Annotated in this window: 52 protein-coding genes and 4 tRNA genes (1 of these 56 cut by a window edge); 30 read left to right on the plus strand and 26 right to left on the minus strand. The window is 62.2% G+C overall.

Translation table 11 applies throughout. The annotated features are described in order from the left end of the window. Positions 1-116: 116 nt before the first annotated feature. The 6 genes from msrQ to AD664_RS01440 form a co-directional block, all read right to left on the minus strand. Positions 117-737 carry a protein-methionine-sulfoxide reductase heme-binding subunit MsrQ gene (gene msrQ, locus AD664_RS01415; protein WP_053143940.1) on the minus strand — a complete coding sequence of 207 codons (621 nt, stop codon included), beginning with the start codon at positions 735-737 and terminating at the stop codon, positions 117-119. Further along, complete coding sequence (gene msrP, locus AD664_RS01420; protein WP_053143942.1) at positions 737-1,750, minus strand: protein-methionine-sulfoxide reductase catalytic subunit MsrP; 1,014 nt, start codon at positions 1,748-1,750, stop codon at positions 737-739. Before msrP ends, msrQ begins: the two co-directional genes overlap by 1 nt. Positions 1,751-1,825: 75 nt before the next feature. After that, positions 1,826-2,671 (minus strand): CDP-diacylglycerol--serine O-phosphatidyltransferase, encoded by an 846-nt coding sequence (gene pssA, locus AD664_RS01425; RefSeq protein WP_053143944.1) that lies wholly within the window; start codon positions 2,669-2,671, stop codon positions 1,826-1,828. A gap of 144 nt (positions 2,672-2,815) precedes the next feature. Further along, positions 2,816-3,832, minus strand: a complete 1,017-nt coding sequence (ilvC, locus tag AD664_RS01430; protein WP_042728776.1) for a ketol-acid reductoisomerase — start codon at positions 3,830-3,832, stop codon at positions 2,816-2,818. Between the two features lie 45 nt (positions 3,833-3,877). Next, positions 3,878-4,369 (minus strand): acetolactate synthase small subunit, encoded by a 492-nt coding sequence (gene ilvN, locus AD664_RS01435; protein WP_003205610.1) that lies wholly within the window; start codon positions 4,367-4,369, stop codon positions 3,878-3,880. Positions 4,370-4,371: 2 nt separating this feature from the next. Next, positions 4,372-6,096 carry an acetolactate synthase 3 large subunit gene (locus AD664_RS01440; RefSeq protein ID WP_053144044.1) on the minus strand — a complete coding sequence of 575 codons (1,725 nt, stop codon included), beginning with the start codon at positions 6,094-6,096 and terminating at the stop codon, positions 4,372-4,374. 400 nt (positions 6,097-6,496) lie between these two features. Here AD664_RS01440 and AD664_RS01445 point away from each other — a divergent pair, with 400 nt between their 5' ends. After that, entirely contained in the window at positions 6,497-6,922 is a 426-nt protein-coding gene (locus tag AD664_RS01445; protein ID WP_053143946.1) for a DUF4124 domain-containing protein, read from the plus strand. A 6-nt stretch (positions 6,923-6,928) separates the two neighbouring features. Here AD664_RS01445 and AD664_RS01450 read toward each other — a convergent pair whose 3' ends face one another. From AD664_RS01450 to mrcB, 3 genes are read right to left on the minus strand one after another with little or no spacing between them, the layout of a single operon-like run. Further along, on the minus strand, positions 6,929-7,258 hold the full coding sequence (locus AD664_RS01450) for a YqcC family protein (protein WP_042728778.1): 330 nt from the start codon (positions 7,256-7,258) through the stop codon (positions 6,929-6,931). Continuing rightward, a complete protein-coding gene (locus AD664_RS01455; RefSeq protein ID WP_053143948.1) occupies positions 7,258-7,977 on the minus strand; it encodes a hypothetical protein in 720 nt (239 codons plus the stop codon). The genes AD664_RS01450 and AD664_RS01455 overlap by 1 nt, the downstream gene beginning before the upstream one ends. A gap of 16 nt (positions 7,978-7,993) precedes the next feature. After that, positions 7,994-10,312, minus strand: a complete 2,319-nt coding sequence (gene mrcB, locus AD664_RS01460) for a penicillin-binding protein 1B (RefSeq protein WP_053143950.1) — start codon at positions 10,310-10,312, stop codon at positions 7,994-7,996. 141 nt (positions 10,313-10,453) lie between these two features. On the opposite strand from mrcB, the gene AD664_RS01465 reads away from it, so the two are divergent. The 3 genes from AD664_RS01465 (at position 10,454) to AD664_RS01475 (ending at position 12,960) form a co-directional block, all read left to right on the plus strand. After that, a complete protein-coding gene (locus AD664_RS01465) occupies positions 10,454-12,010 on the plus strand; it encodes a bifunctional aminoglycoside phosphotransferase/ATP-binding protein (RefSeq protein WP_053143952.1) in 1,557 nt (518 codons plus the stop codon). 91 nt (positions 12,011-12,101) lie between these two features. Next, positions 12,102-12,443 carry a pentapeptide repeat-containing protein gene (locus AD664_RS01470; RefSeq protein WP_042728782.1) on the plus strand — a complete coding sequence of 114 codons (342 nt, stop codon included), beginning with the start codon at positions 12,102-12,104 and terminating at the stop codon, positions 12,441-12,443. Between the two features lie 244 nt (positions 12,444-12,687). Then, positions 12,688-12,960 carry a TfoX/Sxy family protein gene (locus AD664_RS01475; protein ID WP_042728783.1) on the plus strand — a complete coding sequence of 91 codons (273 nt, stop codon included), beginning with the start codon at positions 12,688-12,690 and terminating at the stop codon, positions 12,958-12,960. Between the two features lie 209 nt (positions 12,961-13,169). Here AD664_RS01475 and AD664_RS01480 read toward each other — a convergent pair whose 3' ends face one another. The 3 genes from AD664_RS01480 to AD664_RS01490 are packed head-to-tail and all read right to left on the minus strand — an operon-like array spanning position 13,170 to position 15,790. Continuing rightward, entirely contained in the window at positions 13,170-14,018 is an 849-nt protein-coding gene (locus AD664_RS01480; protein ID WP_172679681.1) for a ChaN family lipoprotein, read from the minus strand. Positions 14,019-14,039: 21 nt separating this feature from the next. Continuing rightward, on the minus strand, positions 14,040-14,807 hold the full coding sequence (locus tag AD664_RS01485) for a heme ABC transporter ATP-binding protein (protein ID WP_053143955.1): 768 nt from the start codon (positions 14,805-14,807) through the stop codon (positions 14,040-14,042). Next, positions 14,807-15,790: an iron ABC transporter permease gene (locus AD664_RS01490; protein ID WP_172679686.1), complete on the minus strand. Its 984-nt coding sequence runs from the start codon at positions 15,788-15,790 to the stop codon at positions 14,807-14,809. The genes AD664_RS01485 and AD664_RS01490 overlap by 1 nt, the downstream gene beginning before the upstream one ends. Positions 15,791-16,065: 275 nt before the next feature. Here AD664_RS01490 and AD664_RS01495 point away from each other — a divergent pair, with 275 nt between their 5' ends. Beyond that, positions 16,066-16,383 (plus strand): Rieske (2Fe-2S) protein, encoded by a 318-nt coding sequence (locus AD664_RS01495; RefSeq protein ID WP_053143959.1) that lies wholly within the window; start codon positions 16,066-16,068, stop codon positions 16,381-16,383. On the opposite strand, the gene sfsA is transcribed toward AD664_RS01495, so the two are convergent. Then, on the minus strand, positions 16,339-17,094 hold the full coding sequence (gene sfsA / locus AD664_RS01500) for a DNA/RNA nuclease SfsA (protein ID WP_042728788.1): 756 nt from the start codon (positions 17,092-17,094) through the stop codon (positions 16,339-16,341). The genes AD664_RS01495 and sfsA overlap by 45 nt on opposite strands. Then, positions 17,094-18,266, minus strand: coding sequence for a pyridoxal phosphate-dependent aminotransferase (locus tag AD664_RS01505; protein ID WP_042728789.1), 1,173 nt, complete (start codon positions 18,264-18,266; stop codon positions 17,094-17,096). Before AD664_RS01505 ends, sfsA begins: the two co-directional genes overlap by 1 nt. 366 nt (positions 18,267-18,632) lie before the next feature. On the opposite strand from AD664_RS01505, the gene dksA reads away from it, so the two are divergent. From dksA to AD664_RS01575, 14 genes are all read left to right on the plus strand, one after another. Next, positions 18,633-19,076 carry an RNA polymerase-binding protein DksA gene (dksA, locus tag AD664_RS01510; protein WP_003205639.1) on the plus strand — a complete coding sequence of 148 codons (444 nt, stop codon included), beginning with the start codon at positions 18,633-18,635 and terminating at the stop codon, positions 19,074-19,076. Positions 19,077-19,296: 220 nt separating this feature from the next. Then, entirely contained in the window at positions 19,297-20,187 is an 891-nt protein-coding gene (gluQRS, locus tag AD664_RS01515) for a tRNA glutamyl-Q(34) synthetase GluQRS (RefSeq protein ID WP_053143961.1), read from the plus strand. 78 nt (positions 20,188-20,265) lie between these two features. Next, the gene (locus tag AD664_RS27445) at positions 20,266-20,442 is read left to right on the plus strand and encodes a hypothetical protein (RefSeq protein ID WP_003176118.1); all 177 of its coding nucleotides are present in this window, start codon (positions 20,266-20,268) and stop codon (positions 20,440-20,442) included. Continuing rightward, on the plus strand, positions 20,426-23,380 hold the full coding sequence (locus tag AD664_RS01525) for a sensor histidine kinase (RefSeq protein WP_172679682.1): 2,955 nt from the start codon (positions 20,426-20,428) through the stop codon (positions 23,378-23,380). The genes AD664_RS27445 and AD664_RS01525 overlap by 17 nt, the downstream gene beginning before the upstream one ends. 22 nt (positions 23,381-23,402) lie before the next feature. Continuing rightward, a complete protein-coding gene (locus AD664_RS01530; protein ID WP_053143964.1) occupies positions 23,403-24,836 on the plus strand; it encodes a sigma-54 dependent transcriptional regulator in 1,434 nt (477 codons plus the stop codon). A gap of 729 nt (positions 24,837-25,565) precedes the next feature. Next, positions 25,566-26,966 (plus strand): polynucleotide adenylyltransferase PcnB, encoded by a 1,401-nt coding sequence (locus AD664_RS01535; protein WP_053143966.1) that lies wholly within the window; start codon positions 25,566-25,568, stop codon positions 26,964-26,966. A 3-nt stretch (positions 26,967-26,969) separates the two neighbouring features. After that, positions 26,970-27,455 carry a 2-amino-4-hydroxy-6-hydroxymethyldihydropteridine diphosphokinase gene (gene folK, locus AD664_RS01540; RefSeq protein ID WP_053143968.1) on the plus strand — a complete coding sequence of 162 codons (486 nt, stop codon included), beginning with the start codon at positions 26,970-26,972 and terminating at the stop codon, positions 27,453-27,455. Positions 27,456-27,781: 326 nt separating this feature from the next. Then, positions 27,782-28,582: a 3-methyl-2-oxobutanoate hydroxymethyltransferase gene (gene panB / locus AD664_RS01545; RefSeq protein ID WP_053143970.1), complete on the plus strand. Its 801-nt coding sequence runs from the start codon at positions 27,782-27,784 to the stop codon at positions 28,580-28,582. Continuing rightward, a complete protein-coding gene (panC, locus tag AD664_RS01550; RefSeq protein WP_053143972.1) occupies positions 28,579-29,439 on the plus strand; it encodes a pantoate--beta-alanine ligase in 861 nt (286 codons plus the stop codon). The genes panB and panC overlap by 4 nt, the downstream gene beginning before the upstream one ends. 328 nt (positions 29,440-29,767) lie before the next feature. Then, a complete protein-coding gene (gene pgi / locus AD664_RS01555) occupies positions 29,768-31,432 on the plus strand; it encodes a glucose-6-phosphate isomerase (RefSeq protein ID WP_042728797.1) in 1,665 nt (554 codons plus the stop codon). Positions 31,433-31,623: 191 nt separating this feature from the next. Beyond that, positions 31,624-33,561, plus strand: coding sequence for an acetate--CoA ligase (gene acs, locus AD664_RS01560; RefSeq protein ID WP_053143974.1), 1,938 nt, complete (start codon positions 31,624-31,626; stop codon positions 33,559-33,561). 189 nt (positions 33,562-33,750) lie between these two features. After that, entirely contained in the window at positions 33,751-34,767 is a 1,017-nt protein-coding gene (locus AD664_RS01565) for a class I SAM-dependent rRNA methyltransferase (RefSeq protein ID WP_053143976.1), read from the plus strand. A gap of 116 nt (positions 34,768-34,883) precedes the next feature. After that, positions 34,884-37,817 (plus strand): DUF748 domain-containing protein, encoded by a 2,934-nt coding sequence (locus AD664_RS01570; protein ID WP_172679683.1) that lies wholly within the window; start codon positions 34,884-34,886, stop codon positions 37,815-37,817. Further along, the gene (locus tag AD664_RS01575) at positions 37,817-38,113 is read left to right on the plus strand and encodes a DUF2845 domain-containing protein (protein ID WP_053143980.1); all 297 of its coding nucleotides are present in this window, start codon (positions 37,817-37,819) and stop codon (positions 38,111-38,113) included. Before AD664_RS01570 ends, AD664_RS01575 begins: the two co-directional genes overlap by 1 nt. A gap of 263 nt (positions 38,114-38,376) precedes the next feature. Here the strand turns inward: AD664_RS01575 and AD664_RS01580 are convergent, their stop codons facing one another. Both AD664_RS01580 and AD664_RS01585 read right to left on the minus strand, forming a co-directional pair. Then, entirely contained in the window at positions 38,377-38,730 is a 354-nt protein-coding gene (locus AD664_RS01580; RefSeq protein ID WP_042730996.1) for a BON domain-containing protein, read from the minus strand. A 264-nt stretch (positions 38,731-38,994) separates the two neighbouring features. Beyond that, positions 38,995-39,402 carry a pilin gene (locus AD664_RS01585; protein WP_042730995.1) on the minus strand — a complete coding sequence of 136 codons (408 nt, stop codon included), beginning with the start codon at positions 39,400-39,402 and terminating at the stop codon, positions 38,995-38,997. 230 nt (positions 39,403-39,632) lie between these two features. Between AD664_RS01585 and pilB the strand changes: the two genes are divergently transcribed. From pilB to yacG, 5 genes are read left to right on the plus strand one after another with little or no spacing between them, the layout of a single operon-like run. Further along, positions 39,633-41,333, plus strand: coding sequence for a type IV-A pilus assembly ATPase PilB (pilB, locus tag AD664_RS01590; protein WP_042730994.1), 1,701 nt, complete (start codon positions 39,633-39,635; stop codon positions 41,331-41,333). 2 nt (positions 41,334-41,335) lie between these two features. Continuing rightward, positions 41,336-42,553: a type II secretion system F family protein gene (locus AD664_RS01595; protein ID WP_053143982.1), complete on the plus strand. Its 1,218-nt coding sequence runs from the start codon at positions 41,336-41,338 to the stop codon at positions 42,551-42,553. Position 42,554: 1 nt separating this feature from the next. Continuing rightward, positions 42,555-43,424, plus strand: coding sequence for an A24 family peptidase (locus AD664_RS01600; RefSeq protein WP_053143984.1), 870 nt, complete (start codon positions 42,555-42,557; stop codon positions 43,422-43,424). A gap of 12 nt (positions 43,425-43,436) precedes the next feature. Next, positions 43,437-44,060, plus strand: coding sequence for a dephospho-CoA kinase (gene coaE / locus AD664_RS01605; protein WP_053143986.1), 624 nt, complete (start codon positions 43,437-43,439; stop codon positions 44,058-44,060). Then, a complete protein-coding gene (yacG, locus tag AD664_RS01610; RefSeq protein WP_042730990.1) occupies positions 44,057-44,263 on the plus strand; it encodes a DNA gyrase inhibitor YacG in 207 nt (68 codons plus the stop codon). The genes coaE and yacG overlap by 4 nt, the downstream gene beginning before the upstream one ends. Here yacG and AD664_RS01615 read toward each other — a convergent pair. Then, positions 44,260-44,475, minus strand: coding sequence for a hypothetical protein (locus AD664_RS01615; RefSeq protein WP_042730989.1), 216 nt, complete (start codon positions 44,473-44,475; stop codon positions 44,260-44,262). The genes yacG and AD664_RS01615 overlap by 4 nt on opposite strands. Positions 44,476-44,538: 63 nt before the next feature. Next, a complete protein-coding gene (locus AD664_RS01620; protein WP_053143989.1) occupies positions 44,539-45,225 on the minus strand; it encodes an energy-coupling factor ABC transporter permease in 687 nt (228 codons plus the stop codon). A gap of 168 nt (positions 45,226-45,393) precedes the next feature. On the opposite strand from AD664_RS01620, the gene AD664_RS01625 reads away from it, so the two are divergent. The 3 genes from AD664_RS01625 (at position 45,394) to AD664_RS01635 (ending at position 47,716) form a co-directional block, all read left to right on the plus strand. Next, positions 45,394-46,020: a DUF1780 domain-containing protein gene (locus AD664_RS01625; protein WP_003185538.1), complete on the plus strand. Its 627-nt coding sequence runs from the start codon at positions 45,394-45,396 to the stop codon at positions 46,018-46,020. 121 nt (positions 46,021-46,141) lie between these two features. Continuing rightward, positions 46,142-46,315 carry a DUF3094 family protein gene (locus tag AD664_RS01630; RefSeq protein WP_053143991.1) on the plus strand — a complete coding sequence of 58 codons (174 nt, stop codon included), beginning with the start codon at positions 46,142-46,144 and terminating at the stop codon, positions 46,313-46,315. 102 nt (positions 46,316-46,417) lie between these two features. Further along, the gene (locus AD664_RS01635; RefSeq protein ID WP_053143993.1) at positions 46,418-47,716 is read left to right on the plus strand and encodes an NAD(P)/FAD-dependent oxidoreductase; all 1,299 of its coding nucleotides are present in this window, start codon (positions 46,418-46,420) and stop codon (positions 47,714-47,716) included. A gap of 145 nt (positions 47,717-47,861) precedes the next feature. Here AD664_RS01635 and AD664_RS01640 read toward each other — a convergent pair whose 3' ends face one another. From AD664_RS01640 to rluD, 8 genes are all read right to left on the minus strand, one after another. Further along, on the minus strand, positions 47,862-49,487 hold the full coding sequence (locus tag AD664_RS01640) for a methyl-accepting chemotaxis protein (protein WP_042730986.1): 1,626 nt from the start codon (positions 49,485-49,487) through the stop codon (positions 47,862-47,864). Positions 49,488-49,686: 199 nt separating this feature from the next. Then, positions 49,687-49,763, minus strand: a tRNA-Pro gene (locus AD664_RS01645). 94 nt (positions 49,764-49,857) lie between these two features. Then, positions 49,858-49,933 (minus strand) — tRNA-Lys (locus tag AD664_RS01650). 5 nt (positions 49,934-49,938) lie between these two features. Beyond that, positions 49,939-50,015 (minus strand) — tRNA-Pro (locus AD664_RS01655). A gap of 7 nt (positions 50,016-50,022) precedes the next feature. Then, a tRNA-Asn gene (locus AD664_RS01660) sits at positions 50,023-50,098 on the minus strand. Positions 50,099-50,514: 416 nt separating this feature from the next. Beyond that, positions 50,515-53,079, minus strand: coding sequence for an ATP-dependent chaperone ClpB (gene clpB / locus AD664_RS01665; protein WP_053143995.1), 2,565 nt, complete (start codon positions 53,077-53,079; stop codon positions 50,515-50,517). A gap of 276 nt (positions 53,080-53,355) precedes the next feature. Continuing rightward, complete coding sequence (pgeF, locus tag AD664_RS01670) at positions 53,356-54,081, minus strand: peptidoglycan editing factor PgeF (protein ID WP_053143997.1); 726 nt, start codon at positions 54,079-54,081, stop codon at positions 53,356-53,358. After that, positions 54,078-55,040, minus strand: coding sequence for a 23S rRNA pseudouridine(1911/1915/1917) synthase RluD (rluD, locus tag AD664_RS01675; protein WP_042730708.1), 963 nt, complete (start codon positions 55,038-55,040; stop codon positions 54,078-54,080). The genes pgeF and rluD overlap by 4 nt, the downstream gene beginning before the upstream one ends. Before the next feature lie 150 nt (positions 55,041-55,190). Between rluD and AD664_RS01680 the strand changes: the two genes are divergently transcribed. The 3 genes from AD664_RS01680 to AD664_RS01690 all read left to right on the plus strand — a co-directional run. Continuing rightward, on the plus strand, positions 55,191-56,207 hold the full coding sequence (locus AD664_RS01680; protein WP_042730707.1) for an outer membrane protein assembly factor BamD: 1,017 nt from the start codon (positions 55,191-55,193) through the stop codon (positions 56,205-56,207). Positions 56,208-56,333: 126 nt separating this feature from the next. Then, on the plus strand, positions 56,334-56,567 hold the full coding sequence (locus AD664_RS01685) for a PP0621 family protein (RefSeq protein ID WP_042730706.1): 234 nt from the start codon (positions 56,334-56,336) through the stop codon (positions 56,565-56,567). After that, positions 56,557-56,692, plus strand: the beginning of a protein-coding gene (locus AD664_RS01690) for a nitrogen regulation protein NR(II) (protein WP_053143999.1). The gene runs 1,454 nt beyond the window's last position; the window shows 136 of its 1,590 coding nt (coding positions 1-136); its start codon is at positions 56,557-56,559; its stop codon lies beyond the right edge, outside the window. Before AD664_RS01685 ends, AD664_RS01690 begins: the two co-directional genes overlap by 11 nt.

The raw sequence follows: 56,692 nt of genomic DNA on the forward strand, positions 1-56,692 counted from the left end.
AAGCCCCGCGCTGCCAAAAAATCGTTTAACTCATTGAAACTCAAGGAGTTTTCCGTTTCGGCTGCGCCGGAAGTGGGGCGAATTATAGACGTCTGGAATCTGCCGTCAACACTTAATTAAGCTTTTGTTGCAGAAGGTACTTTCTTGCCCAGCAAACGCGGGATCCGGCGCGTAATCGGCGGCACCCTGAGCAACAAGAGTACAGCGCCTATAGAAGCATAGATCGACCACTCCTTCAGGTCCGCTCGCACGATCCACAGCATGTGCAGCAGTCCAAGCCCGAGGATCAGGTAAACCAGACGATGCAGTTTTTTCCAGCGCCCCCCAAGCCGGCGCTGGCTGTAGCGGTTGGAGGTAACCGCCAAGGCCAGCAGGCCGAGAAACCCGAGCACGCCGACAATAATGTAGGGTCGTTTGCTCAGCTCAACACCCAACTGCGACCAATCGAAGCCCAGGATGAACGCGGCGTACCCGCTCAAGTGCAGCACGACATAAGTGAAACACCACAACCCCAGCTGGCGCCTGACCGCCATCCACCCCGCCCAGCCGGTCAGCTTCTGCAGCGGAGTCATGCTCAAGGTGATCAACAAGAGGATCAGCGTGCCCAGCCCAAGCCTGTCCACTAGTACTTTGCCCGGGTCAGGCCCCAACGTATTCATCAACGCCTGGTAAAGCCAAACCAACGGCCAGACCGCCGCCGCAAGGAAGACACCCACCCGCCACACTGGAAAACGCATCAGTAGTCCTTCCTCAAGTCCATCCCTGCATACAGGGAGGCCACCTCGTCCTGGTAACCATTGAACATCAAGGTATCTCGAACATTGGGACTGAACAGCCCGCTCGGCAACCGACGCTCATGGGCCTGGGTCCAGCGCGGATGGTCGACCGTCGGGTTGACGTTGGCATAGAAGCCGTACTCATCGGCCGCAATGCTCTGCCAGGTGGTCTTCGGCTGCTCGCTCACCAGGCTGATGCGCACGATCGACTTCACACTCTTGAAGCCGTACTTCCACGGCACCACCAACCGCAGAGGCGCACCATTCTGATTGGGCAGTTCGCGGCCATACATCCCGACTGCCAGGATGGCCAGAGGATTCATCGCCTCGTCCAGTCGCAGCCCTTCCACATAAGGCCAGTCGATCAGGGCAAAACCGGAACGCTGCCCCGGCATGACCTTAGGGTCCTGCAAGGTTTCGAAACGGATGTATTTAGCCTTGGAAGTAGGCTCGACCTGCTTGAGCAACGCAGAGATGGGAAAGCCAATCCACGGGATGACCATTGACCACGCCTCGACACAGCGCAACCGATAGATCCGCTCCTCCAATTGATAGGGCTTCATGAAGTCTTCCAACCCATAGCGCCCCGGCTTGCCGACCTCGCCATCCACTACCACGCTCCAGGGTTCGGTTTTCAAGGAACCGGCATTGGCGGCCGGGTCACCCTTGTCGGTACCGAACTCGTAGAAATTGTTGTAGTGGGTCGCGTCCTTGAACGGGGTGATGGTTTCGTTCTTGACGGTCACCGCCCCCCATTGGACAGAAGGCAGTTTCTCGGCAAACCAAGATGGCGCCTTACCGGGCTCGACCTCGGCATAACGCGCGGCATCGGCAGCACTCGCCCAGCGTGGCAGGCTGCTTACGGCCAGCCCGGCCATGGACGCACCGAGCACTTGGCGACGGGAAAGATAGAAGGATTCGGGCGTGACGTCCGATTCACGGCAGTCGGACGACTTGGGGATCTTGATCAGCATGACAACTCCGCAGTATTGGAGGGCAGTTGCACCAATAGACTGCGGAGTATGGGGGAAATTACATTAAGGCAACGTTTAGCGTCGGCGAAGACGCAACAAATACTGAACCGGACCGGAGGCCGCGTAGGCGAGGAAAATCAGCAGCAGGATGCGTGGCGGATCACTGAAGACCACCGCAAACACCAGCACGACCGCCAGAATCGCAACGAATGGCACGCGCCCCTTCAGGTCCAGCTCCTTGAAGCTGTTGTACTTGATGTTGCTGACCATCAGCATCCCGGCCGCCGCCACCAGCAGCGCTACAAGGAACGACATCTTCGAACCCTGTATACCGTAATCGCTGAACGCCCAGACGACGCCCGCTACCACGCCCGCAGCGGCCGGACTGGCGAGGCCGATGAAATAGCGCTTGTCCGCCTTGCCTACCTGGGTATTGAAGCGCGCCAGGCGCAACGCCGCACCCGCCACATAGATGAAGGCAACCATCCAGCCGACCTTGCCCATGTCTCCCAACGCCCAGCCAAACGCCAGCAAGGCCGGCGCCACGCCGAAGGCGACCATGTCGGACAGGGAGTCATATTCGGCGCCGAATGCGCTTTGGGTGTTGGTCATGCGGGCCACGCGCCCGTCCAGGCCATCGAGCACCATGGCGACAAAGATGGCGATGGCGGCGAAAGCGAAATAGCGGCTCGCCCCCCCGCTGTCGCCGGCACTCAATGCAGCTTGGGCACTCATGGAGTTGATGATGGAATAGAAGCCGGCGAAGAGGTTCGCAGTGGTGAACAGATTCGGCAGCAGATAGATGCCACGATGCCGGACCTTACGGCCTTCAGCGTCATGGCCTTCTTCGATGTGCTCATCGATGGGCAGCAGGCTTTCGGCATCAGGAGCCTGGTTTGGCTCGTCAGGGCGTTCGCTCATGGACAGTACCTTGCAACGGTGTGAAAAAATTCGACAGGCGTCTGGGACGACGGTTCGGCCGCAAACGATGCAGCTTTATACCAGAAGCCATCGCCCAAACGAAAAAACGCGGCCGAGGCCGCGTTTTTCGATCAAGCTCGCGACTTAGTTCTTGGCTTTGTCGACGATCTTGTTGGCGCTGATCCACGGCATCATCGAGCGCAGTTGCTCACCGATGATTTCGATACCGTGCGCAGCGTTGTTACGACGCTTGGCGGTCATCGAAGGATAGCCGGTCGCCCCTTCGCTGATGAACATCTTGGCGTATTCGCCGTCCTGAATACGTTTCAGGGCGTTGCGCATGGCCTGACGGGATTCGGCGTTGATCACTTCCGGACCGGTCACGTACTCGCCGTATTCGGCGTTGTTGGAGATCGAGTAGTTCATGTTGGCGATACCGCCTTCGTACATGAGGTCAACGATCAGCTTCAGTTCGTGCAGGCACTCGAAGTAAGCCATTTCTGGCGCGTAGCCCGCTTCGACCAGGGTTTCGAAACCGGCTTTCACCAGTTCGACGGTACCGCCGCACAGAACGGCTTGCTCGCCGAACAGGTCGGTTTCGGTCTCGTCCTTGAAGGTGGTTTCGATGATGCCGGTACGACCGCCACCCACACCTGCCGCGTAGGACAGAGCGACATTCTTGGCGTTGCCCGAAGCGTCCTGGTAGATCGCGATCAGGTCAGGGATACCGCCGCCCTTCACGAACTCGGAACGCACGGTGTGGCCCGGTGCCTTCGGCGCGATCATGATCACGTCGAGGTCGGCACGCGGCACGACCTGGTTGTAGTGGATCGAGAAGCCGTGGGAGAAGGCCAGGGTTGCGCCTTTCTTGATGTTCGGCTCGATCTCGTCGCGGTACAGCGCGCCCTGGAATTCGTCCGGGGTCAGGATCATTACCAGGTCGGCAGCGGCAACGGCGGAAGCCACGTCAGCCACTTTCAGGCCATGGGCTTCTGCCTTGGCAACGGTGGACGAGCCTTTACGCAGGCCGACGGTCACGTCAACGCCGGAGTCTTTCAGGTTGCAAGCTTGCGCGTGACCCTGGGAACCGTAGCCGATGATGGCGACTTTCTTGCCCTGGATGATCGACAGGTCGCAGTCTTTATCGTAGAAAACTTTCATGAATTTCCTCTCTATCCGGCCGTTCAGGCCATTCGCTAATTTGGTTTAGATGCTCAGTACTTTGTCGCCACGGGCAATCCCGGTGACACCACTGCGTACGGTTTCCAGAATCGAGGCAGTGCCGATCGACTGGATGAAGCTGTCGAGCTTGTCGCTGGTACCGGTCAATTGAACGGTATAGACGCTAGCGCTGACATCGACGATCTGCCCACGATAAATATCGGTAGTGCGTTTGATCTCGGCACGCTGGGCGCCGGTGGCCTTGACCTTGACCAGCATCAGTTCGCGCTCGATGTGAGCACTTTCCGACAGGTCCACCAGCTTGACCACCTCGATCAGCTTGTTCAGGTTCTTGGTGATCTGCTCGATGATCTCATCGTGCCCGACAGTGGTCAGCGTCAGACGCGACAGGGTCGGGTCCTCGGTTGGCGCCACGGTCAGGCTTTCGATGTTGTAGTTGCGCTGTGAGAACAGGCCCACAACACGAGACAGCGCACCCGGTTCGTTTTCCAGAAGCAGGGAAATAATATGTCGCATGATTAGGTACGCTCCGTCTTGCTCAGCCACATATCGCGCATGGAGCCGTCTTTGATCTGCATCGGGTAGACGTGCTCGCTGGTGTCGACCGCAATATCGATCACCACCAGGCGATCCTTCATGGCGAACGCTTCCTCCATCTTCGTCTTCAAGTCTTTCGACTCGGTGATGCGTACGCCGACGTGACCATAGGCTTCTGCCAGCTTGACGAAGTCAGGCAGCGATTCCATGTAGGAATGCGAGTGACGGCTGCCGTAGCTCATGTCCTGCCACTGGCGAACCATACCCAGTACACCGTTGTTCAGGATCACGATCTTCACCGGCAAGCCGTATTGCAGGCAGGTGGACAGCTCCTGAATGTTCATCTGGATGCTGCCCTCGCCGGTGACACAGGCGACGTCGGCATCCGGGAAGCTCAACTGGATGCCCATGGCCGCCGGGAAACCGAAGCCCATGGTGCCCAAGCCGCCGGAGTTGATCCAGCGGTTGGGTTTGTTGAACTTGTAGTACTGCGCAGCGAACATCTGGTGCTGGCCCACGTCGGAGGTCACGAAGGCATCGCCCTTGGTGACTTCACAGAGGGTTTCGATCACGGTCTGCGGCTTGATCATGCTGCCGTCGCCCTTGTCGTAAGGGAACAGGCCGCGGTCGCCGCGCCATTCATCGACCTGCTTCCACCAACTGGCCAGCGCTTCCTTGTTCGGGGTCTCGCCGATTTCCTTGAGGATGGCGACCATTTCGGTCAGCACGCTCTCTACGGGACCGACGATAGGCACGTCTGCCTTGATGGTCTTGGAGATGGAGGCCGGGTCGATGTCGATATGGATGATCTTGGCGTTCGGGCAGAACTTCGACGCACCGTTGATGACACGGTCATCGAAGCGCGCACCCACAGCCAGGATCACGTCGGCATGGTGCATCGCCAGGTTGGCGGTGTAGCTGCCGTGCATGCCGAGCATGCCGATGAACTGGCGATCGGTGCCCGGAAACGCGCCCAGGCCCATCAGCGTATTGGTCACCGGCAGGTTGAGCATTTTTGCCAGCTCGGTCAGCGGCGCGGAGCCACCACCGAGGATCACGCCACCACCCGAATACAAAACGGGACGCTTGGCCGCCAGGAGCATTTCGGCTGCCTTGCGGATCTGCCCGGAGTGACCGCGTACGGCCGGGCTGTAGGAGCGCAGCTTGGCTTTCTTCGGGAAGATGTATTCGAACTTCTCGGCCGGGTTGGTCATGTCTTTCGGCACGTCGACTACGACCGGGCCTGGACGACCGGATTCAGCCAGGTAGAAGGCCTTCTTCATGACCTCAGGGATTTCCGACGCGTGCTTGATCATGAAGCTGTGCTTCACGATCGGCCGGGAGATACCGATCATGTCGGTTTCCTGGAACGCATCGGTGCCGACCATGGTGCTGGGCACCTGGCCGGAGATGATCACCATCGGGATGGAGTCCATGTAGGCGGTGGCGATACCAGTGATGGCGTTCGTGGCGCCTGGACCGGAAGTCACCAATACCACGCCGGCCTTGCCGGTAGCACGGGCATAGCCGTCAGCCATGTGGGTCGCCGCTTGCTCGTGACGAACCAGGATGTGGGTCACTTCCGGCTCTTTGAACAGGGCATCATAGACATGAAGAAGAGCACCACCCGGGTACCCATAGATATATTTGACGCCTTCGTCGCGCAAAAAGCGGACGAGCATCTCACCGCCAGATAAAAGCTCCACGTTGTTCACCTCTAAAACGCCAGAATACCGGCCCACGAAAGGGGACGGGTCTTAATAGGTTTACTTCTCGGCAGAGCATGAGCGACGGTGGTCGCCGACTACGTCAGCACTGACTGAGCAAGTATTGGGATCGTCCCAAGTGTTGCGGGCCTTTCCCACCCAGCGCGAGGTAACGCGTTGCGGGTGTAACAGGTCGGCGCGGATGTGCGCCTCATGATCTGCCGAGTGGGCCTGCTTCTGGCAGTCCCTCTACAGCGGACTTTGGATTCTTCTGTTTCGCCCTCTGCAAGTCAAGACGTCAATGTGCTTTATTCGAAGTAAGCGCATGAGAACGCAAGAAAAAACCTTTAAACGGCAACTGTGTTAGCTTCAATTGCGCAACCCATGACAAGGAAACAGCATGCGAATGTTCTTCTTGACGGCCAGCCTGCTGGTTGGCCTGAGCTCCATCTGCGTGGCCGGCCAGGTCTATAAATGGGTGGACGCCCAGGGCGTTACCCATTTCAGTGCCCAGCCGCCCGAAGGCGAGCAAGCCGCAACCATGATCAAATCCACCCCGCCCGCGCCCGCCAAGGCTGCATCGCCGCCGTCCGGTGGGGTCGTTGGCGACCAGAAGGCCATCGATCAACAGGTCAAGAAACAGGTCGCCGAGCAGGAAGCCCAGCTCAAGGCGTTCTGCGAGCAGGCCCGGACCAACCTGGCGCAACTGCAGAACAACCCGAGGGTACGTGAGGACGTGGAGGGGGAAATGCGCCGCCTCAGCGACGAGCAGCGGCGCCAGCGGATCGATGAGACCCGCAAGCAGATAGAGGAAAACTGCCAGTGAAGACGGTCAGCTGGCGCGGCTGATCAACTGGTCGAACTGCGACAGCAGCCGCTGCAACTCTATGCCCTGCCCCGGGCGCTGGGCATAGACCATCTCCGCCATCGCCAGAATGCCGGAGGCGTTGGGCAGCGGCAGGTCGTTTTCCAGGATGGCTTTCATGCGTGGCAGGAAGATCCATTGCAGCCATTGTTCGAAGTCCAAGGTGTCGACCGCGAATGGCTCGACACTGGCCAATGCTTCGGCCGAGGGCGACTGCTCGCTCCACCAGCCCTGGACCCGCAGCTCCCGCTCGATCAGCAGAAGCTGATCGGCGATTTGGGGAAAACGTGTATCCATCAGAGCGAGACCTTGGCCTTCTGACGGGCCAGGGCCGCGCCAGCTGGATCGCCTTGTTTCTCACGGGCCTGGGCGATCAATTCCCAGAGACTGGCCTGAAGTGCCGGACGACCGCTGGTGAAGGTCAGGCCACGACGGGCAAGCTGCTCGGCCTGCGGCGCGTCGCCTTGGGCCATGCGCACCTGGGCCAGGCGATACAAGACCTGTGGCTCACGCGGTGCAACACGCTGGGCACGCTCAAGGCTCGACGACGCACCGTTGAGGTCACCACCGGCCTGTTGCTGTTGCGCCGTGGTCAACAGGGCCAGCACCGGACCGTCCAGTTGTTCATCGGCGGACAAGCCACCCGAGCTGGCCGGCGGGATACTGCTCGGCGTCGAAGGCATGCTGTAGCTGCCCTGGTCGATCGGCGACGTCTCGATAGGCCCCGGCGTGATCGGCCCTGGCGTGATCGGCGTGCTGCTGATCGGAGCCGAGGTCGTGGCGCCGCCACCTGGAATCATCACGACGACACCGGAGTCGCCCTGGGGAATCGTCTGGGCCTGGCCCTGGGTCGGACGTTTCACCGTCGTCTGCCGGAAACCGCCATTGGCCGAGACGCGCTCGCTGTTGGACACCGCCGTGCCGGAATCAACGACCGGAATCGAACCGCGCTGTACGGTAGAGCAACCACTGAGCAAAGCCACGGCCGTTACCGCTGGAATCAACCACTTGTTCACTTGAAACCCTCTTTGCTTAATTCATCCAGTCCTTGACCCAATCCATCACCGATTCGGCGGGATTCTGGCCACCACAGGCAGCACCGGGTGGAGGCTCGCTGCCGCGAATATACGGCATCTGTACCGCACCCGGGCAATTGGCGTCGGAGCCTTGGCCCGTACGCGAATCCACCCAGGCCTGGACGATATTGTCCGGTTGCGGCATGTCCAGCGGCAACGGGTCGGCCTTGCGCATGAAACTGGTCCAGACCTGCAGCGCGCCGGTGGCACCGGTGAACGGGGTCTTGCCGTTGTCATCGCGGCCGAGCCAGACCACCGCCAGCAGATCCTGGCTGAAACCGGCAAACCAGCTGTCACGCGAATCGTTACTGGTACCGGTCTTGCCGGCCAGGGTCAGGGTCCGGGGCAACACGTTATAGACCGAGCTGCCGGTGCCTTCGCGCATGACCCGCTGCATCGCGCTCTGGATCAGGTAGATGGACGCCGGATCGAACCGTTGCTGGATCTGGAACGGATAGCGCTTGAGCGGTTCGCCATCGGCAGTCAGCACACTGCGAATCCCGCGCATCGGCGTGTTGAAGCCGCCGTTGGCCAGCGTCTGGTACATCGCCGCCACTTCAATCGGCGTAAGGCCGCCCGCCCCCAGCAGCATCGACGGGAAGGCCGGCAATTCGCGGCTCACTCCCAGGCGCGCGACGGTCTTGAGCACGTTCGGCACGCCGACTTCCAGGCCCAGGCGAGCCGTTGACAAGTTGTAGGAATGCGCCAGCCCTTGGTACAGGAAAACCGTGCCGTGGGAACGCCGGTCGTAATTCTGCGGCTTCCAGACCTGGCCATCGGCGCCCTTGACCGAAAACGCCTCGTCCGACAGCCAACTGGTCAGCGTGTACTGGCTGGGTTTTTCCAGGGCGGTGAGGTACACCGCCGGCTTGATCAGCGAGCCAATCGGGCGGACCGCATCCAGTGCCCGGTTGAAACCGGCGAAACTGGCCTGGCGACTGCCGATCATGGCCTGGACTTCACCGGTTTCCGGGTTGGTCACGACCATGGCGGCTTCGACCTCATCGGCGCCCTTACGCGCGCCGAGGCGCTTGAAGGTGTCATCCACCGATGCCTCGGCCTTCATCTGCAGGATCGGGTCGAAGCTGGTGAAGATTCGCAGCCCTTCTTCGGTCAAGTCCTCGTCTCGGTAGTCTTCACGCAACTGGCGCTTGACCAAGTCCATGAAGCCGGGGAACGAGCTGTCCGCCAGGCTGCCACGCTTAGTCACGCCCAGCGGCATCTTCTTCGCGGCCTCCACTTGCTCGGCCGTCGCCACGCCTTGCTGCTGCAACAGGTCGAGCACCAGGTTGCGCCGCTCGAGGGCGCGTTCCGGGTAACGCCGCGGGTTGTAGGAAGACGGCCCCTTGACCATGCCCACCAGCAACGCCACCTGGTGCAGCTTGAGCTCGGACAACGGCTGGCTGAAGAAGAACTGGCTGGCGAGGCCAAAACCGTGCACGGCACGCTGACCGTCCTGGCCGATGAAGACCTCGTTGAGGTAGGCCTCAAGAATCTCCTGCTTGTCGTAATGCAGCTCCAACAGCAGCGCCATCATGGCTTCGGTGAGCTTGCGGGTGAGGCTGCGTTCGTTGGTCAGGTAGAAGTTCTTGACCAACTGCTGGGTCAAGGTACTGCCGCCCTGGCGCATGTGACCTGAGGACGTGTTGACCCAGACAGCCCGGGCGATCGACTTGGGCGAGACACCGAAGTGATGGTAGAAATCACGGTCCTCGACGGCGATCAGCGTATCGAGCAGGAACGGCGGCACCTGGTCGATCTTGATCAGGATCCGGTCTTCCAGGTTCTTGGGGTACAGGCCGCCGATCAGCAGCGGTTCGAGACGCACCACCGACAGGCTGGCGTTATTGGCGCCGGTCAGCGCCGCGACGTAGTCACCGGAAAAACGCACCCGCACCGGCTGCGGTTGCTCCATGCCTTCATAGAACTGGAAGCCACGGGTGTTGAGGTCGACGGTATTGCCATTGACCGAGGCCGCGCCCGGGCCATTGGCGACGCTTTCGCGGCGATAGCCCAGGGCATCGAGTTCAGTCAGGAAGTCGTCGCGGCTCAGCTTCTGTCCGACGAACAGCTCCAGCGGCCTGGCGTAGACCTTGGCCGGGATGGTCCAGCGCTTGCCGGAGAACTTCTCCTGGACCACGGCATCGAGGTAGACCGCGAAACCGGCGAGCACGACGAGGCCGACCAGGCTGAGTTTAAGGGCCCAGCCCAGCCAGGGCCGAAGGCGGCTGGCGGGTGGTTTCTTGGGGGTTCGGGGGGATCGAGTACGAGTCATGGCGGCGGATTATACGCACTTTGCTACGGTTCAACATGAGCCCGATGGCCCGCTTGGCACCCCAGGCCAGCCTGTTTGCGTTCACGACACTTGCCGCCATAATGACGGCCGTGAATTTTCCCAGACTCTGAAGGATCGCCCGTGAGCCAGTCCCTGATCGCTGCCCTGCAAAACCCGGCCCTCTACCCGCATCCCGTCGAAGGGTTCCAGGTCATCGAGACGCATATTTCCTGGGTATTGCTCACCGGGCCCTACGCCTACAAATTCAAGAAACCGGTCGACTTCGGTTTCCTCGACTTCACCAGCCTCGAGGCGCGCAAGCATTTTTGCAGCGAAGAACTGCGGCTGAACCAACGCCTGACCCAGGACCTGTACCTGGAAGTGCTGCCTGTGACCGGCAGCGCCGAGGCCCCTCAACTGGGTGGCGACGGGCCGGTCATCGAATACGCGCTGAAAATGCGCCAGTTCCCGCAGAGCCAACTGCTCAGCACGCTGCAAGCCAATGGCGAGCTGACCACCGCGCACATCGACGAAATGGCCGCGCAGATCGCCCAGTTCCATCTCTCTACACCCAAAGTCCCGGCCGATAACGCCGCCGGCACCCCGGAGAGCGTGATGGCCCCGGTGAGCCAGAACTTCGAACAGATTCGCCCGTTCCTCAGCGACAAGGCCGACCTGCTGCAACTCGAAGCCCTGCAAGCGTGGGCCGATAGCAGTTTCGAGCGCCTCAAGCCACTGTTCATCCAGCGCAAGGCCGAAGGCTTCATCCGCGAATGCCATGGCGACATCCACCTGGGCAACGCCACGGTGATCGACGCCAAGGTGGTGATTTTCGACTGCATCGAATTCAACGAGCCGTTCCGCTTCACCGACGTCTACGGCGACACCGCGTTCCTGGCGATGGACTTGGAGGACCGTGGCCTCAAGTCGCTGGCGCGACGTTTCATCAGCCAGTACCTGGAGCTGACCGGCGACTACCGCGGGCTGGAACTGCTGAACTTCTATAAAGCCTACCGCGCTCTGGTGCGCGCCAAGATCGCACTGTTCAGCATGCCGGCCGAAGCCGATCCAGTGCAGCGCGCCACCACCCTGCGCCAGTACCGCAACTACGCCAATCTGGCCGAAAGCTACAGCACCATTCCTTCTCGCTTCCTGGCCATTACCCACGGTGTTTCGGCAGTCGGCAAAAGCCACGTCGCCATGCGCCTGGTCGAAGCCCTGGGCGCCATTCGCCTGCGTTCGGACGTAGAGCGCAAGCGTCTGTTCGGCGAGCAGCAAGTGCCCAACGATCCACAGGCCGGCATTTATAGCAGCGACGCCAGCAACGCCACTTACGGCCGCCTGCATGAAATCGCCGACGTCATCCTGCGCGCCGGTTTCCCCGTGGTGATCGACGCGACCTACCTCAAGCGTGACCAGCGCGATGCCGCCGCGAAAATTGCCGAAGCCACGGGCGCTCCGTTCCTGATCCTTGACTGCAATGCACCGCAGGCAGTGATCGAAAGCTGGCTGGCGCAACGCCAGGCCGACCAGAACGACCCTTCCGATGCGAACCTGGCCGTCATCGCTGCCCAGCAAGCCAACCGTGAAGCCCTTACCCCAGCGGAAATCCTCTGCAGCAAACGGGTGCAGACCAACGAAAGCGGGACACTCGACGTCGTGGTCGCGCAGATCCGCCAACGCCTGCCAGGCCTGTAGAAAACTATTTCGGCCGTGAAGCGACGCTCGGCTTCACGGCCGTCAAATAGTGGCACTATACTGGCGTCATAAAACCAACAGGTGACGTGACATGAGCCTTCCCAAGCTTCTCAATACCCCGCTGTACGCCTTGCTGCGCAAAGACGATATCGCCGGCTTCAACAGCGAGCGTCCGCAGGGCCCGGTCGACATGCGTGGCGGCGATTTTCGTGGCCTTGACCTGCGTGAACTGAACGCAGACGACGTGGATTTCACCGACGCCTACTTCCGCTCTGCCGATCTGCGCGGGATCGACTTTCGCAAGGCATCGCTGGAGGGCGCGAGCCTGGCCCACGCGCAAATATCCGGCGCTTACTTCCCACCCGAGTTGTCCGCGGACGAGATCCTGATGTCGATGAACTTCGGCACCCGGCTACGCTACCGCACTCGCTGACAACTGCGACGCTGCCCGATGGGGGCGTCAGCGTTGCTGGCGCCTTCGCGAGCAGACCCATTGCCTGGTCGCCCTCCCTTCAGCGCCCCCGCCTGCGCTGGAACACTTGTTGCCGCCTCGATCGTGCGTAATGCCTTAGAAGCTTTCGCAACTAATCCCACCAAAGAATCACGCTTTTCCTACTGACCGCTACACTGCTCAAAAGCTTGCCCACCGCACCGATCGGCCGTCGCAAGGAGGCTCGATGAATGATGAACTGCAACACCTGAAGAATCTGGGCAAGACATCAGCCCAGTGGCTGCACGCCGTGGGTATCCACAGTGCCTCGGATCTGCGCCGGCTCGGTGCGGTAGATGCTTATCGGGCCGTGCGCACCCGCGGTTTCCGGGCCTCCAAGGTATTGCTGTATGCGATCGAGGGCGCACTGTTGGACGTGCACTGGAATGACGTTCCCGCCGAACGCAAGGAAGCCCTCAATAAACAGCTGGACGCCATGACGACACGGCACAAGTCCTGACGGCCTCTTCGCACCTCATTGCAGGGTAATTTCAGCGAATCACGAAACAATGTTTGACATGGTAATGAGAATCGCTATGATTACCACATCCGGTCGCGAGACTGGTCGATATTTGAACAGCCCTTGGTTCGGACTCTCAGATATCTCCTCATCAGGCTAATCACGGTTATTTGACCCGGCTTTTGCCGGGTCTTTTTTTGCCCGCAAAATCACCTTCCGGACTGTTCACGCATCTGCGCACAGTAATCCTGTGGCGCAGTGGCCGAGGTGTACCACACGTAATCGGCCATGGCCGGGGTCACGTCGCTGCCCTCCTCGGCCAGCATCAGAACGATCGGCGCTTCATCGGCGCCCAGGTCCAGCATGTGCAACGGTACGCCGATGTCCTTTCGCCCGTGCCAGGCACCCGCCAACAACAATGCGGGCGTCGGCGCTTGCAGCAGGCGTTCGGCCATGCGCCGGTCACGCTGTTGCTGCACCGCCAGCATCGCCGGCATTTGCGATTCCGGCAGCAGGCCGCAATGGGACTCGCGGATCTGCCCCAATAACACGTCTTTCACGGCAACCGCATTACTGCGATCGCCCTGCAAGGCCGGCGGCTGCCGATAGAATCGCTGGATTTCGGTGGCATCCAGATTGGCGGCCAGCAACGGGTAGCGCTGTGCCAGGGCAAACTCGACGACGGGCCCATACAGGCTCCAATCCCAACCCGGCGACCAAGCCAGGGCGGCGGGCAGGTCGTTGGGCATTGTGGATCGTTGGCGGAGCGCATCCACCCGTGGCTGCTGCGACGGGGTCAGCATTTCCAGCAACAGACTGCCTTGGGCCCGCTCTGCGCCCAAAGCCTGCAGCAACCAGCGCTGCACCGTGTGATGGTCGCGGTTGTCGTGCTGCTCGCCCACCACCACCCGCGGCGCCACCGCCAGGCGCTCGACCAGCACCTGGGCCGTCACGGCCTGGCCGTTGTGCAAATCCACGATTCGCCCGCTGACCGGGGGCGGTGCGACACTCTGGCAGGCCGCCAGGATGCTCAGTGCAAGCAGCAGAATCAGGCGCATGTCCATATCCTCGACAGGCCCTCAACGGGCGATGATCAACGGGTGCCCGCGCTCCGGATGGGGTTGCACCAGCACTTCCAGGCCAAACACGGCCTTGAGCGAATCCGGGCGCAGTACCTCCTGGGGCGTGCCCATGGCAATCGACCGCCCCGACGCAAGCAGCAACAGGCGATCACAGTAGCGCGCCGCCAGGTTCAGGTCATGCAGGATCACCAATACGGCGGCGCCGCGATCGGCAAACTCGCGGACCGCTTGCAGGAGGGTGTGCTGATGCAGCGGATCGAGCATGGACGTTGGTTCGTCCAGCAGCAGGGCCTGCCCCGCCTCACCCGGCCACAACTGCGCCAGTACCCGTGCCAGGTGCACGCGCTGGCGCTCGCCGCCGGACAACGCCAGGTAACTGCGCCCGTGCAAGTGCGTGGCGTCGGCCGCTTGCAGCGCCGCAGCGACGACCTGCCCGTCCCGCACGCGCCCCGTTTGATGCGGCAGGCGACCCAGGCCGACCACCTCCTCGACCCGGAAGGCAAAATCCAGGGTCGAGGATTGGGGCAAGACCGCCAGGCGCCGCGCGCGCTCGGGGCCCTCCCATTGGGCCAGCGGTCGCTCATCCAGCCAGACCTGTCCCTGGGTCGGGCGCAACTCGCCACACAAGCCGGCCAGCAAGCTACTTTTACCGGCACCGTTGGGCCCGAGCACACCGAGCACTTCGCCGGGGTTCAGGCGCAGGTCGATGTCCGTCAACACGGTGTGCTTGCCACGCTGGACCTGCAGGTTCTGCGCTCGCAACATCAGGCGCGCCCTCGCAGCAATAAATAAAGGAAGAACGGCGCGCCGACAAAGGCAGTGACGATCCCTATCGGCAGCTCCGCCGGAGCCAGTGCCAGGCGTGCCACCAGGTCGGCGAACAGCAGCAGGCTCGCCCCCGCCAGCACGGAGGCGGGCAGCAACACCCGATGGTCGGGCCCCGCCAGCAATCGGACCAGGTGCGGCACCACCAATCCGACGAACCCGATCAGGCCGGCCGCCGCCACCGCCGCGCCCACACCCAGGGCCGTGCAGAACACCAGTTCGCGCTTGAGCCGTTCGACGTCGACACCCAAGTGAGCGGCCTCGGACTCTCCCAGCAACAGTGCATTGAGCGCCTGCGCCCGACGCGGCAACCAAAGCGCCACGCCCGTGCTGACCAGGAGCAATGGCCACAGCCTGGCGTAGCTGGCGCCGTTGAGACTGCCCAGGTTCCAGAACGCCAGGGTGCGCAGGGTCGCATCGTCCGCCAGGTAGGTGAACAGGCCCACGGCCGATCCCGACAGCGCGGTCAGGGCAATCCCTGCCAACAGCATGGTCGCCACATGCGCCTGGCCGTTGCGCCGCCCCAGGCGATACACCAGCGCCGTGACCCCGAGCCCACCCAGGAACGCACACAATGACAGCACATAGGGGCCGAACGCTTGCGGGACTCCGCCCAGCGCCGAACCGCCGACAATGGCGAACGCGGCGCCCAATGCCGCACCGCTGGAGACCCCCACCAGCCCCGGGTCGGCCAGTGGGTTGCGAAACAACCCCTGCATCGCCACGCCAGACAACGCCAACACCCCGCCCACCGTCAGGCCCAGCAAGGTGCGTGGCAAACGAATCTGGCCGAGGATCAGCTCAGCCTGCTCCAGGCCATCGGCCGATACCGGCAGCCCCGACAACCGCAACGCCGCCCGCACCGTGTCGAGCAGTGGCAGGCTCACCGACCCCAAGGCCAGGGACAGCCAGGTGGCCAGCAGGCACAACAGGCCCAAGCCGACGAACAGGCTTCGCGGCTTGAGCACTGCGGCGCCCGGGCTGGCGAAGAGCGCAGCCACGCGGTTACTCAGACGCATCAGGCGGCTTCCTCAAAGAAGTTGTACAGGGGACCGAGCATGAACGGGCCAGGGCAAGTATCCTCAACCATCCGCGAGAAGGCGCCATTTGATGATTGCTTTCGTTTGACCGTCAAGCTTGAACCCTTCGCAGGCTCGCGCCCGCCTCGAGGCTCTCCCACCGATGTGTAGAGACACCCATGAAGTTTCTGTGTAACAGCGCCGAACTGCCCGACAACGGCAGCCGCGGCTTCGACCTCGATGGACGCAAGGTGATGGCCGTGCGCCGCGCAGGCCAGGCCTACGTTTACGCCAATCGCTGCCCGCACCGCGGCGTGCCGCTGGAATGGCAACCGGACCAGTTCCTCGACCCCAGCGCCAGCCTGATCCACTGCGCCACCCACGGCGCCTTGTTCCTGATCGAGAACGGCGAATGCGTGGCCGGTCCGTGTGCCGGCCAATTCCTGACGGCGCTAGACAGCCGGGAGGACGAGCAAGGTCTCTGGGTCGAGCTCTAAGGGGGCCGACAGCACCGGCAACGGTCGGTCCACCCACATCTGCTCAGGCGTCAGCGTGACCCCGTAGGCCAGCACCTGCACCCCCGCCGCAATCGCTTCACGCAGCGCGGCGGCGTACGCTGGATCGATTTCGTGCGCCGGACGCACCGCTTCGATCCCGCTCAGGTTCACGCAATACAATTGCACCGCCCGTATACCTTGCCGGGCCAGGCTGGCCAGCTCGCGCAGATGCTTGGCCCCACGCTGGGTCACCGCATCGGGAAACGCCGCCACCGGGGTGTCGTCGAACCCCAACGTCACACTTTTGACTTCGACCCAGGCCGAGCCCTGCTCGTAGTCCAGCCGAAAATCGATACGGCTGTTTTCCTGACCATAGGCCACTTCGCGCTTGAGCCCGATGAACCCGTTCAGTTCACTGATGACCCCGGCGCGCAGGGCTTCCTCGACCAGGGTGTTGGCCCGCGCCGTGTTAATGCAGGCGAGCCGCCCCTGAGGGGTCTCGCCTAGTTCCCAGGTGCCCGGCAACTTGCGCTTGGGGTCGTTGGAGCGGCTGAACCAAACGCGCGCACCAGGCGCCATGCAATTGAGCATCGAGCCGGTGTTCGGACAATGAATAGTGAGCAGTTCGCCCTGAACGGTCTCGATATCAGCGAGAAAACGCTTGTAACGTCGAATCAGGCGACCTTCTTCCAACGCAGGAGAGAAACGCATCAGCCTTGCCAGCTCCGCAGCCCACGTTCGATTCGCGCCACCGCTTCCTGGAGTCGTCCCAGGCTTTGGGTGTAGGCGAAGCGCACGTGATGGCCGGCTTGATAGCGGCCAAAATCCAGACCCGGGGTGAAGGCCACGTGTTCGGTTTCCAGGAAGTGTTGGCAGAACGCGAACGCGTCGCCGCCGAAGGCGCTGATATCGGCGTAGAGGTAGAACGCCCCTTCCGGCTCCACGGCAATGCCAAAGCCCAATGCCCGCAAGGCCGGCAGGAGGAAATCGCGGCGTAACGCAAACTCGGCCCGACGTTGCTCGAAGATCTCGATGGTGGCCGGTTCAAAGCAAGCCAGGGCCGCGTGCTGGGCCATGCTCGGGGCGCTGATGTAAAGGTTCTGCGCGAGCTTTTCCAGCTCGCTGACGGCCGCCGAGGGCGCCACCAGCCAGCCGAGCCGCCAACCCGTCATGCCAAAATACTTGGAAAAACTATTCAGGACAAAGGCGTCGTCATCCACTTCCAGCACGCTGGCGGCATCGGTGCCGTAGGTCAGGCCGTGATAGATCTCGTCCACCACCAGGTGGCCGTTGTGCGCCTTGATGGCCTTGGACAAGCCCGCCAGTTCATCCCGGGAAAGGATCGTCCCGGTCGGGTTGGCCGGCGATGCCACCAACGCGCCGACGCTGTCCTGGTCCCAGTAGCGATCCACCAGGTCCGGGGTCAATTGATAACGCACCTCCGGGCCCACCGGCACCAGCTGCGCCGCGCCCTCCACCAGCCGCAAGAAATGACGGTTGCACGGATAGCCGGGGTCGGCCAGCAGCCAATGCTTGCCCGGATCCACCAGCAGGGCACTGGCGAGCAACAACGCGCCCGAGCCGCCCGGCGTCACCAGGATGCGCCGCGGGTCGATCTGCACGCCATAGCGCTGGCCATAGAAACCGGCGATGGCCTCGCGCAACTCGGGGATCCCACGGGCCGCGGTGTAGCGGGTCTTGCCCGCGGCCAACGCCGCCTGGCCGGCCTGGATGATCGGCTCGGCGGTGGTGAAGTCCGGCTCGCCGATCTCCAGGTGAATGACGTCGTGCCCCGCCGCCTGCAGCTCGTTGGCACGGGCCAGCAGCGCCATCACATGGAAAGGTTCGATGGCGCGGCTGCGCGCACTGTAGGGCTGAGGCATTAGCCTTCCTTCAAGGTAAAAAAGAACCGATTCTACCCAACTCTCCCCTCAAGTCAGAAGCAACTGCGGAACGCACGCGAACCCGCAACGGTCTGAGGCCGTGGATTGCAGGAAATGACTCCGGCGATTGGCCCAGGCTTGACTAGGCTGTACATAGCCTAGAATCAAGCATTGAGCAGGATTACACCCGCACCGAACCGAACCCGACCCTGGGCTACGAAGCCCGCCCGCCGCAGGCTCGACAACCGGGAGTAGCGCGGCCCGGTTCGATCTGGTAAGTTCGCCCGCTTGCAGCCGCAGGGCCGGCAGGTGTCGGTGATGGAGCAATCCTGCGTAGTGGATTACAAGAGTAGAGGCGGTCCATTCATGCCCACCCAAGCAAAGCAGAATCAAAACCAGTCGCTCAGCGGGTTTGAGCCGTACGTCCCGCAAGCGGGCGAAGAGTACATGGGCGCCCCCATGCGCGCGCACTTCACCAAGATCCTGAACAAGTGGAAACAGGACTTGATGCAAGAAGTCGATCGCACCGTGGATCACATGAAAGACGAAGCGGCCAACTTCCCCGACCCGGCCGACCGTGCCAGCCAGGAAGAAGAATTCAGCCTCGAACTGCGCGCCCGTGACCGTGAGCGCAAGCTCATCAAGAAAATCGACAAGACCCTGCAACTGATCGAGGACGAAGAATACGGTTGGTGCGAGTCCTGCGGCATCGAGATCGGCATTCGCCGCCTGGAAGCCCGACCGACCGCCGACCTGTGCATCGACTGCAAGACCCTGGCTGAAATCAAGGAAAAACAGGTCGGCAAGTAATTGCCCGGGCTGTTAACAAAAAACGGAGCGTTCATACGCTCCGTTTTTTGTTTCTGAAACCGACACGCCATTTGTAGTTGACCCCCTAGTGGGAGCGAGCTTGCTCGCGATAGCGCTGGGCCAGTCAGAACGGCTGGAGCTGACACACCGCTATCGCGAGCAAGCTCGCTCCCACAAGGGATAGTATGCCTGCCGCCAAGACCTCAGTAACATTCTTCCCATGACTGCCACCTCCCCCTACATCGGCCGCTTCGCCCCTACCCCCAGCGGCCACCTGCATTTTGGCTCGCTGGTCGCCGCACTGGCCTCGTACCTGGACGCCCGGGCCGTGGGCGGGCGCTGGTTGCTGCGCATGGAAGACCTCGACCCGCCCCGTGAAGAACCCGGCGCCCAGGCGGCGATCCTGCGGGCACTGGAACGCTACGGGTTTGAATGGGACGGCGAGATGGTGCGCCAGAGCGAGCGCCACGAGGCCTACCAGCACGTGATCAATCGCCTGTTCAGCCAAGGGCTGGCGTACGCCTGCACCTGCTCGCGCAAACAACTGGAAGCGTACCAGGGCATTTATCCAGGGCTCTGCCGCAATGCCGGGCACGACACCGAGGACGCTGCCATCCGCGTGCGTGTCCCGGAGCTCGAATACCACTTCACCGACCGGGTCCAGGGCCCGTTCCGCCAACACCTGGGCCGCGAGGCGGGCGACTTCGTGATCCGCCGCCGCGACGGGCTCTACGCCTATCAACTGGCCGTGGTGCTGGACGACGCCTGGCAAGGCGTGACCGATATCGTGCGCGGCGCCGACCTGCTGGACTCGACACCGCGCCAGTTGTACCTGCAAGAACTGCTCGGGCTGCCCCAACCGCGTTACCTGCACGTGCCATTGATCACCCAGCCTGACGGGCACAAACTGGGCAAGTCCTACCGCTCACCGCCGCTGGCGGCCGACCAGGCCACGCCGCTGCTGTTGCGGGCACTGCGCGCATTGGGCCAGCAACCGGGGCCCGAACTGGCCGACGCCAGCCCGCGGGAGTTGCTGGCCTGGGGCATGCGCCACTGGGATGCCGCGAGGATCCCGCGCACGCTGAACCTGCCGGAAGCGCAAATCCGTTGACGGCCCTTGCAGCCTGGCGCCCATCCGTTACCATCGCCGCACGTTTTCGGGCACGCGCATCAACATAGAGAGGCCGGGATGTACATCTATCGCTTGGTCCTGCTCCTGGTAGTGGGGATTTACCTGTTCTCCCCGGCCATCATGGATTGGTGGATCGACGCCACGGGTGCCTGGTATCGGCCCTATCTGCTCTGGCTGATCCTGATTGTCGTGACCTTCATCCTGCAGAGCCAAAAAGATGCCGATGAGCTTTAGCCTGACCCAGATGATCCTGATCAGCGCCGCCTACCTGGCCGTGCTGTTCAGCGTGGCCTGGGTCAGCGAACGGGGCATGATCCCTCGGGCGATCATCCGCCACCCGCTGACCTACACGTTGTCGCTGGGCGTCTATGCCAGCGCCTGGGCGTTCTACGGCACAGTCGGGCTGGCCTACCAGTACGGCTATGGCTTCCTGTCCAGCTACCTCGGCGTGTCGGGGGCGTTCCTGCTGGCGCCGGTGCTGCTCTACCCGATCCTGAAAATCACCCGCACCTACCAATTGTCGTCGCTGGCCGACCTGTTCGCCTTCCGCTTTCGCAGCACCTGGGCGGGCGCGCTGACCACGATCTTCATGCTGGTCGGGGTATTGCCGCTGCTGGCCCTGCAAGTCCAGGCCGTCGCCGACTCCATCAGCATCCTCACCGGCGAACCGGTACAGCACCGCGTGGCCCTGAGCTTCTGCGGGCTGATCATCCTGTTCACGATCTTCTTCGGCTCCCGTCACATCGCCACGCGCGAAAAGCACGAAGGCCTGGTATTCGCAATCGCGTTCGAATCGGTGATCAAGCTGATCGCCATCGGTGGCGTCGGCCTCTATGCGCTGTACGGTGTGTTCGACGGCCCGCAGCAACTGGAAATCTGGCTGCTGCAGAACCAGACCGCCCTCGCCGCCCTGCACACGCCCTTGCAGGAAGGCCCGTGGCGTACGCTGCTGCTGGTGTTCTTCGCGTCGGCGATCGTCATGCCGCACATGTACCACATGACCTTCACCGAAAACCTCAATCCGCGCTCCCTGGTCAGCGCGAGCTGGGGTCTGCCGCTGTTCCTGTTGCTGATGAGCCTGGCGGTGCCTTTGATCCTGTGGGCCGGGCTGAAACTGGGGGCCAGCACCAACCCCGAGTACTTCACCCTCGGCATCGGCATCGCTGCCAACAGCAAGGCCCTGGCCCTGCTGGCCTACGTCGGCGGCCTGTCGGCGGCCAGCGGCCTGATCATCGTCACCACGCTGGCACTGTCGGGGATGGCCCTCAATCACCTGGTGCTGCCGCTTTACCAGCCACCGGCCGAAGGCAATATCTACCGCTGGCTGAAATGGACGCGTCGGGCGCTGATCGTGGCGATCATCATGGCCGGCTACGGGTTCTACCTGATGCTGGGTGACGGCCAGGACCTGGCCAACCTGGGCATCGTCGCGTTCGTGGCCACCTTGCAGTTCCTGCCCGGAGTGCTGTCGGTGCTGTACTGGCCGACCGCCAACCGTCGCGGTTTCATTGCCGGGCTGCTGGCGGGCATCCTGGTGTGGCTGGTGACCATGCTGTTGCCGCTGATGGGCAACCTGCAAGGTTTCTACATCCCGCTGCTGAACATGATCTACGTGCTCGACGACACCAGTTGGCACATGGCGGCCATCGCCTCCCTGGCGGCGAACGTGCTGATGTTCACGCTGATTTCGCTGTTCACCAACGCCAGCAGCGAGGAGGCCAGCGCCGCCGAAGCCTGCGCCGTGGACAACGTGCGCCGCCCGCAACGGCGCGAGCTGCACGCCGCCTCGCCCCAGGAATTCGCCACGCAACTGGCCAAGCCCCTGGGCGCCAAGGCCGCGCAAAAAGAAGTCGAACAGGCCCTGCGCGACCTCTACCTGCCCTTTGACGAACGGCGCCCGTACGCCTTGCGTCGCCTGCGCGACCGGATCGAAGCCAACCTCTCCGGCCTGATGGGCCCGAGCGTGGCCCAGGACATGGTCGAGACGTTCCTGCCCTACAAGGCCGGCGGCGAAAATTATGTCACCGAAGACATCCACTTCATCGAGAGCCGCCTCGAGGACTACCACTCGCGCCTCACCGGCCTGGCCGCCGAACTGGACGCCCTGCGTCGCTACCATCGCCAGACCCTGCAAGAGTTGCCGATGGGCGTGTGCTCCCTGGCCAAGGACCAGGAGATCCTGATGTGGAACAAGGCCATGGAAGAATTGACCGGGATCGCCGCACAACGGGTGGTCGGCTCACGCCTGAGCACCCTCGGCGAGCCGTGGAAAGGCCTGCTGCAAGGCTTTATCGACCTGCCGGACGAACACTTGCACAAGCAACACCTGGCCCTGGACGGACAGACCCGCTGGCTGAACCTGCACAAGGCCGCGATCGACGAACCCCTGGCGCCCGGCAACAGCGGCCTGGTGCTGCTGGTGGAAGACCTGACCGACACCCAGATGCTCGAAGACAAGCTGGTCCACTCCGAACGCCTGGCCAGCATCGGCCGGCTGGCAGCCGGGGTGGCCCATGAGATCGGCAACCCGATCACCGGCATCGCCTGCCTGGCGCAAAACCTGCGCGAAGAGCGCGAGGACGACAGCGAACTGACGGAAATCAGCGGGCAGATCCTCGAACAGACCAAACGGGTGTCACGCATCGTCCAGTCGTTGATGAGCTTTGCCCATGCTGGCGGCCACCAGCACAACGACGAAGCCGTCTGTCTGGCCGAAGTGGCCCAGGATGCCATTGGTCTGCTGGCCCTTAACCGGCGCAATTTCGAAGTGCAATTCTTCAACCTGTGCGATCCGGACCACTGGGTCGACGGCGATCCCCAGCGACTCGCCCAGGTACTGATCAACCTGCTGTCCAACGCCCGCGACGCCACACCGGCCGGCAGCGCCGTACGGGTCAGGAGCGAAGCCAGCGAACACACGATCGACCTGATCGTCGAAGACGAGGGCAGCGGTATCCCACAGAACATCATGGACCGATTGTTCGAACCCTTCTTCACCACCAAGGATCCTGGCGAAGGCACCGGTCTGGGCCTCGCACTGGTCTATTCCATCGTTGAAGAGCATTATGGACAAATCACCATCGACAGCCCGGCCGATGTACAGAGCCAACGCGGCACCCGTATCAGGGTGACCTTGCCGCGTCATGTCGAAGCGACGTCCGCTGTGAACTGAGACCGTCGAGAGAATCGAATCAATGCCGCACATTTTGATCGTCGAAGACGAAACAATTATCCGCTCCGCCTTGCGCCGCCTGCTGGAACGCAACCAGTACCAGGTCAGCGAAGCCGGTTCCGTGCAGGAAGCACAAGAACGTTTCAGCATTCCCACGTTTGACCTGATCGTCAGCGACCTGCGCCTGCCCGGCGCTCCCGGCACCGAGCTGATCAAGCTCGGCCAGGGCACGCCGGTTCTGATCATGACCAGCTACGCCAGCCTGCGCTCGGCGGTGGACTCCATGAAAATGGGCGCGGTGGACTACATCGCCAAGCCGTTCGACCATGACGAGATGCTCCAGGCCGTGGCCCGCATCCTGCGCGACCGACAGGTAGCGAGCAGCCATTCGTCGGAACCTGCCGGCAAGACCAGCACCGCCGTGAAAGGTGGCGCCAGCAACAGCAATGGCGAAATCGGCATCATCGGTTCCTGCCCACCGATGCAGGACCTGTACGGCAAAATCCGCAAAGTCGCGCCGACCGACTCCAATGTGCTGATCCAGGGCGAGTCCGGCACCGGCAAGGAACTGGTTGCCCGTGCCCTGCACAACCTGTCTCGTCGGGCCAAGGCACCGATGATCTCGGTGAACTGCGCGGCGATCCCGGAAAGCCTGATCGAATCCGAACTCTTCGGCCACGAGAAAGGCGCGTTCACCGGTGCCAGCGCCGGCCGCGCCGGGCTGGTGGAGGCGGCGGACGGCGGCACATTGTTCCTCGATGAAATCGGCGAGCTGCCACTGGAAGCCCAGGCGCGCTTGCTGCGGGTGCTCCAGGAAGGCGAGATTCGCCGGGTGGGCTCGGTGCAATCACAGAAAGTCGACGTACGCCTGATCGCGGCGACCCACCGAGACCTCAAGAGCCTGGCGAAGATCGGCCAGTTCCGTGAAGACCTGTATTACCGCCTGCACGTGATCGCCCTGAAACTGCCGCCCCTTCGCGAACGTGGCGCCGACGTCAACGAAATCGCCCAGGCCTTCCTCGCCCGCCAGAGCGCGCGCATCAATCGCACCGACCTCAAGTTCGCCCCGGACGCCGAACAGGCCATTCGTCATTACGCCTGGCCGGGTAACGTCCGAGAGCTGGAAAACGCCGTCGAGCGCGCGGTGATCCTGAGTGAGAGCCCGGAAATTTCCGCCGACCTGCTGGGCATCGATATCGAGCTGGGCGACCTGGACGACGAAGAGTTCATCGGCCTGGCCCCGCAGCACGGCGGTGCCGCCAACAACACCAGCCACGAGCCTACCGAGGACCTGTCCCTGGAAGACTACTTCCAGCATTTCGTCCTGGAACACCAGGACCACATGACCGAGACCGAACTGGCGCGCAAGCTGGGCGTCAGCCGCAAATGCCTGTGGGAACGCCGCCAACGCCTGGGCATTCCCCGGCGCAAGACCGGCGTGGCCAGCGAAAGCTGAAACTCGCTCCCACAAGAGATCACTGTCTACCAGTGCATGTGAAAAAACTGTTACCTCAGTTTTTTCACGTAACAGAAGCCGGGGTTTACGGTAACGAAACCCCGGCTTTTTTTCGCCCACGAAAAATGGCTATAACCATAGAACCCCCGGTTTCACTGGGCCACGCAAAAGTTGGCACGCACCCTGCTATAGCTTTGGTACAAGAACAATAACAAGCAATGCAAAAGACAATAAAAATAAGACGAATCGACTCACGCACAATAAAAACAAGGCGGCGAGAGGCGCAGCTAACTGATTCTTTTGGAGAGGCGTTGTATTTGGGGCTTGCCCCACAACCAGGCCGAGAACAATAAAAACTGTCTCAAGACAGGTGCCTGAACTGGTTGGATCGGTTGATCACTGCAACACAGCGACCAAAGCAATCCGTTTGCTCTTGACTCCCGATTGGGAGCGTCACGAAGGGAAACCTCGTGGCACGGGCACTCAACAAAAACAAGAAGCCCGAAATCAATAATAAAAATAGAGCACGAAACTAATTCTGGGGGAGCTTAGGCTCCCCTTGTGGTTTCCGACGTTCCGCCCTCCCCCAAGCCTACAGGGCTTATCGTTCAAAGCTTGCAGCCAAATCTGCTGCGTCCTACACCATCCCTCGACTAAATGCTAGAATCCCCGCCCATCATGCGGTCAATTCTTCATTTTGGCCGAACATTCCTTCAAACAGTGCATCCCATGCTGAAGAAGCTGTTCCAGTCATTCCGTTCTCCCTTGCGTCGTACGCAACACATTCGCAGCACGCCTGAAGTGCTCAACATCGGCCAGCATTCGCTGCAAAAGGCCCAGTTCAGCCGTTATGCGGTGAACATCGTCGAACGCTTGCAGAACGCCGGCTACCAGGCTTACCTGGTCGGTGGCTGTGTGCGCGACATGCTGCTCAACATCACGCCCAAGGATTTCGACGTCGCCACCAGCGCCACGCCGGAGCAGGTCCGGGCCGAATTCCGCAACGCACGGATCATTGGCCGGCGCTTCAAGCTGGTCCATATCCATTTCGGGCGCGAAATCATTGAAGTGGCGACGTTCCGCGCCAACCACCCGCAAAACGACGAAGAAGAAGACAGCAACCAGTCTTCTCGCAACGAGAGCGGGCGCATCCTGCGCGACAACGTCTACGGCACCCTGGAAGAAGACGCGCAACGCCGCGACTTCACCATCAACGCCCTCTACTATGACCCGGTCAGCGAGCGCATTCTCGACTACGCCAATGGCGTGCACGACATCCGCAACCATCTGATCCGGTTGATCGGCGACCCCAGGCAGCGTTACCAGGAAGACCCGGTACGCATGTTGCGGGCCGTGCGTTTCGCCGCCAAGCTGAACTTCGGCATCGAAAAACACAGCGCCGCGCCGATTCGCGACCTGGCGCCGATGCTGCGGGAGATCCCTTCGGCGCGGTTGTTCGAGGAAGTGCTCAAGCTGTTCCTGTCGGGCAACGCCGCGGACACCTTCGAGATGCTGGTGGACCTGCAGCTGTTCGACCCGCTGTTCCCCGCCAGTGCCGAAGCGCTGGAGCACAACCCGACCTACACCCACACCTTGATCAGCGAAGCCCTGATCAACACCGACCTGCGCATCAAGCAGAACAAACCGGTGACCCCGGCGTTCCTGTTCGCCGCCCTGCTCTGGCCAGCCTTGCCAGCACGGGTATTGCGCCTGCAAGACCGTGGCATGCCGCCGATTCCGGCGATGCAGGAAGCCGCCCACGAACTGATTGCCGAACAGTGCCAACGCATCGCGATTCCAAAACGCTTCACGATGCCGATCCGCGAGATCTGGGACATGCAGGAGCGCCTGCCACGGCGCAGCGGCAAACGCGCCGACCTGCTGCTGGACAACCCGCGGTTCCGCGCCGGCTACGACTTCTTGTTGCTGCGCGAAAGCGCTGGCGAGCAGACCGATGGCCTCGGCGAATGGTGGACCGATTACCAGGATGCCAACGACAGCGAACGCCGCGAGATGATCCGCGAACTCAGCGGCAAGGATGAAGCCGGCAGCGGCCCGCGCAAGCGGCGTCGCAGCGGGGGTGGTACCAAGCGCAAGCGCGCCGGTGCTTCGAGCGAGTCGGGCGAGTAATCGGTGGAACGCGTCTACATCGGCATGGGCAGCAACCTGGCCGAACCTGCCGAGCAACTGCGCAGTGCCCTCCAGGCCCTGGCGCAACTGCCCGATACCGAACTAGCAGGCGTCTCGTCGTTCTATCAAAGCGACTCGCTGTTGCCTGGGCAGCCGCGCTACACCAATGCGGTGGCGGCGCTGGACAGTCGCCTGGCACCGCTGGACCTGCTCGACGCCCTGCAGGCCATCGAAACCGGCCAAGGTCGCGAGCGCCTGGAACGCTGGGGCCCGCGCACCCTGGACCTGGACATCCTGCTGTTCGGCGACCGCCTGATCGACGAACCCCGCCTCAAAGTCCCGCATTACCACATGCAGGCCCGGGCGTTTGTCCTGTATCCGCTGGCGGAACTGGCGCCCGCCGAGCTGCGCCTGGCCGATGGACGCCTGCTCCAGGACCTGCTTGCCGCCTGCCCGTTCGAAGGCCTGGAACGCCTAAAGCCTGTGTAACCCCTTGTGGGAGCGAGCTTGCTCGCGCCCGCAACTCAGGATCATTGCTGTCGGCTACACCTCAGGCGTGGGGACCGGACAGTCACATCAGAAACGCCCCTCCTCGCTGAAACGCATCAGTAACCTCGGTAACACCCGCCGGTAACACATCCAATTGACTTCCCGGGTCCTCCTCACGACTATAGGCGTCCCATAGCCGCCAACGCGGCGTTTAAGGGCGCAATCCAGGCCTTACAAGCACCACGCATAAGAGGGTGCGCCTGTGTAAATGACGAATCATGCGCGTTACTCGCAGTAGTTCACGAGCGCCTGAAGAGGACTTTTTCATGCCAGCTATTACCCTGACCACGCTGCAAGGTCTCAAGCAGAAAGGTGAAAAAATCACCATGCTGACCTGCTATGACGCAACGTTCGCCCACGCCTGCAACGAGGCGGGTGTCGAAGTGTTGCTGGTGGGCGATTCCCTCGGCATGGTGCTGCAAGGCCACGACAGCACGCTGCCGGTGACCACCGCCGACATGGCTTATCACGTGGCCGCCGTCAAACGCGGTAACACCGATGCACTGATCCTCGCCGACCTGCCGTTCATGGCCTACGCCACCCTCGAACAAACCATGACCAACAGCGCCCTGCTGATGCAGGCCGGCGCGCACATGGTCAAGGTCGAAGGGGCCTTGTGGTTGGCGGACTCGATCCGGCTGCTGGCCGAACGTGGCATCCCGGTGTGCGCGCACCTGGGCCTGACGCCGCAGGCGGTGAACATCCTGGGCGGCTACAAGGTCCAGGGGCGCAATGAAAACCAGGCACGCCAGATGCGCGCCGATGCCATTGCCCTGGAACAGGCCGGCGCGGCGATGCTGCTGCTCGAGTGTGTGCCCAGCGAACTGGCGGAAGAAATCACCCAGGCGGTGAAGATCCCGGTGATCGGGATCGGCGCCGGTAACGCCACCGACGGCCAGGTGCTGGTGCTGCACGACATGCTCGGCTTGTCGCTCACCGGGCGCTCGCCCAAGTTCGTGAAGAACTTCATGGCCGGGCAAACCAGCATCCAGGCCGCCCTGGGCGCCTACGTAGCCGAAGTGAAGGCCGCGACCTTCCCAGGCGTCGAACACGGATTCTCTGCATGAACACCGTCAAAACCGTACGCGAACTGCGCGCCGCCGTGGCTCGCGCCCGCAGCGAAGGCAAACGCATCGCCTTCGTGCCGACCATGGGCAACCTGCACAGCGGCCACGTGGCGCTGGTGACCAAGGCCGGGCAACGGGCCGACTTCGTCGTGACGAGCATTTTCGTCAACCCGCTGCAATTCGGCGCCGGCGAAGACCTGGACAAGTACCCCCGCACCCTGGCGGCCGACCAGGAGAAACTGCTCCAGGCCGGCTGCCACCTGCTGTTCGCCCCCAGCGTCGAGGAGATGTACCCCGACGGCATGGTCGGGCAGACCCGGATCAGTGTCCCGCAGTTATCCGAAGGCCTGTGTGGCGCCAGCCGCCCCGGGCACTTCGAGGGTGTGGCGACGGTGGTCAGCAAGCTGTTCAACATGGTCCAGCCAGACATCGCGGTGTTTGGCCAGAAAGACTTCCAGCAACTGGCGGTGATCCGCGCGCTGGTCCATGACTTGAACATGCCGATCCAGATCATCGGCGAACCAACCGTGCGTGCCGACGACGGCCTGGCGCTGTCGTCGCGCAATGGCTTCCTCAGCGCCGAGCAACGCGCCGTCGCCCCTGTGGTTTATCGTGGCCTGAGCCAGATAGCCGAGGCCATCCGGCAGGGACAGCGCGATTACCCGGCGTTGGTCGCCGGGCAGATCCAGCAACTCCAAGCGGCAGGCCTGCGCCCCGACTACCTGGAAATCCGCCACGCCCGAACCTTGCGCCCAGCCACCCAGGAAGACCGCGACCTGGTGATTCTGGTGGCCGCCTTCCTGGGGACCACCCGGTTGATCGACAACCTGCACCTGGACCTCGACGCGCCTCTCTGACCCTACCCTGCCGTGGGAACGAGCCTACCCGCGAAAGCGCTGGATCCGTCAGCTTCAATGCTGACTGAGCCACCCCCTTCGCGCGCCAGGCTCGCTCTCACACAAGATCGTGGCACCGCACCCGCTCGTCGCCACCTCCCCAGCCCCGATGTATAAAAAAGTACCGCCTTGTGGTCTGACAAAGCCGAGACAGATCGCAACGCGAGGTTTACTGTAGTCGCCCTGCGTCCGGCGATCGTCCCGATGCAGTGTCCGGACGCCCGTCCCATGCCGCGCCGGCATTTTTAGTGTACAAAAGGTCGTTCAAGTAAAAAGGAAACCCGCAGCGATGGCGTACTACCGAACCCCTCATGACGTGACCGCTCTGCCCGCCTGGCAAGCGCTGAATGACCACCGCAAAGCCATGCAGGATTTCAGCATGCGCGAAGCGTTCAATGCCGACCCGCAGCGTTTCAACCAATTCACCCTGTCGAGCTGCGGCCTGTTTCTCGACTACTCGAAAAACCTGATCAACGCCCAGACCCGCGACCTGCTGGTCAGCCTGGCCAACGAAGTCGACCTCCAGGGCGCGATCAAGGCATTGTTCGAAGGCGAAATCGTCAACTCGTCCGAAGGCCGTCCGGCCCTGCACACCGCGCTGCGCCGTCCAGTGGGCGACAAGCTGTCGGTCAACGGCGTCAACGTGATGCCGGAAGTCCACAAGGTGCTGAACCAGATCACCGACCTGGTGGGCCGCATTCACGACGGCCTGTGGCGTGGCTACACCGAGAAGCCGATCACCGACGTGGTGAACATCGGCATCGGTGGCTCGTTCCTCGGCCCGCAACTGGTGTCCGAAGCCCTGTTGTCCTACACGCACAAAGGCGTACGTTGCCACTACCTGGCAAACATCGACGGCAGCGAATTCCACGAACTGACCATGAAGCTGCGCGCCGAGACCACGCTGTTCATCGTCTCGTCGAAATCCTTCAACACCCTCGAAACCTTGAAGAACGCCCAGGCCGCTCGTTCCTGGTACCTCGCCCAGGGCGGTTCCGAGGCCGAGCTGTATCGTCACTTCATCGCGGTGTCGAGCAACAACGCCGCTGCCGTGGCCTTTGGTATCCGTGAAGAAAACATCTTCCCGATGTGGGACTGGGTCGGCGGGCGCTACTCGCTGTGGTCGGCCATCGGCCTGCCGATCGCCCTGGCCATCGGCATGTCCAACTTCAAGGAATTGCTCTCCGGGGCCTATTCCATGGACCAGCATTTCCAGAGCGCACCGTTCGAACAGAACATGCCGGTGCTGCTGGCCCTGCTGGGCGTGTGGTACGGCAACTTCTGGGGCGCGCAGAGCCATGCGATCCTGCCGTACGACCACTACCTGCGTAACATCACCAAGCACTTGCAACAGCTGGACATGGAGTCCAACGGCAAGAGCGTGCGCCAGGACGGCACCCCCGTGTCCACCGACACCGGGCCGGTGATCTGGGGGGGCGTCGGCTGTAACGGCCAGCATGCCTATCACCAGTTGTTGCACCAGGGCACGCAACTGATTCCGGCCGACTTCATCGTGCCGATCGTCAGCTTCAACCCGGTCGCCGACCATCACCAGTGGCTGTACGCCAACTGCCTGTCCCAGAGCCAGGCACTGATGCTGGGCAAGACCCGCGCCGAAGCCGAAGCCGAGCTGCGGGACAAGGGCGCGAGCGAAGAAGAGGTACAGAAACTGGCTTCCCACAAGGTGATCCCGGGCAACCGTCCGAGCAACACCCTGGTGGTCGAACGCATCAGCCCGCGGCGCCTGGGTGCGCTGGTGGCGTTGTATGAACACAAGGTGTTCGTACAAAGCGTGGTCTGGGGCATCAACGCCTTCGACCAATGGGGCGTGGAGCTGGGCAAGGAATTGGGCAAAGGCGTGTACAACCGTCTGGTGGGCAGCGAAGAAAGCCCGGCGGAAGACGCTTCGACCCAAGGCCTGATCAACTACTTCCGCGGACGCCATCGCGGCTGACCCCCGAGGTTTGCATGCCCCTGTGGGAGCGAGCTTGCTCGCGAAGGCGATGTGTCAGTGGCCATTCATGTGCCTGACACCCCGCCTTCGCGAGCAAGCCCGCTCCCACAAGGACTTCATGTACAGCTTGAACTCGATATTCGCTGGGCGCATCTTTAGGCTTGTCGCTAAAACAAGAATAAGGATCCGTCATGTTCGAGATCAGCCAGTACCCCCAAGCCGACACCGTCCGCCGGGCTGCGCAGTTGAGTCAGGACGAGTACCAGCGGCTCTACAAGGAATCCATCGAACACCCCAGCGCCTTCTGGGCCGGGCAGGCCACGCGCTTTCTCGACTGGATGGCACCCTGGCAAACCGTCCAGCGCTATGACCTCAAGAACGGCGACGCAACCTGGTTCGCCGGCGGCAAGTTGAACGTCAGCGCCAACTGCATCGACCGTCACCTGGACACCCGTGGCGACCAGGTCGCGATCATCTGGGAAGGCGACAACCCCGCCGAATCGGCGCAAATCACCTACAAAAAACTTCATCACCATGTCTGCCGCCTGGCCAACGTGCTGAGAAGTCGTGGAGTGAAAAAAGGCGATCGGGTCTGCATCTACATGCCGATGATTCCAGAGGCGGCCTACGCCATGCTCGCCTGCACCCGCATCGGTGCGGTGCACTCGGTGGTGTTCGGCGGCTTCTCGCCGGACTCGCTGCGCGACCGGATTCTCGACGCCGATTGCCGCACCGTGATCACCGCGGACGAAGGCGTGCGCGGCGGGCGTTTCATACCGCTCAAGCGCAACGTCGACAAGGCCCTGGAAAGCTGCCCGAATGTCAGCACCGTGGTGGTGGTCGAGCGCACCCAGGGCGAGGTGAACTGGGTCGAAGGTCGCGACCTGTGGTACCACCAGGCCATGCACGAGGCGAGCGACGACTGCCCGGCCGAGCCGATGGACGCCGAGGACCCGCTGTTCATCCTCTACACCTCCGGCAGCACCGGCAAACCCAAGGGTGTCCTGCACACCACCGGCGGCTACCTGCTGCAAGCGGCGATGACGTTCAAGTACGTGCTGGACTACCGCGACAACGAAGTCTTCTGGTGCACCGCCGATGTCGGCTGGGTCACCGGCCACAGCTACATCGTCTACGGGCCGCTGGCCAACGGCGCCACCACGCTGATCTTCGAGGGCGTACCGAGCCACCCCAGTAGCTCACGCTTCTGGCAGGTGATCGACAAGCACCAGGTCAACATTTTCTACACCGCGCCGACGGCCCTGCGAGCGCTGATGCGCGAAGGCCCCGGTCCCCTGCAGGACACTTCTCGCCAGAGCCTGCGATTGCTCGGCAGTGTTGGTGAGCCGATCAACCCCGAAGCGTGGGAGTGGTATTTCAATGCGGTCGGCGAACAGCGCTGCCCGATTGTCGATACCTGGTGGCAGACCGAGACCGGCGGCATCATGCTCAGCCCGCTGGTCAGCGCCCCACGGCTCAAGCCGGGCTGCGCCACCCGGCCGATGTTCGGCGTACAGCCGGTGCTGCTGGACGAAGTGGGCAAGGAGATCAGCGGCGCCGGCAGCGGCGTGCTGGCCATCAAATCCAGTTGGCCCGGGCAGATCCGCAGCGTCTACGGTGACCATCAGCGCATGGTCGACACCTACTTCAAGCCTTACCCCGGCTATTACTTCACCGGGGATGGGGCCCGTCGCGATGAAGATGGCGATTACTGGATCACCGGGCGCATCGACGACGTGATCAACGTCTCCGGCCACCGCATCGGCACCGCCGAAGTGGAAAGCGCCTTGGTGCTGCACGACAGCATTGCCGAAGCGGCGGTGGTCGGCTATCCCCATGACCTCAAGGGCCAGGGCATCTATGCCTTCGTCACCCCCATGAACGGCGTCGAGGCCAACGAAGCGTTGCACCAGGAGCTGCTGGCCCATGTCAGCAAGGAAATCGGTAGCTTCGCCAAGCCGGAACTGATCCAGTGGGCGCCGGCGCTGCCCAAGACCCGCTCGGGCAAAATCATGCGCCGTATCCTGCGCAAGATCGCCTGCAACGAGCTGGATAGCCTGGGCGACACCTCGACCCTGGCCGACCCGAGCGTGGTGGAAGGGCTGATCGACAAGCGCCTGAATCGCTGATATCACCGCAATCCCTGTGGCGAGGGAGCTTGCTCCCGCTGGGTTGCGTAGCAGCCCCAAAAAAACAGGGCCGCTTCGCGCCCCAGCGGGAGCAAGCTCCCTCGCCACGGTCAGTGCTCGGCTATGAACCGCATACACTGTCCATAGCTGCTAAACTCCCGCGCCTCATTTCTCTAAGGCGCGCATGGCATGTCTTCCTTGAATCAGGCGCTGCGCGCCGCCCTCGACCAGCGTCAGGATCTGCTTGGCCAGTTGCACCAGCAAGGCACCGACTGCTATCGCCTGTTCCATGGCAGCCAGGAAGGCGCACCCGGCCTGACCGTGGACCGCTACGGCCCGCAACTGCTGGTGCAGAGCTTCCATCAGACGCTGGAGCGCGATGCGCTGCTGCAATTGCATGGCATCGTCAACGAACACCTGGGCCTGGACACCCTGCTGGTCTACAACGACCGCTCAGGGGGCAACTCGCGCATTGACCGCCAGGACCCGGTCTACCAGGCCGACGAAGCAGCCCTGCAAGACCTGGTCGGCCATGAGTGGGGCCTGAACTACCGCGTACGCGGGCGCCATGCTGGGCAGGATCCGCTGCTGTTCCTCGACCTGCGCAACGCTCGGGGTTGGGTCAAGGCCCACAGCCGCGGCAAGAGCGTGCTGAACCTGTTCGCCTACACCTGTGGCGTCGGCCTGAGCGCGGCGGCCGGTGGGGCGCGGGAGGTCTGCAACCTCGACTTCGCCGAAGGCAACCTGGCGGTCGGCCGTGAGAATGGCTCGCTCAACCCGACCTTGCCGGCCATGACGTTCGTGCAATCGGATTACTTCCCGGCGATCCGTCAGTTGGCCGGCCTGCCCATCAGCCAGCGGCGCGGGCAGAAGCTGCCCAGTTATGTGCGCCTGGAACCGCGCCAGTACGATCTGGTGCTGCTCGACCCGCCGGCCTGGGCCAAGAGCGCGTTCGGCACCGTCGACCTGCTGCGCGACTACCAGAGCCTGCTCAAACCGGCGCTGCTGACCACCGCCGACGACGGCGTGCTGATCTGCTGCAACAACCTGGCGAAGGTGCCCATGGACGACTGGCGCGAGCAGGTGCTGCGCTGCGCGCAAAAGGCTGGCCGCCCGGTTCGGGAGTGGAGCGTACTGACGCCCGGCAGCGATTTCCCTTCGCTGGACCATCAGCCGCCGCTCAAGACGTTGATCCTGCAGCTTTGAATCCGGCGCAATCCTACTGCAAAAGCGGACAAGTCTCATAAATCACAGTGGTTTCGGAACCGCAAACGCATGCCATACTCCAAGGCACTCCGAATTCACATCAGATGAAGCCGCACATGCCCAAAGGATTGCTCCGCGCTCTCGGCGCCCTGTTGACCGCACTGGCCCTCTACAGCCTGTTGGGTTTCCTGATCCTGCCCGGTGTCGCCTTGCGGATCGCCAATCAGCAGTTGGCCGAGCACGCCACGGTGCCCGCCAGGATCCAGCGGGTCGAGCTCAATCCGTTCAGCCTCGAAGTGACCCTCTGGGGCTTGAGCATCGGCGAACCGGGCAAGGAGCAGATTGGCTTCGAACGGTTGTACGCCAACCTGCAGGTCGACAGCCTGTGGTCAGGCGCCCTGCACCTGGCCGACATCGAGCTGGACAAACCCAAGACCGAGGTGGTGTTCGCCAAGGATGGCCAGTTGAACCTGCTGGGCCTGTTCAAGCTGCCGGCCAGCGAGCCGACCCCGGCCGACCCCGAGGCCAAGCCATTTCCACTGCGTGTGGACCGGATCAAGCTGGCCAGCGGCTACGTGCACTTCCAGGACCTGCGCCCCAGCGAGCCGATCGAGTTTCTCTACGACGCCCTCGATTTCGAGCTGAAGAACCTCAGCACCCTGCCCGACGACAGCGCCGACATGACCTTGGTGGCCGTCGGCCCTGGCGGCGGACGTGTCGACTGGACCGGTAACTTCAGCCTTACGCCCATCGCCTCCGAAGGCAAACTCAAGATCACCGACGGCCAGATGAAAGCCTTCTGGCCCTACGTCCGCGACGCCGTACCGCTGGTGCTGGAGAACGGCGTGCTGAACGTCAGCACCGACTACAGGCTCAACCTGGCCAAGGGCACCGAATTGCGCCTGGACAATGTCGCCGCCAGCGTCGCGCCCTTCGCCATCAAGGCACCCGATGGCCGGCCATTGGCCAGGCTCGAACGCCTGGACGTCAGCGAAACCACGGTCGACCTGGCCAAGCAGCAAGTGGTGGTGGGCAAGATCCGCAGCCAGAAACTCGAGACCTGGGCCGCTCGCGAGGCGGACGGGCAGCTCGACTGGCAAAAGCTCTTCGCCAGCCAGCCGGCCAAGCCACAGGCCAAGGCCGAACCCGCTTCAGCCCCGGCCGCCGCCGACTCACCGAAACCTGAACCCGCCGCCCCCAGCAAACCCTGGCAGGTGTTGTTGAAAGACGTGCAACTGCGCAATTACCAGGTGCACCTGGCCGACCGCCAGGCGCAACCTGCCGTGGCACTGGAAGTCGGCCCGCTGAACCTGGACCTGCAGAACTACGACACGCTCAACGGTTCGCCCTTTACCCTCAAGCTGGACACCGGGCTGGGCAAACAGGGCAAGATCCTCGCCGACGGCGAGGTGAACCTGAACCCGATCAGCGCCCGGCTCAAGGTCAAGACCCAGGACATCGACCTGCGAGTCGCCCAGTCGTACATCAACCCGTTCATTCGACTGGAACTGCGCTCCGGGATGCTCGGCAGCGACCTGGCGGTAGACCTCAAGAGCACCGAGCCGCTGGCCTTTGCAGTGACCGGCCGTGCCCAGGTCGATCAATTGCACACCCTCGACACCCTAAAGACCCGGGACTTCCTCAAGTGGCAGAGCCTGGTCCTCGAAGGCCTCGACTACCAGCACGGTGACCGCCTCTCCATCGACAAGGTCAACCTGTTCCAGCCTTATGCCCGCTTCATGATCAACGACGACCGCACCACCAACGTCGATGACCTGTTGATCCCGCAACCGGCCGAGGGCGCGCCGCAAACCGCGGCGGCCAAACCGGCCTCGGCGGAAAAACCCCTGGGCATTCACATCGGTGGCATAGCCATCAACGACGGCTCGGCCAACTTCGCCGACTTCAGCCTGACGCCGAATTTCGCCACGGCCATCCAACAGCTCAACGGCCAGATCGGCACCATCGACAGCCGCGAGGCCAAGCCGGCCAGCGTCGACGTCAAGGGTAAGGTCGACCGCTATGCGCCGGTCACCATCAAGGGGGCAGTCAACCCCTTCGACCCGATGGCCAGCCTCGACATCGCCACCAGTTTCAAACGGGTCGAGCTGACCACCCTGACCCCCTACTCCGGCAAGTTCGCCGGCTACCGTATCCGCAAGGGTCGGCTCAACCTGGACCTGCATTACCGCATCACCAAGGGTCAGCTCCAGGCTGAAAACAAAGTGGTGGTCGAGCAATTGCAACTGGGGGAAAAAGTCGACAGCCCGGACGCCGTGAGCCTGCCATTGAAGCTGGCCATCGCGCTGCTGAAGGACTCCGACGGCAAGATTTCCATCGAACTGCCGGTGACCGGCAACCTCAACGACCCGCAATTCAGCGTCATGCCGATTGTCTGGCAGACCTTGCGCAACCTGGTGGTCCGCGCGGCGCAGGCGCCGTTCAAGCTCATCGGCGGGCTGGTGTCCGGTGGTGGTTCTGAGGACCTCGGCAGCGTGGCATTCGCCCCAGGTTCAAGCGACTTGAGCAAAGAAAGCGAGGGCGTGCTGCTCAAACTTTCCGAAGCCTTGGGCAAGCGCCCGGAACTGCGCCTGGAGATCGAAGGCACGGCGGCCGAAAGCAGCGACGGCCCGCTGCTCGCCGCCCAGCGCCTGGAACGTGAATACCAGTACAACTACTACAAGATGCTGCAGCGGCGCGGCGACAAGGTGCCGGCCCAGGCCTCGCTGCTGCAGGTGCCCGAAGATGAGAAGGCACCGTTGCTCGAAGGCATCTATCGCACCCGCCTCAAGACCCAGCCGCCGGCCGAATGGGCGCAGCTGGACAAAAAAGCGCGCACCGACAAGCTGCGCGAAAGCGTGATCAAGTTCTGGAGCGGCAGTGATGTGTTGCTGCGCCAACTGGGGCAAGAGCGGGCCGGTAGCATCAAGGACTTTTTGGTGGACAAAGGGCGCCTGGCCGACGACCGCGTCTACTTCATCGACGCCAGCCTCGGCCAGGCCGAGAGCGACGGACGCGTCATTACCCCCATGCACCTGGATGCCGAATGATGAAGTGTTTGTACCTGCTCGGCCTGGGCGCATGGCTGGCCGCCGGCACGGCATCGGCAGCCGATACGTTGCGTTGCGGCAGCCAGTTGATCAGCGTCGGCGACCGCTCCAGCGAAGTGCTGCAAAAGTGTGGCGAGCCTGCGGCGCGGGACGACCTGGGCTACAAGCGCAGCGTCAATCGCCGGGAAGAATACCCGGTTGAGGAATGGACCTACGGCCCCAACAGCGGCATGTACCAGTACCTGCGTTTCGAGGGAAACCGGTTGGTGCAGATCACCAGCAAGCGCGGGCGCTGACAGGGCGCTCTCTTCGCGAGCAAGCTCGCTCCCACAGGGACCGTGCAGGCCACCCCATGTGAGGGCGAGCTTGCTCGCGAATACCCCCACCACCGCTCACGCCAGTTTTCCCCCCTGAATAGAACAGGCCCCCGGCACGTATGCCGGGGGCCTGTAATGACCACGTCCGTGTGGCCTTCGCATGAACTTCAAAAGCAACGGCAGGCGTATGACTCAGCCCGCTTGCCGCGCCTTCTCCCGGTCCAGGCGAGAACTCGTCAGCCTTACTCGGCTTTCAGGCCATCAGCCGAGACGGCTTTGACGCCTTTGATTTTCTTGGCAATCGCCACGGCCATGTCTTTTTGCGAATCAGTCACGGCCACGGTGGAGGACAGCGACACAACACCTTTGTTGGTTTCAACTTTGATGTCGGAGCCTGGAATACCTTTTTCAGTCAGCAGGTCAGCCTTGACCTTGGTGGTGATCCAGGTGTCGGAAGTGGTTTCCTTCGCCTTGGTCACTTCGCCAGCAGCCAGCATCATTGGAGCCTGAGTTGCTTGAGTGGTCTCGGCGAATGCGCTAGCCATGGTCAGGGTCAGAGCGGTTGCAGCAGCGGCAGTGATAGCGAACTTCTTCATACGAGTAACTCCTGTTTTTCTCAGAAACTGCCGGATATGCATCCAGCAGGGTTACCAGGAGTAGTGCGAAGGCTGTGCCAGTTTTGATAAATCAATTAATTCCTTATAAATCAAATAGTTAAGCGAAGCGGCAAAATTCATAATCATGCAAATTGCATGAGCCTTCCATTTTCAACATGCAACTTGCCGATTCTGCCTCGCCGCTAAGCTGATGAATCAAAGAAGGTTTTAAACGGCGAGGGAGTGCCCCATCGCCGCGCAGTATCAGGTACCAGGGCAAGCGGTCGGCAGGTATTCCTTGGGTGCGGTGGATGCGCATGTCCAGGCGCCATTGACATCACGGCTGAGCGTGATCGTTTTACCTGCTATGGCGGCAGGGGCGTTCTGGAGGGTACAAATGATAGAGCCCGCCGTCGTGGCTGTACCTGTTAGCGAGATGGCGCAATTATTGGTTGTGGACGGGGCGTTCATGAGGGCCAACGTTGGCGTAACCCCCTGATTCATCTGATCCTCGTACGCTACCTTCAGCGCGGATATTTCCCCCAGTCCGGCGGTAGCCTTCGCCCGCGCCTGGTACCTGGAATACTGCGGCAACGCAAACGTCGCCAGGATGCCGATGATCGCCACGACGATCAGCAGTTCGATCAGGGTAAAACCTTTTTGCTTGCTCATAGACTTCTCCATCGCATGAGGCGGAATCTCATGTCCTGAGGCGGCTATTGCACGGCACATGCCAACCCTCAAGACGCCACTTACAAGGGACTTCGCCGGCCAGGAGCCTTGCGTCCTACCCCAACAACCGCACTATCTGACACTTTTTGTCACCCCGCCCCGCTGGTTTGGCGTCGATGCTTGACTAGGCTATAAGTCATGAACTGTCCGCGTCTGGTATCCCCATGCCCATGAATGACATCGCACTCAGTGGCTTGACCAAGCAACTGGTGCTGGCTGAACTGATCACCGAGCAGAATGCCCAGCAGGCGTACCAGCAGGCCCAGCGCAATCGCATGCCCCTGGTCAGCTACCTGGTACAGAACAAACTGGTCCAGAGTCGTCAGGTTGCGGAAATTGCCTCGGAGCATTTCGGCGTCGCCCTGCTGGATCTCAACAGCCTCGACAAGGAGAACCAGCCCGCCGGCCTGGTCAGCGAGAAACTGGTCCGCCAACACCACGCCCTGCCGCTCTGGCGACGTGGCAACAAGTTGTTCGTGGGCATCTCCGATCCAACCAACCACCAGGCCATCAATGACATTCAGTTCAGCACCGGCCTGACCACCGAAGCCATCCTGGTGGAGGACGACAAACTCAGCGACGCCATCGAAAAGTTCTTCGAGTCCAGCAGCACCGGCCTGGAGGGCATGGGCGATGTCGACCTCGACGGCCTGGACATCGAGTCGGACGACGACCGCAAGCAGGACACCCTTGCCGGCCAGGACGCCGACGACGCGCCGGTGGTGCGGTTCGTCAACAAGATGTTGCTGGACGCGATCAAGGGCGGTTCCTCCGACCTGCACTTCGAGCCTTATGAAAAATCCTACCGGGTGCGGGTGCGCACCGACGGCATGCTACGTGAAGTGGCCAAGCCGCCCACCCAACTGGCCGGCCGTATCGCTGCACGGCTGAAGGTCATGGCCAGCCTGGATATTTCCGAGCGCCGCAAGCCCCAGGACGGACGCCTGAAAATGCGCCTGTCGAAAAACAAGTCGATCGATTTCCGGGTCAACACCCTGCCCACGCTCTGGGGCGAAAAAGTGGTCATCCGGATCCTCGACCCTTCCAGTGCGCAAATGGGTATCGACGCACTGGGCTACGAGCCCGACCAGAAAGCGCTGTACATGGCGGCGCTCAAGCAACCCCAGGGGCTGATCCTGGTCACCGGGCCCACCGGCTCGGGCAAGACCGTATCGCTCTACACCGGGCTGAACATCCTCAACACCGTGGACATCAACATTTCCACCGCCGAGGATCCGGTGGAAATCAACATGGAAGGCATCAACCAGGTCAACGTGAACCCGCGCCAGGGGCTGGATTTCGCCCAGGCCCTGCGCTCGTTCCTGCGCCAGGACCCGGACGTGATCATGGTCGGCGAGATCCGCGACCTGGAAACCGCCGAGATCGCCATCAAGGCCGCCCAGACCGGTCACCTGGTGCTCTCCACGCTGCACACCAACAGCGCGGCCGAAACCCTGATCCGCTTGCAGAACATGGGCATCCCCGGCTTCAACATCGCCACCGCCGTGCACTTGATCATCGCCCAGCGGCTGGCGCGCAAGTTGTGCAACCACTGCAAGAAAGCCCTGGAGATTCCCGACGAAACCCTGCTCAAGGAAGGCTTCCCCCGGGAACGCATCGGCTCATTCACGATCTATGAGCCGGTCGGTTGCCAGCAGTGCAACAGTGGCTACAAAGGGCGCGTGGGGGTCTACGAAGTGGTCAGGAATACACCTCAGTTGCAACGCTTGATCATGGCCGAAGGCAACTCGTTGGAAATCGACCTGCAAATGCGCAAGGACGGCTTCAATGACCTGCGCACCTCGGGGCTGCTCAAGGTGATGCAGGGCGTCACCAGCCTCGAAGAAATCAACCGGGTCACCAAGGATTGAACATGGCGGTCAAGGCAGTCAAAACCGATGTCTACACGTGGGAAGGCAAGGACCGCAAAGGCACGAGGATGACCGGCGAGTTGACGGGGCAGAGCACCGCCCTGGTCAAGGCCCAGTTGCGCAAGCAAGGCATCAACCCGCAGAAGGTGCGCAAGAAAACGCCCTCGATCTTCAACAAGGGCAAGCGCATCAAGCCGCTGGACATCGCCCTCTTCACCCGCCAGATGGCAACGATGCTCAAGGCCGGCGTGCCGCTGTTGCAGGCGTTCGACATCATTGGCGAGGGCTTCGACAACCCCAGCATGCGCAAGCTGGTGGACGAGGTGAAGCAGGAAGTCGCTGCCGGCAACAGCTTCGCCGCGGCGCTGCGCAAATGCCCGCAGTATTTCGACGAGCTGTACTGCAACTTGGTGGACGCCGGCGAACAGGCCGGCGCCCTGGACACGCTGCTGGACCGGATCGCGACCTACAAGGAAAAGACCGAGGCGCTCAAGGCCAAGATCAAAAAGGCCATGACCTACCCGGCGGCCGTGGTGCTCGTCGCGGCCGTGGTCACCGGCATCCTGCTGGTCAAGGTGGTGCCCCAGTTCGAGTCGGTGTTCTCCGGCTTCGGCGCGCAACTGCCGGCCTTCACGCTGATGGTCATCGGCCTGTCGGAGTTCATGCAGCGTTATTGGTGGCTGATACTGGCCCTGTTGGTCGGCCTGTTCTTTGGCGTGAAGTACGCCCTCAAGCGCTCCGCGGCGCTGCGTGACTGGCGCGATAAATGGATGCTGAAGCTGCCGCTGATCGGCACGCTGATGTACAAGACCGCCGTGGCCCGCTACGCCCGCACGCTGTCCACCACCTTCGCCGCGGGCGTCCCGCTGGTGGAGGCCCTGGATTCGGTTTCCGGCGCCACCGGCAACGTGGTGTTCAAGCAAGCGGTGCAACGCATCAAGCAGGACGTCTCGACCGGCATGCAATTGAATTTCTCCATGCGCGCTTCCGGCATCTTCCCGAACCTGGCGGTCCAGATGACGGCCATCGGCGAAGAGTCCGGCGCGCTGGATGACATGCTCGACAAGGTGGCAAGCTTTTACGAAGCCGAAGTGGACAATCTGGTGGACAACCTCACCAGCCTGATGGAACCCTTCATCATGGTGGTCCTGGGATTGGTCGTCGGTGGCCTGGTGGTTGCCATGTACCTGCCCATCTTTCAACTCGGCTCTGCGATCTGACATGCCCCTGAGCGAATTCTTCGTGCTTTATCCCCTGGCCTTCGTGCTCACTGCGTTGCTGCTCGGGCTGATCGTCGGCAGCTTCCTCAACGTGCTGGTGTGGCGTCTGCCGAAGATGCTCAGCCGCGAATGGCGCGTGCAGGCCCACGACCTGCTGGGCCTGCCGGCCGAAGCCCCCGGACCGGTCTACAACCTGATGCTGCCCCACTCCCAATGCCCCCACTGTGGCCATCGCATCCGGGCCTGGGAAAACATCCCGCTGCTCAGCTACCTGATGCTGCGCGGCCGCTGTTCGAGTTGCTCCGCCGCCATAGGCCGGCGTTACCCGTTGACGGAACTGGCCTGCGGCGTTCTGTCGGCGTTCGTCGCCTGGCATTTGGGCTTCGGCTGGCAAGCCGCATGGGTGATGGTGTTGACCTGGGGTCTGCTGGCCATGAGCCTGATCGACGCCGAACACCAACTGCTGCCCGATACGCTGGTCCTGCCGCTGCTATGGCTGGGCCTGATCGTCAACAGCTTCGGCCTGTTCGCCTCTTTGAACCAGGCCATGTGGGGAGCGGTGGCCGGCTACCTGGCCCTGTGGTCGGTGTATTGGCTGTTCAAATTGCTCACGGGCAAGGAAGGCATGGGCTACGGTGACTTCAAGCTGCTGGCGATGCTGGGCGCCTGGGGTGGCTGGCAGATCCTGCCGCTGACCTTGTTGCTGTCGTCGCTGGTGGGGGCTGTGATCGGGGTCATCGTGCTGCGCCTGCGCAATGCACCGGGGTCGACGCAGATCCCCTTTGGCCCTTTTCTGGCCATTGCCGGCTGGATTGCATTGCTCTGGGGTGGTCAAATAACCGACTTCTATTGGCAGGCTGTCGGTTTCTAATGTCGATTCACTATGAATAACCTCAAGGAAAAACCCTGGATTCTCGGCCTGACCGGTGGCATTGGCAGCGGCAAGAGCGCGGCGGCCCAGCACTTCATCGACCTGGGCGTGCATGTCATCGACGCCGATCACGCGGCGCGCTGGGTAGTCGAACCCGGCCGCCCGGCGCTGGCCCGAATCGCCGAACACTTCGGCCCAGGCGTGTTGCAGGCCGACGGCGCCCTGAATCGAGCGGCGCTGCGCAAGTTGATCTTCGAAAATGCCGATGAACGCCGCTGGCTCGAAACGCTGTTGCACCCGTTGATCGCCGATGAAATCGCCCATCATCTGGCGCAGGCACAATCGCCCTACGCGATTCTGGTATCGCCGTTGTTGATCGAGTCGGGACAATACGCCATGACCCAGCGCATCCTGGTGATCGACGCGCCGGAACAGTTGCAGGTCGAACGCACGCTGCAGCGCGACCAGACCAGCGAACAGCAGGTCCAGGCGATCCTCAAGGCCCAATCCAGCCGCCAGGACCGCCTGAGCCATGCCGACGACGTGGTGGTCAACGACCGCGACCTCGCCTGGTTGCACAGCGAGGTCGAGCGGCTGCACCACTTTTACCTTACTTTGCGTGGAGGCCAGTCATGAGCCAAACCCCAACCGTTGATTGCCCAACCTGCGGCGCACCCGTCGAATGGAGCCCGCAGAGCACGTTCCGGCCGTTCTGCTCCGATCGCTGCAAACTGATCGACCTGGGCGCATGGGCGTCCGAGGAACACAAGATCCCGGTCAGCCCGGAGGCCGAGGATGAGCTGTTCAGCGAGGACTTCAACCCCCGCTCCCATCATTAAGGCCGCATGAAACCGTAGTCCTGTTGATCGTCGAGGTTTTCCGCCAGGAAGCTCAACTCATCGGCCAGGTCCTCGGCGCTGCGCACTGTCTTGCTCTGTTGCACGATTGCACTGAGCAAGGCACGCAGGCTCAAGCCCGGGTCGAAACCGATCTCCATCGCGGCATCGTGGCTACGCCTGATCTCTTGTCTCGCCCACTCATAAACACTCATCGCTGTGCTCCTGGAAGTTTTCCAGAGCATGAGCGGCGGCTGCCTGCACGGCCTTGATATGCATCAAGATTTGTCTTCATCCTTCCAGGGCGCCGACAGGTAGCGCGTGCGGTTGAAGGTCTCCAGCCATTCGGGGCTGAACACCACCAGCGCACTGACCACCATGCCGTTGATGAACGCCTCGGGGAAGATGATCAGCCAGAGGTAACCGATGAAGTCTTCCAGCCAGTAAGGCATGGCGAATACGCCGTCGTACCACAGCAGCGCGAGCCCCAGCAGCAGGCACAGCAACGCCGACAGCGCGGCGGCGAGAAAGCCCGAGCAGAAGATGTAGACGAACAGGTTGCGCGGCTGGGCGCGCTCCACCAGGATCGCGCAACACTCGGTGACCAGCACCGGCAAGAGGATCAGCAGCGCACCGTTGACGCCCATCGCCGCCATGTCCTGACGCCCCAGCAGCACCAGTGCAGACTGGGCAAAGAGGCCGCCGAGGATTGCCAGCGGCCAGTCCAGCAACAGCGTCACGGCGGTCATGCCGATGAAGTGATACGACACGCCCGTGTCGAAATCCCGTCGCACCAGCCACAGCATGAACAGCGCCAGCACCGTGCCGAACAGCAGGTGCTGGCGTCGACTGTCGGTGAACAGCTCCACCCACGGCGCGCGCCAAACGGCCCAGGCCAGCACCGGGACATACATCAGCCAACCCACCGCCTGGGTCTGCGGTGAGAGCAGTTCGGCACCGATCATCGCGTTACACCTTTCATGTCCTGTGGCCAGGGCTCTGGCGGCCACCGGGCTGCGCAGCCGTCCCCTTGCCAGCGTCATTTCCAGTCGGCAGTCTACACCTCCCCAAGCACCGCCATTAATCAACGCAACGCTTTCAGCTTGTCGCAATTGAACGCTAAGCTTGGGCCCATGGATGATTCCGATTATTTACGCCTGCTCACCATCGCGGCCGAGCAGGCCAATGCATTTCTTTCCAATGCCCGCAAATGGGAGCGTGAGCGTTGGGTTTGCCAACGCCTGCTGCAAGGCCTGAACGTGCCCTATCGCGCCGACGAGTTCGCCCCCGCCGGCGAGCCGCCGGACGTGCTGTTTCGCGATGCCAATTTCGAAGTGTTCTTCGTGCTCGACGAGGGCCGGCGCCTCAATGACGAGTGGCGCGACGAGCTGCAACGGCGCCGCAGCGCCTTTTCCCTGAGCCAACTGGTACGCCGCGAAGCCAAGCCCCGGCGGATCCCGGCCAACGAGTTCTTGCTCAGACTGGCGCCCACCTTGCGCAAGAAAGCCCACAACTACACGGAGCGCGGCATGGACCTGGGCGAGCTGGACATCATTGCCTTCGCCAGCCTCAAGCGTGAAGTGCTGGACCTCAACAGTCACTTCCCGCCGCCCACCGAGTACCTGCGCCAGGGGTGGCGCTCGCTGTCGCTGGTGGGGCCGACGTTTGCCCGGGTGCTGTTCGCCCATCCCGATGCGCCAGATTTCCTGCGGGGCAACCTGGGTCGCAGCATCGTGTTCGACGTCGGGATCAGCCTGTGAGCCCGCGCCAGGCAGCCCGTGGTGCACACTCATCTGACGAGCGGCTACGCTGCATTGAATGCCGGATCGCCGGACGCTGTAACGCCAGCCCATTTCGCAACGTCTACCTGACGAGGCCTTTATGACCAGCCGCCTGAACCCAGATGACCAGAAGCATGTCGAAGAGTACCTGCAACTGTCCCAGCACCGAGTCGAGCGCCGGCCTTTCCGGCCGTGGATGCTCCTGGTGGTGGTATTGGCCGTGACCATCGGCCTGTGCCTGTTGAGCCGCTTGATCAGTTACCTGACGCTATGAGCAGGTGTCGTGCCTCATTTCAAGGAACAGTGTTTGTGAGGCACGACACCACACTCGCGAGGGTAACGGCACCGATTTCCTTTAGCCTTGCGAGATATCCCCATGACTCATCGTATTGTCATTGTTGGCGGCGGCGCCGGCGGTCTGGAGTTGGCTACCCGTCTGGGTAAGACTCTGGGCAAGCGCGGCACCGCCAGTGTGATGCTGGTCGACGCCAACCTGACCCACATCTGGAAACCCCTGCTGCACGAAGTAGCTGCCGGCTCCCTGAACTCCTCCGAAGACGAACTCAACTACGTCGCCCAAGCCAAATGGAACCACTTCGAGTTCCAATTGGGGCGCATGAGCGGACTGGATCGTGAGCAGAAGAAGATCCAACTGGCAGCCACCTACGACGAGGCGGGCGTGGAATTGTTGCCGGCCCGGGAGCTGGGCTACGACACCCTGGTGATCGCCGTCGGCAGCACCACCAACGATTTCGGCACCGAAGGCGCGGCGCAGCACTGTCTGTTCCTCGACACCCGCAAGCAGGCCGAGCGCTTCCACCAACAACTGCTCAACCATTACCTGCGCGCCCACGCCGGCCAGGCCGATGCAGCGCAGCGTATCAGCGTCGCCATCGTCGGCGCCGGTGCCACCGGTGTCGAACTGGCGGCCGAGCTGCACAACGCCGCCCATGAGCTGGCAGCCTACGGCCTGGACCGGATCAAGCCGGAAAACATGCACATCACCTTGATCGAAGCCGGGCCACGGGTCTTGCCAGCCCTGCCCGAGCGTATCGGCGGCCCGGTGCACAAGACCCTGGAGAAACTCGGGGTAAATGTGATGACCAATGCCGCCGTCAGCCAGGTGACCGCCGACAGCCTGATCACCGGCGACGGCAAGGTGATCGATGCGAGCCTGAAGGTCTGGGCCGCCGGGATCCGCGCACCGGCTTTTCTCAAGGACATCGATGGCCTGGAGACCAACCGGATCAACCAGCTGCAAGTGCTGCCGACCCTGCAGACCACCCGCGACGAGAACATCTTTGCCTTCGGCGACTGCGCCGCCTGCCCTCAACCGGGCAGCGACCGCAACGTGCCGCCTCGCGCCCAGGCGGCGCACCAGCAGGCATCGCTGTTGGCAAAATCGCTGAAGTTGAAAATCGAAGGCAAGCCGCTGCCCCATTACAAATACACCGACTACGGCTCGCTGATCTCGCTGTCGCGGTTCTCGGCGGTGGGTAACCTGATGGGCAACCTCACCGGCAGCGTGATGCTCGAGGGTTGGCTGGCGCGGATGTTCTACGTGTCGCTGTACCGCATGCACCAGATGGCGCTGTATGGCACGTTCCGCACGGCGATGCTGATGCTGGGCAGCAAGATCGGCCGCGGAACCGAGCCACGGCTCAAGTTGCACTGAAGAGAGTCGTTGCCTGAAACACCGCCTTCGCGAGCAAGCCCGCTTCCACAGTTGACCGCGTACACATCAGGTACTCGATCTCCTGTGGGAGCGGGCTTGCTCGCGAAGACGGCAGTGCAATCGATGCTGATCTACAGCCCTGCACTCAGACCTGAAACCGCTGCACCATCGTGCGCAACGAATTGGCCAACTGCGACAGTTCATGGCTGGACGCACTGGTCTGGTCCGCCCCCGTGGCCGAGCGTACGGACAAGTCCCGGATATTCACCAGGTTGCGATCAACCTCACGGGCCACTTGCGCCTGCTCCTCGGCGGCGCTGGCGATGACCAGATTGCGTTCGTGGATTTCGCTGACCGACGTCGTGATGGTCTGTAGCGCTTCTCCCGCGCGCTCCGCCATCGCCAGGGTGCTGGCGGCGCGGCTGGAGCTGGCCTGCATGGAACCCAGCGCCTGGCTGGCACCGCTGCGCATGCCCTGGACCATCTGCTCGATTTCCTGGGTCGATTGCTGCGTGCGATATGCCAGCGCCCGGACTTCGTCGGCCACCACCGCAAAACCGCGGCCGCTTTCCCCGGCCCGAGCCGCCTCGATGGCCGCGTTGAGGGCCAGCAGGTTGGTCTGCTCGGCAATGGCCCGGATCACATCCAGCACCTTGCCGATATCCTGCGATTGGTTGGCCAAGGACTGCACCAGGTCACCCGTGACCTGCACATCGCTGGCGAGGGCGCCAATGGCGTCCACCGTGTCACTGACCCGCTGCTGTCCGAGGGAAGCCGACTCACTGGACTGACGCGTGGCATCGGAGGTGGACACGGCGTTGCGGGCAACCTCCTCCACGGCGGTGGTCATTTCGGTGACCGCGGTGGCCGCCTGTTCGATTTCGTTGTTCTGCTGTTGCAGGCTCTGGGTGCTGTCGAGGGTCACTGCGTTCAGCTCATCGGCGGCGGTGGCCAATTGCGTCGCCGAACCGCTGATGCTCTGCAGCGTTTCACGCAGGTTCAACTGCATGGTCGCCAATGCCTTGAGCAAGCGGCTCACTTCGTCGTTGCCGTGGGTCTCGATGGGCCGGGTCAGGTCACCTTGGGCGACATGCTCCGCCGCGCTCAGCGCCTCGCCCAGGGGTTTGACGATACTGCGGGTGAGCAACATCGCCAGGATCACCGTGGCCAGGGCCGCGAGCACGATGAACAGGCTGACGATCATGCGGGAGTTGGCGTAGTGCTCCTGGGATTTCTGGCTCTCGAGGGACACCTGCTGGGAGAACAACTGCGCCAGGTCGTTGAGCTGTTTGCCGGAACCGTCCACCACGGTCTTCATGTCCACCAGCAACAGCTTGATCAGGTCCTCGCGCCGACCCTGTTCCGCCAGGGTAAAGGACTGGGCGATACCGGCGCGGTAAGCGGCGAAGGTCTGCTTGAACTGGTCATAGAGCGCCTTGCCTTCAGGAGTGACGACGAGCTTGTCATACGTGGCGATTTTTTCGCTCAGTTCCTTGTCACGCGTGTCCATTTGCCCGCGATACACCGAAATGTTCTTCGGGTCTTCGTCCAGCGCCATGCGCAGGGAAATCGTGCGGATGCGCAGCATCAGTTCGCGAATCTCGTCACCACCGCGAATGCTGGGCAACCACTGGGTTTCCACCGCGACTTCGCTGTCACGGATGCTCGACATCTGGCCCAGCGCAAACACCCCGAGCAACGCCACCAGCACGGCGATCAAGGCAAACCCCAAGGCGGCGCGGGGGGCAATATTCAGCTGACGAAGAAACATAACGGGGTGCCTTTTTTGTTATTGGCCTGAAATGGGGCGATCAGTCCAAGCCCCGGTTGGTGGGCAACGGGCCAGACGCTTTCGCGAGCAGGCTCGCTCCCACAGGCGTTATCGGCAGGTTGTATGACAACTTGACACCCCGGGCCTTTTTCGCAGGCAAAAAAAATCCCCGTATCTTTCGATACGGGGATTTTCAATATGGTCGGGGTAAGGGGATTCGAACTCCTGACATCCTGCTCCCAAAGCAGGCGCGCTACCGGACTGCGCTATACCCCGGTAAAAAAAAGGCGACCTCTGCAAGTCGCCTTCCTCGATCAGCGCTTTTGGCCTCTGATCTTAAGATTCGATTCCAGCGAACTGGTCTCAAAAATGGTGGGTCGTGTGGGATTCGAACCTACGACCAATTGGTTAAAAGCCAACTGCTCTACCAACTGAGCTAACGACCCAAATATGGTCGGGGTAAGGGGATTCGAACTCCTGACATCCTGCTCCCAAAGCAGGCGCGCTACCGGACTGCGCTATACCCCGATTGAAATGGCTCCGTGACCAGGACTCGAACCTGGGACCCAATGATTAACAGTCATTTGCTCTACCGACTGAGCTATCACGGAACTGATATTTCAAGTTACAACGTTGAAGCTAGCTTCAACCTCTTCTACCCTGTTCGCATCGCTGCGTTCGTGTGTCTGAGGCGCGCTATTCTACAATCTTCAAAACCTCTGTCAACCCCTTAAATTGCTTTCAAGACAATGATTTGCAACTTATTTCGGATTCTTTCTCAGGGAGAAGTAACCCTTGGGGTGACGTACTGCGGGGCGCACTTTACAAGCCTTTTCCTTTGAGTTCAACGACCTGATGAAAAAAATGGTGCTTGGAAGCGAGCCTCCCCATCGATCAGGAAAAGAACGCCGGCCGTGGCGAGGGCACTTGCTCCCGCTGGGTCGCGTAGCGGCCCCTCAAAGAGCGAGGAATGCTTCGCACCCCAGCGGGAGCAAACGCCCTCACCACAAAAGCCCAGGCAATCGCCTCAGTTGAAGACGATTTCGTCGTTCTCCACTGTGCCGGTCACAGTTTCACCTGGCATGAAGCGGCCGGACAGGATCAACTGCGCCAACGGGTTCTCGATCCAGCGCTGGATCGCACGCTTGAGTGGCCGTGCGCCATAGACCGGGTCGTAACCCACCGCAATCAACTTGTCCAACGCCTCGTCGCTCAATTGCAACTTCAGCTCGCGCTCGGTGAGGCGGCTGCGCAGGCGACCCAACTGGATCTCGGTGATGCCGGCGATCTGGTCACGGGCCAACGGTTCGAAAATCACCACCTCGTCGACCCGGTTGATGAACTCCGGCCGGAAGTGGGTGGAAATCGCATCCATCACTGCCGCACGTTGTGCCTCGCGGTCACCTACCAATTCCTGGATCTGCGCCGAGCCCAGGTTGGAGGTCATCACGATCACGGTGTTACGGAAGTCCACCGTGCGCCCGTGGCTGTCGGTCAGGCGCCCGTCCTCCAGCACTTGCAAAAGGATGTTGAACACATCCGGGTGCGCCTTCTCGACCTCGTCCAGCAGGATCACCGAGTAAGGCTTGCGCCGTACCGCCTCGGTCAGGTAGCCGCCTTCCTCATAGCCGACGTATCCCGGTGGGGCACCGATCAACCGCGCCACGGAATGTTTCTCCATGAACTCGGACATGTCGATGCGCACCATCGCCTCTTCGGTGTCGAAGAGAAACTCGGCCAACGCCTTGCACAGCTCGGTCTTACCGACACCGGTCGGGCCGAGGAACATGAACGAGCCACTCGGCCGGTTCGGGTCCGACAACCCGGCACGGGACCGACGCACGGCGTTGGCCACCGCCACCACCGCCTCTTCCTGGCCGATCACACGCTGGTGCAACAGGCTTTCCATCTTCAGCAGCTTGTCGCGCTCGCCTTCGAGCATTTTCGACACCGGGATACCGGTCCACTTGGAGACCACTTCGGCGATTTCTTCCTCAGTGACCTTGCTGCGCAGCAACTGGTTTTCGCTCTTGCCGTGCTGGTCGACCATCTGCAGGCTGCGCTCCAGGTCCGGGATCACCCCGTACTGCAGCTCGGCCATGCGGTTGAGGTCGCCCTTGCGACGGGCCGCCTCCAGTTCCTGGCGGGATTGCTCGATCTTTTGCTGGATCTGCGCCGAACCCTGGACTTCGGCTTTCTCCGAGTTCCAGATTTCCTCGAGATCGGAATACTCGCGCTCATGGCGAACGATTTCGTCCTGCAACCTTTCCAGCCGCTTCTTCGCCGCTTCGTCGCTTTCTTTCTTCAGGGCCTGGGATTCGACCTTGAGTTGAATCAGGCGCCGCTCCAGGCGATCCAGCACTTCGGGCTTGGAATCGATTTCCATGCGGATGCGGCTGGCCGCCTCGTCGATCAGGTCGATGGCCTTGTCCGGCAATTGACGGTCGGTGATGTAGCGGTGGCTGAGCTTGGCCGCCGCGATGATCGCGCCATCGGTGATCGCCACCTTGTGGTGAACCTCGTACCGCTCCTTGAGGCCACGCAGGATGGCGATGGTGTCTTCTTCGCTCGGCTCCTCCACCAGCACTTTCTGGAAACGCCGTTCGAGGGCCGCGTCCTTCTCTATGTATTGGCGGTATTCATTGAGCGTGGTCGCGCCGACGCAGTGCAGTTCGCCACGGGCCAGTGCCGGCTTGAGCATGTTGCCCGCATCCATCGAGCCCTCGCCCTTGCCGGCGCCGACCATGGTGTGCAACTCGTCGATGAACAGGATGATCTGGCCTTCCTGTTTGGACAGTTCATTGAGCAGCGCCTTGAGCCGCTCTTCGAACTCGCCACGGTATTTGGCGCCGGCGATCAGCGCCCCCATGTCCAAGGACAGCAGACGCTTGCCCTTGAGGCCATCGGGCACTTCGCCATTGATGATGCGCTGGGCCAGGCCCTCGGCGATGGCGGTCTTGCCCACGCCGGGCTCACCGATCAGCACCGGGTTGTTCTTGGTACGGCGTTGCAGCACCTGCACCGTGCGACGGATTTCATCGTCGCGCCCGATCACCGGGTCGAGCTTGCCTTCCTCGGCACGCTTGGTCAGGTCGACGGTGTATTTGTCCAGCGCCTGGCGGGACTCCTCGTGGTTGGCGTCATTGACTGCTTCGCCGCCACGCAGGTTGTTGATGGCGTTTTCCAGGGCTTTCTTGCTCACGCCCTGGCCGAGCAGCAATTTGCCCAGTTTGCTGTTCTCGTCCATGGCGGCGAGCAGCACCAGTTCGCTGGAAATGAACTGGTCGCCCTTCTGCTGGGCCAGGCGGTCGGCCTGGTTGAGCAGCCGGGCCAAATCCTGGGACATGTTCACGTCACCGGTCGGATTCTGGATCTTGGGCAGTTGGTCGAGCTCCTTGGCCAACTCCTTGCGCAGGCTGTTGACGTCAAAGCCCACCTGCATCAGCAGGGGCTTGATGGAGCCGCCTTGCTGTTCGAGCATGGCTTGCATCAAGTGCGCCGGTTCGATACCGGGATGGTCCAGGCCGACGGCCAGGGACTGGGCATCGGACAGGGCCAATTGTAATTTGCTGGTTAAACGATCAATTCGCATGGGTCACCTTCCTATTGAGCAGGCCGGATCGAAAAAACATCCTGAATGAAGAAACCTGCCAGATACCGCTATAGATGTGGACGATTCTGGAAGATTCAAGCGGGCTTCATTGACACAGATCAGTCAGATGGCAGCCCCTTCCAAGCCTTTGTGGGCGCGAGCCTGCTCGCGAAGAAGGCGGCTTGTCAGCCAATTAAGGTTAGCTGACCCGTCGCCGTCGCGGGCAGGCTCGTCCCCACAAAGGGATCTGCTACAAGGAGGCAGCCGAAGGGGCTTTTATTGGTCGAGCCAGACCAGGGAGGCGAAGCGGCCGGTACGCGGATTGCGACGGTAGGAGAAAAAGCGAGGATCGGTCACGGTACACAGGCCGCCACCATAGACCGCCGTAACGCCGCGCGCCGCCAGCCGCAGGCGCGCCAACGCATAAATGTCGGCGAGGAACTTGCCGACATTGTGGCTGGGGACGAAGGCTTGCGCCGCACTGGGCAGTTGCGCGATGAACGCGTCACGCACTTCCGGCCCGACCTCGAAGGCTTGCGGGCCAATGGCCGGACCGAGCCAGGCAAGGACCTGGTCGGCGGGCACCTGGAGGCTGTCCAAGGTCGCTTCCAGCACGCCGTTCGCCAACCCGCGCCAACCGGCATGGGCGGCCGCGACGCGGGTGCCGGCACGGTCGCAGAACAGCACGGGCAGGCAGTCTGCGGTCATCGCCGCACACGCGATACCGGGTGTCGCTGTCCAGCTGGCATCGGCGGTGACCACTTGGCTGGGGTCAGCCTCGACCACGTCAATCCCATGGACCTGCCGTAGCCAGGCTGGACGGATGGCGAACCGATCGGTGAGACGGCGACGGTTCTGCGCCACGGCCGCAGGGTCGTCCTCCACATGGTCACCGAGGTTGAGGCTGTCGAACGGCGCCAGGCTGACGCCGCCCGCACGGGTGGTGACACAGGCCTTGACCCGGTCCGGCGCGGGCCAGTCGGGGATCAGCCAGTCACTCATCCGATGAACGCCTCGCGGTCCTGCTTGAGCAAGGTCAGCAGCCAGACGAAGTCATCCGGCAGCGGCGACTCCCAGCTCATGCGCTTGCCGGTGGTCGGATGGTCCAGCTCCAGGAACCGCGCATGCAGCGCCTGGCGCGGGAAGTTCTTCAGCGACTCGACCATCGTCACGCTGGCCGCTGGCGGAATGCGGAAACGTCCGCCATAGGCCGGGTCGCCCACCAACGGGAAGTTGATGTGGGCCATGTGCACGCGAATCTGGTGGGTACGGCCGGTTTCGAGCTTGACCCGCACGTGGGTGTGGGAACGGAAACGCTCCAGCACGCGGTAATGACTGACTGCCGGCTTGCCGCCCTCCATCACCGCCATGCGCTGGCGCTGCTGGCCATGACGGCCGATCGGGGCGTTGATCTTGCCACCGGCGGTGACCACGCCGATAACGATGCATTCATAGATACGGCTGACACTGCGGCTTTGCAGCTGTGCGACCAGTTGTGTCTGGGCCTGGATGGTCTTGGCCACGACCATCAGGCCGGTGGTGTCCTTGTCCAGGCGATGGACGATGCCGGCACGGGGCACGTTGATGATGTCCGGCACGTGGTGCAGCAAGGCGTTGAGCAGCGTGCCATCGGCATGCCCGGCCGCCGGGTGCACCACCAGGCCCGCAGGCTTGTTGATGACCAGGATCTCGTCGTCTTCATAGACAATGTCAAGGGCGATGTCCTGGGCGACCCATTCTCCCTGGGCCTCCTGCTCGGCAGTCAGTTCGAGGACGGCACCGCCATGGACGATGTCGCGCGGGCGAACGACCGCCCCATCCACGGTCAGGCGGCCGTCCTTGATCCAGGCGGAAAGGCGCGAGCGCGAGTGCTCGGCAAAGAGTTGGGCGGCGACTTGATCGAGGCGTTGGCCGCCCAATTCGGACGGCACCTCTGCGCGAAGTTCTATTTTATCGGACATGCTCGGACTGGGCGTCGGCACAGCCTTTGGTTTCGGCTGCGCGCTTGTGGTTAAATACGGCGTCTTTTGCCCCGAGGCTTTCAACGGGGCGCTCATCATAACAGGACGGCCCCGCCCAAGACAGCGGCCGTCATAGGGACGCAAGCCGCCATGCAAGTGAAACACCTGCTGCTGATCGCCATCCTCGCATTGACTGCTGCTTGCTCGTCGAAGGAAGTCGTAGACGAAAACCTGAGCGAAGTCGAACTGTACCAACAGGCGCAGAACGACCTGGACAACAACAGCTACACCAGCGCCACAGCCAAGCTCAAGGCTCTGGAGTCGCGGTATCCGTTCGGTCGCTATGCCGACCAGGCCCAGCTGGAACTGATCTACGCCAACTACAAGAACGCCGAGCCGGAAGCAGCGAAGTCCGCAGCCGAGCGCTTCATTCGCCTGCATCCGCAGCACCCGAACGTCGATTACGCCTACTACCTCAAGGGCCTGACCTCCTTCGACCAGGACGTCGGCCTGCTGGCGCGCTTCCTGCCGCTGGACATGACCAAGCGTGACCCTGGCGCGGCCCGCGACTCCTACAATGAGTTCGCCCAGCTGACCAGCCGCTTCCCCAACAGCCGTTATTCGCCGGACGCCAAGCAGCGCATGATCTACCTGCGCAACCTGTTGGCCTCCTACGAAATCCACGTGGCCGATTACTACCTGACCCGCCAGGCTTACGTCGCCGCCGCCAACCGTGGCCGCTACGTGGTGGAAAACTTCCAGGAAACCCCTTCGGTGGGCGACGGCCTGGCGGTGATGACCGAAGCGTACCAGCGCCTGCACCTGGACGACCTGGCTGCCACCAGCCTGGAAACCCTGAAGCTGAACTACCCGGACCACCCTTCGCTGGTCGACGGCCAGTTCACCCCGCGGGTCGGCGAAGTCGACAACCGTTCGTGGCTGAGCAAGGCCACCCTGGGCCTGATCGAGTCCCGTCCACCGCTGCCGCCGGGAGAAACCCGCGCCAACCAGGACGTACAGCGCCAGTTCCAGGACGCCAAGGAAGCCATTCCGAACGAACTCAAGCCCAAGGACGAGAATGGCGACGTGATCGAGGAAGAAACCCCCGAGAACGAATCCAGCGACCGCTCCTGGTTCAGCTACATGACCTTCGGTCTGTTCGACTAAGGCCACGCTGCCAGGCAAACAGGGAGACCCGACGGTCTCCCTTTTTTGTGCCTGGAATCCACAGCCCTGTGCGCCGCTCCCGTGCCCGGCTAAACTGCCTGATCTCTAGCCAAAAAGCCGCCCATCATGCTTCGTCTACTATTCTGGATTGCCCTGATTGCCGCCGCGGTATGGTTCTGGCGCAAGCTCAAGGCCGCCTCTGCCACGCCGAACGCCCCCCGGGAGCCGGATGCGCCGCCGATGGTCCGTTGCGCCCAGTGCGGCGTGCACCTGCCTCGCGACCGGGCGCTGGTGCTCGAACAACAGTGGTATTGCAGCCAGGCTCACCTCGAGCAAGGCCCAGGCAGCCGTGAACGCTGAGGCCGCCAGCCCGCGCGTCAAGCAGGCGCAGCGTCTGCTGCGTCTGTATCACCTGTACCGCCTGAGTATCGGCATCACCCTGGTGCTGTTGATCTCCAGCAACATGGACAACCGGTTGCTGGAGT

This window comes from Pseudomonas sp. P97.38 (assembly GCF_001269745.1).
In the GTDB taxonomy this organism is placed as follows: domain Bacteria; phylum Pseudomonadota; class Gammaproteobacteria; order Pseudomonadales; family Pseudomonadaceae; genus Aquipseudomonas; species Aquipseudomonas chlororaphis_E.

What these genes read in the sequence shown, in the direction of transcription:
- pilB (WP_042730994.1), top strand. Translation starts at nt 39,633, where the DNA reads ATGAATGACATCGCACTCAGTGGCTTGACCAAGCAACTGGTGCTGGCT.
- AD664_RS01570 (WP_172679683.1), top strand. Translation starts at nt 34,884, where the DNA reads ATGCCCAAAGGATTGCTCCGCGCTCTCGGCGCCCTGTTGACCGCACTG.
- AD664_RS01445 (WP_053143946.1), top strand. Translation starts at nt 6,497, where the DNA reads ATGCGAATGTTCTTCTTGACGGCCAGCCTGCTGGTTGGCCTGAGCTCC.
- AD664_RS01495 (WP_053143959.1), top strand. Translation starts at nt 16,066, where the DNA reads ATGAAGTTTCTGTGTAACAGCGCCGAACTGCCCGACAACGGCAGCCGC.
- acs (WP_053143974.1), top strand. Translation starts at nt 31,624, where the DNA reads ATGTTCGAGATCAGCCAGTACCCCCAAGCCGACACCGTCCGCCGGGCT.
- AD664_RS01470 (WP_042728782.1), top strand. Translation starts at nt 12,102, where the DNA reads ATGAGCCTTCCCAAGCTTCTCAATACCCCGCTGTACGCCTTGCTGCGC.
- AD664_RS01615 (WP_042730989.1), bottom strand. Translation starts at nt 44,475, where the DNA reads ATGAGTGTTTATGAGTGGGCGAGACAAGAGATCAGGCGTAGCCACGAT.
- gluQRS (WP_053143961.1), top strand. Translation starts at nt 19,297, where the DNA reads ATGACTGCCACCTCCCCCTACATCGGCCGCTTCGCCCCTACCCCCAGC.
- AD664_RS01450 (WP_042728778.1), bottom strand. Translation starts at nt 7,258, where the DNA reads ATGGATACACGTTTTCCCCAAATCGCCGATCAGCTTCTGCTGATCGAG.
- ilvN (WP_003205610.1), bottom strand. Translation starts at nt 4,369, where the DNA reads ATGCGACATATTATTTCCCTGCTTCTGGAAAACGAACCGGGTGCGCTG.
- AD664_RS01530 (WP_053143964.1), top strand. Translation starts at nt 23,403, where the DNA reads ATGCCGCACATTTTGATCGTCGAAGACGAAACAATTATCCGCTCCGCC.
- rluD (WP_042730708.1), bottom strand. Translation starts at nt 55,040, where the DNA reads ATGTCCGATAAAATAGAACTTCGCGCAGAGGTGCCGTCCGAATTGGGC.
- coaE (WP_053143986.1), top strand. Translation starts at nt 43,437, where the DNA reads ATGAATAACCTCAAGGAAAAACCCTGGATTCTCGGCCTGACCGGTGGC.
- AD664_RS01525 (WP_172679682.1), top strand. Translation starts at nt 20,426, where the DNA reads ATGCCGATGAGCTTTAGCCTGACCCAGATGATCCTGATCAGCGCCGCC.
- panB (WP_053143970.1), top strand. Translation starts at nt 27,782, where the DNA reads ATGCCAGCTATTACCCTGACCACGCTGCAAGGTCTCAAGCAGAAAGGT.
- pssA (WP_053143944.1), bottom strand. Translation starts at nt 2,671, where the DNA reads ATGAGCGAACGCCCTGACGAGCCAAACCAGGCTCCTGATGCCGAAAGC.
- AD664_RS01565 (WP_053143976.1), top strand. Translation starts at nt 33,751, where the DNA reads ATGTCTTCCTTGAATCAGGCGCTGCGCGCCGCCCTCGACCAGCGTCAG.
- AD664_RS01680 (WP_042730707.1), top strand. Translation starts at nt 55,191, where the DNA reads ATGCAAGTGAAACACCTGCTGCTGATCGCCATCCTCGCATTGACTGCT.
- yacG (WP_042730990.1), top strand. Translation starts at nt 44,057, where the DNA reads ATGAGCCAAACCCCAACCGTTGATTGCCCAACCTGCGGCGCACCCGTC.
- sfsA (WP_042728788.1), bottom strand. Translation starts at nt 17,094, where the DNA reads ATGCGTTTCTCTCCTGCGTTGGAAGAAGGTCGCCTGATTCGACGTTAC.
- AD664_RS01585 (WP_042730995.1), bottom strand. Translation starts at nt 39,402, where the DNA reads ATGAGCAAGCAAAAAGGTTTTACCCTGATCGAACTGCTGATCGTCGTG.
- AD664_RS01475 (WP_042728783.1), top strand. Translation starts at nt 12,688, where the DNA reads ATGAATGATGAACTGCAACACCTGAAGAATCTGGGCAAGACATCAGCC.
- AD664_RS01580 (WP_042730996.1), bottom strand. Translation starts at nt 38,730, where the DNA reads ATGAAGAAGTTCGCTATCACTGCCGCTGCTGCAACCGCTCTGACCCTG.
- AD664_RS01685 (WP_042730706.1), top strand. Translation starts at nt 56,334, where the DNA reads ATGCTTCGTCTACTATTCTGGATTGCCCTGATTGCCGCCGCGGTATGG.
- msrQ (WP_053143940.1), bottom strand. Translation starts at nt 737, where the DNA reads ATGCGTTTTCCAGTGTGGCGGGTGGGTGTCTTCCTTGCGGCGGCGGTC.
- AD664_RS01505 (WP_042728789.1), bottom strand. Translation starts at nt 18,266, where the DNA reads ATGCCTCAGCCCTACAGTGCGCGCAGCCGCGCCATCGAACCTTTCCAT.
- AD664_RS01535 (WP_053143966.1), top strand. Translation starts at nt 25,566, where the DNA reads ATGCTGAAGAAGCTGTTCCAGTCATTCCGTTCTCCCTTGCGTCGTACG.
- clpB (WP_053143995.1), bottom strand. Translation starts at nt 53,079, where the DNA reads ATGCGAATTGATCGTTTAACCAGCAAATTACAATTGGCCCTGTCCGAT.
- mrcB (WP_053143950.1), bottom strand. Translation starts at nt 10,312, where the DNA reads ATGACTCGTACTCGATCCCCCCGAACCCCCAAGAAACCACCCGCCAGC.
- pgi (WP_042728797.1), top strand. Translation starts at nt 29,768, where the DNA reads ATGGCGTACTACCGAACCCCTCATGACGTGACCGCTCTGCCCGCCTGG.
- pgeF (WP_053143997.1), bottom strand. Translation starts at nt 54,081, where the DNA reads ATGAGTGACTGGCTGATCCCCGACTGGCCCGCGCCGGACCGGGTCAAG.
- AD664_RS01600 (WP_053143984.1), top strand. Translation starts at nt 42,555, where the DNA reads ATGCCCCTGAGCGAATTCTTCGTGCTTTATCCCCTGGCCTTCGTGCTC.
- dksA (WP_003205639.1), top strand. Translation starts at nt 18,633, where the DNA reads ATGCCCACCCAAGCAAAGCAGAATCAAAACCAGTCGCTCAGCGGGTTT.
- AD664_RS01575 (WP_053143980.1), top strand. Translation starts at nt 37,817, where the DNA reads ATGAAGTGTTTGTACCTGCTCGGCCTGGGCGCATGGCTGGCCGCCGGC.
- AD664_RS01635 (WP_053143993.1), top strand. Translation starts at nt 46,418, where the DNA reads ATGACTCATCGTATTGTCATTGTTGGCGGCGGCGCCGGCGGTCTGGAG.
- ilvC (WP_042728776.1), bottom strand. Translation starts at nt 3,832, where the DNA reads ATGAAAGTTTTCTACGATAAAGACTGCGACCTGTCGATCATCCAGGGC.
- AD664_RS01620 (WP_053143989.1), bottom strand. Translation starts at nt 45,225, where the DNA reads ATGATCGGTGCCGAACTGCTCTCACCGCAGACCCAGGCGGTGGGTTGG.
- AD664_RS01595 (WP_053143982.1), top strand. Translation starts at nt 41,336, where the DNA reads ATGGCGGTCAAGGCAGTCAAAACCGATGTCTACACGTGGGAAGGCAAG.
- AD664_RS27445 (WP_003176118.1), top strand. Translation starts at nt 20,266, where the DNA reads ATGTACATCTATCGCTTGGTCCTGCTCCTGGTAGTGGGGATTTACCTG.
- msrP (WP_053143942.1), bottom strand. Translation starts at nt 1,750, where the DNA reads ATGCTGATCAAGATCCCCAAGTCGTCCGACTGCCGTGAATCGGACGTC.
- AD664_RS01630 (WP_053143991.1), top strand. Translation starts at nt 46,142, where the DNA reads ATGACCAGCCGCCTGAACCCAGATGACCAGAAGCATGTCGAAGAGTAC.
- AD664_RS01480 (WP_172679681.1), bottom strand. Translation starts at nt 14,018, where the DNA reads ATGCGCCTGATTCTGCTGCTTGCACTGAGCATCCTGGCGGCCTGCCAG.
- panC (WP_053143972.1), top strand. Translation starts at nt 28,579, where the DNA reads ATGAACACCGTCAAAACCGTACGCGAACTGCGCGCCGCCGTGGCTCGC.
- AD664_RS01485 (WP_053143955.1), bottom strand. Translation starts at nt 14,807, where the DNA reads ATGTTGCGAGCGCAGAACCTGCAGGTCCAGCGTGGCAAGCACACCGTG.
- AD664_RS01625 (WP_003185538.1), top strand. Translation starts at nt 45,394, where the DNA reads ATGGATGATTCCGATTATTTACGCCTGCTCACCATCGCGGCCGAGCAG.
- AD664_RS01640 (WP_042730986.1), bottom strand. Translation starts at nt 49,487, where the DNA reads ATGTTTCTTCGTCAGCTGAATATTGCCCCCCGCGCCGCCTTGGGGTTT.